Origin of the sequence: Streptomyces sp. NBC_00005 (assembly GCF_045160215.1) — a bacterium.
Lineage (GTDB): Bacteria > Actinomycetota > Actinomycetes > Streptomycetales > Streptomycetaceae > Streptomyces.
In genome coordinates, this window is record NZ_CP108316.1 from 620,766 (window position 1) to 675,095 (window position 54,330).

At 68.1% G+C, this 54,330-nt stretch carries 54 protein-coding genes and 8 pseudogenes (2 of these 62 running past the window's edge); 28 read left to right on the forward strand and 34 right to left on the reverse strand.

The window, feature by feature from the left end:
- Nucleotides 1-270, reverse strand: partial view of a VOC family protein gene (locus OG303_RS03145; protein ID WP_168512773.1) — the 5' portion only. 99 nt of this gene lie to the left of the window's left edge; 270 of the gene's 369 nt are visible here — the first part of the coding sequence; its start codon is at nucleotides 268-270; its stop codon lies beyond the left edge, outside the window.
- A gap of 63 nt (nucleotides 271-333) precedes the next feature.
- On the opposite strand from OG303_RS03145, the gene OG303_RS03150 reads away from it, so the two are divergent.
- Nucleotides 334-792 carry a MarR family winged helix-turn-helix transcriptional regulator gene (locus OG303_RS03150; RefSeq protein ID WP_405864472.1) on the forward strand — a complete coding sequence of 153 codons (459 nt, stop codon included), beginning with the start codon at nucleotides 334-336 and terminating at the stop codon, nucleotides 790-792.
- Nucleotides 793-894: 102 nt separating this feature from the next.
- On the opposite strand, the gene OG303_RS03155 is transcribed toward OG303_RS03150, so the two are convergent.
- Together OG303_RS03155 and OG303_RS03160 are read right to left on the reverse strand one after the other, a co-directional pair.
- Nucleotides 895-1,134, reverse strand: coding sequence for a hypothetical protein (locus OG303_RS03155; RefSeq protein WP_405877895.1), 240 nt, complete (start codon nucleotides 1,132-1,134; stop codon nucleotides 895-897).
- Nucleotides 1,135-1,144: 10 nt separating this feature from the next.
- Nucleotides 1,145-2,317 (reverse strand): epoxide hydrolase family protein, encoded by a 1,173-nt coding sequence (locus tag OG303_RS03160; protein ID WP_405864474.1) that lies wholly within the window; start codon nucleotides 2,315-2,317, stop codon nucleotides 1,145-1,147.
- A gap of 103 nt (nucleotides 2,318-2,420) precedes the next feature.
- Here OG303_RS03160 and OG303_RS03165 point away from each other — a divergent pair, with 103 nt between their 5' ends.
- Nucleotides 2,421-2,996 (forward strand): CGNR zinc finger domain-containing protein, encoded by a 576-nt coding sequence (locus OG303_RS03165; RefSeq protein ID WP_405864476.1) that lies wholly within the window; start codon nucleotides 2,421-2,423, stop codon nucleotides 2,994-2,996.
- A 210-nt stretch (nucleotides 2,997-3,206) separates the two neighbouring features.
- Here OG303_RS03165 and OG303_RS03170 read toward each other — a convergent pair.
- A pseudogene (locus OG303_RS03170) lies at nucleotides 3,207-3,458 on the reverse strand (NADH-quinone oxidoreductase subunit A); the annotation flags it as partial.
- 140 nt (nucleotides 3,459-3,598) lie between these two features.
- Nucleotides 3,599-4,018 carry a plastocyanin/azurin family copper-binding protein gene (locus tag OG303_RS03175; RefSeq protein WP_405864478.1) on the reverse strand — a complete coding sequence of 140 codons (420 nt, stop codon included), beginning with the start codon at nucleotides 4,016-4,018 and terminating at the stop codon, nucleotides 3,599-3,601.
- Nucleotides 4,019-4,354: 336 nt separating this feature from the next.
- Between OG303_RS03175 and OG303_RS03180 the strand changes: the two genes are divergently transcribed.
- A complete protein-coding gene (locus tag OG303_RS03180) occupies nucleotides 4,355-4,672 on the forward strand; it encodes a metal-sensitive transcriptional regulator (RefSeq protein ID WP_405864480.1) in 318 nt (105 codons plus the stop codon).
- A gap of 107 nt (nucleotides 4,673-4,779) precedes the next feature.
- Here the strand turns inward: OG303_RS03180 and OG303_RS03185 are convergent, their stop codons facing one another.
- The 3 genes from OG303_RS03185 to OG303_RS03195 all read right to left on the reverse strand — a co-directional run bounded on the left by OG303_RS03185 (nucleotide 4,780) and on the right by OG303_RS03195 (nucleotide 8,548).
- Entirely contained in the window at nucleotides 4,780-7,056 is a 2,277-nt protein-coding gene (locus OG303_RS03185) for a heavy metal translocating P-type ATPase (RefSeq protein WP_405864482.1), read from the reverse strand.
- Between the two features lie 110 nt (nucleotides 7,057-7,166).
- Nucleotides 7,167-7,460 carry a heavy-metal-associated domain-containing protein gene (locus tag OG303_RS03190; protein WP_405864484.1) on the reverse strand — a complete coding sequence of 98 codons (294 nt, stop codon included), beginning with the start codon at nucleotides 7,458-7,460 and terminating at the stop codon, nucleotides 7,167-7,169.
- 218 nt (nucleotides 7,461-7,678) lie between these two features.
- Nucleotides 7,679-8,548 carry a DUF5134 domain-containing protein gene (locus OG303_RS03195; RefSeq protein WP_405864486.1) on the reverse strand — a complete coding sequence of 290 codons (870 nt, stop codon included), beginning with the start codon at nucleotides 8,546-8,548 and terminating at the stop codon, nucleotides 7,679-7,681.
- Between the two features lie 174 nt (nucleotides 8,549-8,722).
- Here OG303_RS03195 and OG303_RS03200 point away from each other — a divergent pair, with 174 nt between their 5' ends.
- The 5 genes and pseudogenes from OG303_RS03200 to OG303_RS03220 all read left to right on the forward strand — a co-directional run bounded on the left by OG303_RS03200 (nucleotide 8,723) and on the right by OG303_RS03220 (nucleotide 13,980).
- Nucleotides 8,723-9,127, forward strand: a complete 405-nt coding sequence (locus OG303_RS03200) for a DUF6153 family protein (RefSeq protein WP_405864488.1) — start codon at nucleotides 8,723-8,725, stop codon at nucleotides 9,125-9,127.
- 75 nt (nucleotides 9,128-9,202) lie between these two features.
- Nucleotides 9,203-10,831 carry a multicopper oxidase family protein gene (locus OG303_RS03205; protein ID WP_405864490.1) on the forward strand — a complete coding sequence of 543 codons (1,629 nt, stop codon included), beginning with the start codon at nucleotides 9,203-9,205 and terminating at the stop codon, nucleotides 10,829-10,831.
- Nucleotides 10,832-11,096: 265 nt separating this feature from the next.
- Nucleotides 11,097-11,732 (forward strand): class I SAM-dependent methyltransferase, encoded by a 636-nt coding sequence (locus tag OG303_RS03210; protein WP_405864492.1) that lies wholly within the window; start codon nucleotides 11,097-11,099, stop codon nucleotides 11,730-11,732.
- A 28-nt stretch (nucleotides 11,733-11,760) separates the two neighbouring features.
- The gene (locus OG303_RS03215) at nucleotides 11,761-12,447 is read left to right on the forward strand and encodes a DUF2218 domain-containing protein (RefSeq protein ID WP_405864494.1); all 687 of its coding nucleotides are present in this window, start codon (nucleotides 11,761-11,763) and stop codon (nucleotides 12,445-12,447) included.
- 259 nt (nucleotides 12,448-12,706) lie between these two features.
- Nucleotides 12,707-13,980 (forward strand): annotated as a pseudogene (locus tag OG303_RS03220) (DUF418 domain-containing protein).
- 99 nt (nucleotides 13,981-14,079) lie between these two features.
- Here the strand turns inward: OG303_RS03220 and OG303_RS03225 are convergent.
- The 7 genes from OG303_RS03225 to OG303_RS03255 all read right to left on the reverse strand — a co-directional run bounded on the left by OG303_RS03225 (nucleotide 14,080) and on the right by OG303_RS03255 (nucleotide 19,761).
- Nucleotides 14,080-14,739 (reverse strand): TetR/AcrR family transcriptional regulator, encoded by a 660-nt coding sequence (locus OG303_RS03225; protein WP_405864496.1) that lies wholly within the window; start codon nucleotides 14,737-14,739, stop codon nucleotides 14,080-14,082.
- 104 nt (nucleotides 14,740-14,843) lie between these two features.
- Nucleotides 14,844-15,326 (reverse strand): hypothetical protein, encoded by a 483-nt coding sequence (locus OG303_RS03230; RefSeq protein WP_405864498.1) that lies wholly within the window; start codon nucleotides 15,324-15,326, stop codon nucleotides 14,844-14,846.
- 434 nt (nucleotides 15,327-15,760) lie between these two features.
- Nucleotides 15,761-16,303: a hypothetical protein gene (locus tag OG303_RS03235; protein WP_405864500.1), complete on the reverse strand. Its 543-nt coding sequence runs from the start codon at nucleotides 16,301-16,303 to the stop codon at nucleotides 15,761-15,763.
- A gap of 29 nt (nucleotides 16,304-16,332) precedes the next feature.
- Nucleotides 16,333-16,905, reverse strand: coding sequence for a YbhB/YbcL family Raf kinase inhibitor-like protein (locus OG303_RS03240; protein ID WP_405864502.1), 573 nt, complete (start codon nucleotides 16,903-16,905; stop codon nucleotides 16,333-16,335).
- On the reverse strand, nucleotides 16,902-17,468 hold the full coding sequence (locus OG303_RS03245) for a cysteine hydrolase family protein (RefSeq protein WP_405864504.1): 567 nt from the start codon (nucleotides 17,466-17,468) through the stop codon (nucleotides 16,902-16,904). Before OG303_RS03245 ends, OG303_RS03240 begins: the two co-directional genes overlap by 4 nt.
- 24 nt (nucleotides 17,469-17,492) lie before the next feature.
- Entirely contained in the window at nucleotides 17,493-19,292 is a 1,800-nt protein-coding gene (locus tag OG303_RS03250) for an MFS transporter (protein ID WP_405864506.1), read from the reverse strand.
- A gap of 28 nt (nucleotides 19,293-19,320) precedes the next feature.
- Complete coding sequence (locus OG303_RS03255) at nucleotides 19,321-19,761, reverse strand: MarR family winged helix-turn-helix transcriptional regulator (protein ID WP_405864508.1); 441 nt, start codon at nucleotides 19,759-19,761, stop codon at nucleotides 19,321-19,323.
- Between the two features lie 306 nt (nucleotides 19,762-20,067).
- Here OG303_RS03255 and OG303_RS03260 point away from each other — a divergent pair, with 306 nt between their 5' ends.
- Entirely contained in the window at nucleotides 20,068-20,532 is a 465-nt protein-coding gene (locus OG303_RS03260; protein WP_405864510.1) for a recombinase family protein, read from the forward strand.
- On the opposite strand, the pseudogene OG303_RS03265 reads toward OG303_RS03260, so the two are convergent.
- The 3 genes and pseudogenes from OG303_RS03265 to OG303_RS03275 all read right to left on the reverse strand — a co-directional run.
- Nucleotides 20,517-20,693, reverse strand: a pseudogene (locus tag OG303_RS03265) (ISL3 family transposase); the annotation flags it as partial. The gene OG303_RS03260 and the pseudogene OG303_RS03265 sit on opposite strands and share 16 nt — an antisense overlap.
- Before the next feature lie 164 nt (nucleotides 20,694-20,857).
- A complete protein-coding gene (locus OG303_RS03270) occupies nucleotides 20,858-21,334 on the reverse strand; it encodes a nitroreductase/quinone reductase family protein (RefSeq protein WP_405864512.1) in 477 nt (158 codons plus the stop codon).
- On the reverse strand, nucleotides 21,331-22,110 hold the full coding sequence (locus tag OG303_RS03275) for an SDR family oxidoreductase (RefSeq protein ID WP_405864514.1): 780 nt from the start codon (nucleotides 22,108-22,110) through the stop codon (nucleotides 21,331-21,333). Before OG303_RS03275 ends, OG303_RS03270 begins: the two co-directional genes overlap by 4 nt.
- 144 nt (nucleotides 22,111-22,254) lie before the next feature.
- On the opposite strand from OG303_RS03275, the gene OG303_RS03280 reads away from it, so the two are divergent.
- Nucleotides 22,255-22,899: a TetR/AcrR family transcriptional regulator gene (locus tag OG303_RS03280; RefSeq protein ID WP_405864516.1), complete on the forward strand. Its 645-nt coding sequence runs from the start codon at nucleotides 22,255-22,257 to the stop codon at nucleotides 22,897-22,899.
- Between the two features lie 543 nt (nucleotides 22,900-23,442).
- On the opposite strand, the gene OG303_RS03285 is transcribed toward OG303_RS03280, so the two are convergent.
- From OG303_RS03285 to OG303_RS03295, 3 genes are all read right to left on the reverse strand, one after another.
- The gene (locus OG303_RS03285; protein WP_405864518.1) at nucleotides 23,443-24,348 is read right to left on the reverse strand and encodes a M56 family metallopeptidase; all 906 of its coding nucleotides are present in this window, start codon (nucleotides 24,346-24,348) and stop codon (nucleotides 23,443-23,445) included.
- Entirely contained in the window at nucleotides 24,345-24,713 is a 369-nt protein-coding gene (locus OG303_RS03290) for a BlaI/MecI/CopY family transcriptional regulator (RefSeq protein ID WP_405864520.1), read from the reverse strand. Before OG303_RS03290 ends, OG303_RS03285 begins: the two co-directional genes overlap by 4 nt.
- Before the next feature lie 95 nt (nucleotides 24,714-24,808).
- Nucleotides 24,809-25,030: a heavy-metal-associated domain-containing protein gene (locus OG303_RS03295; RefSeq protein ID WP_405864522.1), complete on the reverse strand. Its 222-nt coding sequence runs from the start codon at nucleotides 25,028-25,030 to the stop codon at nucleotides 24,809-24,811.
- Nucleotides 25,031-25,139: 109 nt separating this feature from the next.
- Between OG303_RS03295 and OG303_RS03300 the strand changes: the two genes are divergently transcribed.
- Nucleotides 25,140-25,553: a DUF6153 family protein gene (locus OG303_RS03300; protein WP_405864524.1), complete on the forward strand. Its 414-nt coding sequence runs from the start codon at nucleotides 25,140-25,142 to the stop codon at nucleotides 25,551-25,553.
- 88 nt (nucleotides 25,554-25,641) lie between these two features.
- Nucleotides 25,642-26,292, forward strand: a complete 651-nt coding sequence (locus OG303_RS03305) for a DUF305 domain-containing protein (protein ID WP_405864526.1) — start codon at nucleotides 25,642-25,644, stop codon at nucleotides 26,290-26,292.
- Nucleotides 26,293-26,355: 63 nt separating this feature from the next.
- Here OG303_RS03305 and OG303_RS03310 read toward each other — a convergent pair whose 3' ends face one another.
- The 3 genes from OG303_RS03310 to OG303_RS03320 all read right to left on the reverse strand — a co-directional run bounded on the left by OG303_RS03310 (nucleotide 26,356) and on the right by OG303_RS03320 (nucleotide 29,312).
- Complete coding sequence (locus OG303_RS03310) at nucleotides 26,356-27,609, reverse strand: MFS transporter (RefSeq protein WP_405864528.1); 1,254 nt, start codon at nucleotides 27,607-27,609, stop codon at nucleotides 26,356-26,358.
- Nucleotides 27,606-28,751, reverse strand: coding sequence for a PLP-dependent cysteine synthase family protein (locus OG303_RS03315; protein ID WP_405864530.1), 1,146 nt, complete (start codon nucleotides 28,749-28,751; stop codon nucleotides 27,606-27,608). The genes OG303_RS03310 and OG303_RS03315 overlap by 4 nt, the downstream gene beginning before the upstream one ends.
- Before the next feature lie 117 nt (nucleotides 28,752-28,868).
- On the reverse strand, nucleotides 28,869-29,312 hold the full coding sequence (locus OG303_RS03320; protein ID WP_405864532.1) for a hypothetical protein: 444 nt from the start codon (nucleotides 29,310-29,312) through the stop codon (nucleotides 28,869-28,871).
- Nucleotides 29,313-30,375: 1,063 nt separating this feature from the next.
- Between OG303_RS03320 and OG303_RS03325 the strand changes: the two are divergent.
- A pseudogene (locus tag OG303_RS03325) lies at nucleotides 30,376-30,606 on the forward strand (NAD(P)-binding protein); the annotation flags it as partial.
- A 9-nt stretch (nucleotides 30,607-30,615) separates the two neighbouring features.
- Here the strand turns inward: OG303_RS03325 and OG303_RS03330 are convergent.
- Nucleotides 30,616-30,747 (reverse strand): annotated as a pseudogene (locus OG303_RS03330) (zinc ribbon domain-containing protein); the annotation flags it as partial.
- 156 nt (nucleotides 30,748-30,903) lie between these two features.
- On the reverse strand, nucleotides 30,904-31,530 hold the full coding sequence (locus tag OG303_RS03335; protein WP_405877058.1) for a DinB family protein: 627 nt from the start codon (nucleotides 31,528-31,530) through the stop codon (nucleotides 30,904-30,906).
- Between the two features lie 102 nt (nucleotides 31,531-31,632).
- On the opposite strand from OG303_RS03335, the pseudogene OG303_RS03340 reads away from it, so the two are divergent.
- The 3 pseudogenes from OG303_RS03340 to OG303_RS03350 all read left to right on the forward strand — a co-directional run.
- Nucleotides 31,633-31,759 (forward strand): annotated as a pseudogene (locus tag OG303_RS03340) (transposase); the annotation flags it as partial.
- A gap of 348 nt (nucleotides 31,760-32,107) precedes the next feature.
- Nucleotides 32,108-32,439, forward strand: a pseudogene (locus OG303_RS03345) (glyoxalase superfamily protein).
- Between the two features lie 36 nt (nucleotides 32,440-32,475).
- Nucleotides 32,476-32,744: pseudogene (locus tag OG303_RS03350) on the forward strand (transposase); the annotation flags it as partial.
- 320 nt (nucleotides 32,745-33,064) lie between these two features.
- On the opposite strand, the gene OG303_RS03355 reads toward OG303_RS03350, so the two are convergent.
- Complete coding sequence (locus tag OG303_RS03355; RefSeq protein WP_405864534.1) at nucleotides 33,065-33,757, reverse strand: TetR/AcrR family transcriptional regulator; 693 nt, start codon at nucleotides 33,755-33,757, stop codon at nucleotides 33,065-33,067.
- A 53-nt stretch (nucleotides 33,758-33,810) separates the two neighbouring features.
- Between OG303_RS03355 and OG303_RS03360 the strand changes: the two genes are divergently transcribed.
- Nucleotides 33,811-34,929, forward strand: coding sequence for an FAD-dependent oxidoreductase (locus OG303_RS03360; protein ID WP_405864536.1), 1,119 nt, complete (start codon nucleotides 33,811-33,813; stop codon nucleotides 34,927-34,929).
- A 578-nt stretch (nucleotides 34,930-35,507) separates the two neighbouring features.
- Here OG303_RS03360 and OG303_RS03365 read toward each other — a convergent pair.
- Nucleotides 35,508-36,335 carry an IclR family transcriptional regulator gene (locus tag OG303_RS03365; RefSeq protein WP_405864538.1) on the reverse strand — a complete coding sequence of 276 codons (828 nt, stop codon included), beginning with the start codon at nucleotides 36,333-36,335 and terminating at the stop codon, nucleotides 35,508-35,510.
- A 321-nt stretch (nucleotides 36,336-36,656) separates the two neighbouring features.
- On the opposite strand from OG303_RS03365, the gene OG303_RS03370 reads away from it, so the two are divergent.
- The 6 genes from OG303_RS03370 to OG303_RS03395 all read left to right on the forward strand — a co-directional run bounded on the left by OG303_RS03370 (nucleotide 36,657) and on the right by OG303_RS03395 (nucleotide 42,762).
- Nucleotides 36,657-37,445 (forward strand): transporter substrate-binding domain-containing protein, encoded by a 789-nt coding sequence (locus tag OG303_RS03370; RefSeq protein WP_405864540.1) that lies wholly within the window; start codon nucleotides 36,657-36,659, stop codon nucleotides 37,443-37,445.
- Between the two features lie 48 nt (nucleotides 37,446-37,493).
- Nucleotides 37,494-38,237 (forward strand): amino acid ABC transporter permease, encoded by a 744-nt coding sequence (locus OG303_RS03375; protein WP_405864542.1) that lies wholly within the window; start codon nucleotides 37,494-37,496, stop codon nucleotides 38,235-38,237.
- Complete coding sequence (locus OG303_RS03380) at nucleotides 38,237-38,887, forward strand: amino acid ABC transporter permease (RefSeq protein ID WP_405864544.1); 651 nt, start codon at nucleotides 38,237-38,239, stop codon at nucleotides 38,885-38,887. Before OG303_RS03375 ends, OG303_RS03380 begins: the two co-directional genes overlap by 1 nt.
- Nucleotides 38,887-39,657 carry an amino acid ABC transporter ATP-binding protein gene (locus tag OG303_RS03385; RefSeq protein ID WP_405877060.1) on the forward strand — a complete coding sequence of 257 codons (771 nt, stop codon included), beginning with the start codon at nucleotides 38,887-38,889 and terminating at the stop codon, nucleotides 39,655-39,657. Before OG303_RS03380 ends, OG303_RS03385 begins: the two co-directional genes overlap by 1 nt.
- Nucleotides 39,658-39,710: 53 nt before the next feature.
- Entirely contained in the window at nucleotides 39,711-40,721 is a 1,011-nt protein-coding gene (locus OG303_RS03390; protein ID WP_405864546.1) for a sugar kinase, read from the forward strand.
- A 733-nt stretch (nucleotides 40,722-41,454) separates the two neighbouring features.
- Nucleotides 41,455-42,762: an MFS transporter gene (locus tag OG303_RS03395; protein ID WP_405864548.1), complete on the forward strand. Its 1,308-nt coding sequence runs from the start codon at nucleotides 41,455-41,457 to the stop codon at nucleotides 42,760-42,762.
- Nucleotides 42,763-42,824: 62 nt separating this feature from the next.
- On the opposite strand, the gene OG303_RS03400 is transcribed toward OG303_RS03395, so the two are convergent.
- The 3 genes from OG303_RS03400 to OG303_RS03410 form a co-directional block, all read right to left on the reverse strand.
- Nucleotides 42,825-43,586, reverse strand: coding sequence for an SDR family oxidoreductase (locus OG303_RS03400; protein ID WP_405864550.1), 762 nt, complete (start codon nucleotides 43,584-43,586; stop codon nucleotides 42,825-42,827).
- A gap of 52 nt (nucleotides 43,587-43,638) precedes the next feature.
- The gene (locus tag OG303_RS03405) at nucleotides 43,639-44,679 is read right to left on the reverse strand and encodes an NAD(P)-dependent alcohol dehydrogenase (RefSeq protein WP_405877062.1); all 1,041 of its coding nucleotides are present in this window, start codon (nucleotides 44,677-44,679) and stop codon (nucleotides 43,639-43,641) included.
- 631 nt (nucleotides 44,680-45,310) lie between these two features.
- Nucleotides 45,311-46,456, reverse strand: coding sequence for an acyl-CoA dehydrogenase family protein (locus tag OG303_RS03410; RefSeq protein WP_405864552.1), 1,146 nt, complete (start codon nucleotides 46,454-46,456; stop codon nucleotides 45,311-45,313).
- A 76-nt stretch (nucleotides 46,457-46,532) separates the two neighbouring features.
- Between OG303_RS03410 and OG303_RS03415 the strand changes: the two genes are divergently transcribed.
- Nucleotides 46,533-47,321, forward strand: coding sequence for an SDR family NAD(P)-dependent oxidoreductase (locus tag OG303_RS03415; protein ID WP_405864554.1), 789 nt, complete (start codon nucleotides 46,533-46,535; stop codon nucleotides 47,319-47,321).
- Here the strand turns inward: OG303_RS03415 and OG303_RS03420 are convergent.
- The 3 genes from OG303_RS03420 to OG303_RS03430 are packed head-to-tail and all read right to left on the reverse strand — an operon-like array spanning nucleotide 47,318 to nucleotide 50,429.
- Complete coding sequence (locus OG303_RS03420; RefSeq protein ID WP_405864556.1) at nucleotides 47,318-48,538, reverse strand: acyl-CoA dehydrogenase family protein; 1,221 nt, start codon at nucleotides 48,536-48,538, stop codon at nucleotides 47,318-47,320. The two genes, OG303_RS03415 and OG303_RS03420, sit on opposite strands and share 4 nt — an antisense overlap.
- Before the next feature lie 5 nt (nucleotides 48,539-48,543).
- Complete coding sequence (locus tag OG303_RS03425; RefSeq protein WP_405864558.1) at nucleotides 48,544-49,584, reverse strand: phosphotransferase family protein; 1,041 nt, start codon at nucleotides 49,582-49,584, stop codon at nucleotides 48,544-48,546.
- Nucleotides 49,581-50,429 carry an enoyl-CoA hydratase/isomerase family protein gene (locus tag OG303_RS03430; protein ID WP_405864560.1) on the reverse strand — a complete coding sequence of 283 codons (849 nt, stop codon included), beginning with the start codon at nucleotides 50,427-50,429 and terminating at the stop codon, nucleotides 49,581-49,583. The genes OG303_RS03425 and OG303_RS03430 overlap by 4 nt, the downstream gene beginning before the upstream one ends.
- Before the next feature lie 50 nt (nucleotides 50,430-50,479).
- On the opposite strand from OG303_RS03430, the gene OG303_RS03435 reads away from it, so the two are divergent.
- The 4 genes from OG303_RS03435 to OG303_RS03450 all read left to right on the forward strand — a co-directional run.
- Nucleotides 50,480-52,093: a class I adenylate-forming enzyme family protein gene (locus OG303_RS03435; protein WP_405864562.1), complete on the forward strand. Its 1,614-nt coding sequence runs from the start codon at nucleotides 50,480-50,482 to the stop codon at nucleotides 52,091-52,093.
- 156 nt (nucleotides 52,094-52,249) lie between these two features.
- A complete protein-coding gene (locus OG303_RS03440; protein ID WP_405864564.1) occupies nucleotides 52,250-53,002 on the forward strand; it encodes an enoyl-CoA hydratase/isomerase family protein in 753 nt (250 codons plus the stop codon).
- Nucleotides 53,002-54,180: a thiolase C-terminal domain-containing protein gene (locus OG303_RS03445; RefSeq protein WP_405864566.1), complete on the forward strand. Its 1,179-nt coding sequence runs from the start codon at nucleotides 53,002-53,004 to the stop codon at nucleotides 54,178-54,180. The genes OG303_RS03440 and OG303_RS03445 overlap by 1 nt, the downstream gene beginning before the upstream one ends.
- Nucleotides 54,177-54,330: the beginning of a Zn-ribbon domain-containing OB-fold protein gene (locus OG303_RS03450; RefSeq protein ID WP_405864568.1), read on the forward strand. The gene runs 284 nt beyond the window's last position; only the first 154 of its 438 coding nucleotides appear in the window; its start codon is at nucleotides 54,177-54,179; its stop codon lies beyond the right edge, outside the window. Before OG303_RS03445 ends, OG303_RS03450 begins: the two co-directional genes overlap by 4 nt.

Genomic DNA, 54,330 nt, shown 5'->3' on the forward strand with positions numbered 1-54,330 from the left:
GCCGTCGGCGACGAGCGCGTCGTGGATGGCCTGGACGTCGGTGGCGTGGAGCCAGATCGCGGCACCGATGCCGGGCTGGGCGACGGATGCGAGGTCGGTGCCGGGAATGACGTCGCGGAGTGCGAACGCGATCGGTTTCGTCTCGAAGACGACGGCGTGCGGAGGTCCGGCCGGCGAGCGGACGAGGCCCAGGTACTGCTCGTAGAACGCCTGCGAAGCGTCGAGGTCGCGCACTTGGAGCGAGATGAAGTCGGGGCCGGTGGCGGGCATGATGACGCTCCTTCTTTTCGTGTCAGTTTTCTGACACGCATCAACTTATGTCAGAATGCTGACATGAGTCAAGAAGGTGTCGGCGTCGACCTGGAGACGTCACTGGGCTACCTGCTCAAAGAAGCGTCGAGCGCCCTGCGCGCGGCCATGGAGGAAGTGCTGCGGCCGCTCGGGATGAGCGTGACGCACTACTCCTGCCTCGAGCTGCTGGCGCAACGACCGGGCTTGTCGAACTCCGAGCTCGCGCGGGGCGCGTTCGTGACACGGCAGACGATGAACGTGCTACTCCAGGCCCTGGAACGAGACGGCTACGTGACCAGGCCTGCGGAGGCACCCGTCGGGAAGGTGCTTCCCACGCGGCTCACGCCTCGCGGCCGAGGAAGCCTCGAGAAGGCGAGCGCAGCCGTCCGTTCCGTCGAGGCCAGAATGCTGACCGGCCTGACCGAGACCGAGCAGTCAGACGCGTTCCGGATCCTGCAGAGCATGATCCATTCCCTGCGCGGTGACAACGAGGGTGCATAGCTCGTTCCGCGGCGCACGTCTTGTCGCGCTCGGACAGGAGTGCAGCCGAGCCTGAAATCCGTGTCGGCGACCTCGAAAACCGACAGACCCCGACTGCACCCTCTACTGCGAAGAGCCGATTCGGCTCTTCGCAGTAGAGGGTGCAGTCGGAGGTGTTGGCGGGTAGGCGTCGAGGTCTTCCAGGATGGAAGTTCCTACACTGCCCATCCGAAAGACCTCGACATGCTCCACGCCATCTTCGCTGCGCCCGGTCTGACCACGTTCGGCCGTCTCGATGAACTCGGTCTGGAAGCCGTCGGGCAACGCCTTCAGCCAAATCAGGCGGTGATCGAGTGCGGGCACCCAGCCGCGTTCACCGATTGGCGGCCAGCACTGCCGCGAGGCCCTCTTGCAGGTCTTTGACGAAATACTGGGGAACCTCCAGCGATGGGAAATGTCCACCGTTTTCGGGCGACCTCCATCGGACGATCTGTCGGTACCGCTCCTGCGCCCAGGGGCGCGGACACTTCTCGATGTCGCGGGGATACATAGTGATTGCTGACGGGACGTCGACCCGAAGTTCGGGATCGAGCGAGTTGTGGCTTTCGTAGTAAATGCGGGCCGCCGATGCGCCGGTCCGCGTCAGCCAATACAAGGTGACGTCGTCAAGAACGCGGTCTATAGAAATCGTTTCGAACGGGCTGTCTTCGGTGTCTGACCACTCGGCGAACTTGTCAAGGATCCAGGCAAGAAGCCCGACCGGTGAGTCGACGAGCGAGTAGCCGATGGTCTGCGGTCGGGTCGCCTGCTGCTTCGCGTACGCCGCGCGGTGGCGCCAGAAATCGCGGGTTTCCTCGGTCCACTTGCGCTCGGCCGCCATCAGCCCGTCCGTTGTCAACCCGGGCGGCGCCTCCGCGAACAATGTGTGGATACCGAGAACGTGCGCCGGGAACCTGCCGCCGAGAACCGTGGTGATATTGCCTCCCCAGTCGCCGCCGTGGGCCAGGAAGTTGCCGTAGCCGAGCCTTCCCATCAGTTCCACCCATGCGGCCGCGATCCTTTCGGTTCCCCACCCGGTGGTGGCCGGCTTGTCGCTGTACCCAAAGCCTGGTAGCGACGGGACCACGACGTGGAACGCCGGCGCGTCTGCATCTTTCGGATCTGCCAGCTCGTCTACTACATCGATGAACTCAGCAATGCTGCCTGGCCAGCCGTGCGTCAAGATCAGAGGAGTGGCATCTGCGCGCGCGGATCGGCGGTGCAGGAAGTGGATTCCCAGATCATCAATGGTCGTGCGGAACTGGCCGATCCGGTTGAGGCGCGCTTCGAACGACCGCCAGTTGTACCCGGTGCGCCAGTAGTTCACGACACCGACGAGATCGGCGAGAGGAACGCCCTGTTCCCATCGGCGAGGGTCGGGCTCGGCGCGATAGACCGTCTCAGCCTCCGGTAGTCGCGCCGCGGCCAGTCGCGCGCGCAGATCGTCGAGGTCAGCGTCAGTTGCGTGGGCTTCAAAGGCTTGCACGTCGCTGGTTAGAGGGGGCATGAGACCTCCTGGCCATCGTGGAACCGGCTACGAACTGTTGCGAACCGTCTAAGGCGGTTCTAGCAGTTCTCCGAGCCACCCTGCAACCGGCTAAGGTGGTTCCATGCGTGCTGGGTTCCCTGACTTCCGCCTCGGTAATGTGCTGGCGACCAGCTTCACGGGGACTCTGTCGGAGCGTCATGGCGACGCTGTGGAGCGCATTCCCACGCCGCACCGGCTCGCCGACTGGCTGGCGGTGAACGGCCTCGCCGTGGACTCCTGCACCACTGCCCAGCTCGACCTCGCTCGGGAGCTGAGGGAGTCGATTCACGCCGCCGCGACAGCGGCCGCGATCCAGGACGCTCTGCCTGCGTCTGCTGTCCAAGTCATCAATGACTGCAGCGCTCAGGGTCGGGCCCCGGCGATCCTGACGCCCGAGGGTAAGCGGCGATGGCGGCTCAGCTCGGCTTCCTGCGTGGAAGATGCCCTCAGCGTGATCGCCGCCGACGCGATCAGCATCATCGCGGGCGAACGAGACGGGAAATTGGCCTTGTGTGCCTCACCAACCTGCCAAGCCGCATTCTTCGACACCAGCCAAAGCCGCACCCGCAAATGGTGTGACATGAACACGTGCGGGAATCGTCAGAAGAAAGCGCGCTTCAATGCCAACCAGCGCAAAAACCCCAGATCAGCGGAGTGATCGTTACCCTCGGTACATCCAAGTAGGCCCTACGCCTGCGACACATCTGTCGCGTTGGGTGCACCCCAACGGCACCACCAAGAGCCATCCGTCGCCTTCGATCAACGTCCTCAATCAGTACGTCTACGTTTACTGATCGGCGACGTTCATCGGCTCTTCGCAGTCGGGGTGTTGGCGGGTAGGTGTGAGATCAGTCGGTCACTCGGCCGAGACGACCTTCGTCCACGGATACATGAAGAGCATCTCCATGTCGAAGGCGAGAAAGATCATCGTGACCGGGTACCAGCGGACGTGGAACCGGGACAGAGCGTGCTCCTGCGGTGCGAGGCCTCCGCTGAACGGGCCTGTCTGCAGAGGTTCGCGGACCGCCCGCAGTGCAATCGAGGCGGCGTGCAACAGGACGATCGCCGCGACGACGAGCACCAGGAGCACCAGTACCGATTGCCAGTCGGAACTCTCCACTCGGCCCCTTCCCGTGACGGGCTCCGCACCCGGTCACCGCCGTGACGCATCATGCCAATCACGCGCTGTCGGCGGAACGTGCGACACCGCGATCAACGCCGTGTCTCCCGGAGCGCCCATGAGGCGGCGGCCGAGGCGTGTCAGCCGACTTCGATCCGCTGCTCCATGCCGAGCCCCTTGTGGTTGCTCACGGGGCAGTACAGCTCGTAGCTGCCCTTCTTGAGGGTCACCGTCACCTCTGCCTTTTCACCGCCCTGGATGGTCTTGGTCTTGGCTTCCGGGATACCGGGCCCCTCGATTTCCAGGGCGTGCGCGACCTTTCCGGTGTTGTCGGCGGTGAAGGTGTAGGTGCCCGGGGCAAAGGAGTTCCGGGACAGTTTCAGCCCGTACTCGGTCTCGGTGACTGTCACCTGTGTACCGGAGCCGGCCTTGCTCGTGGCGGCGCTTCCTGATTCGTTCGCCTGACCGCCGCCGCCTCCGTTCGAGCAGGCTGCCAGGACGAGAGCGGCGGAGAACGCCAGCGCAGTCGTACGGAGTGCAACTCGTGTCGAGATCGCCATGTGGCTCATCCCCTTCGGGGTCCACTCGCGAGCCGCCGGGCTTGTCTCCGTCTGCCACGAGAGGCCCTCTATGGGAGATACGGACATGAGGAGCACCCCGTTCAGGACGCTGACCGCGCATGAGGACTACTCCTTGAGGTCGAGCCCACTGGCCGACGGACCTGGCGACGGAGAGCGCCCGACCTTGACCTCCGGTCGGCGGCCGACACCACCCTGAGTCCTAATTAACTTAGTAGCAACGGTCCTCGGATCGTCGACGGCAGCACCGTCCGCGGAGTCGGGTGTGCGAAGGTCCGCGCTGTGGTGCCGTGGCCGAGACGGATCCTGTTCCGGCGTATGGAGCAGCTGGAGCCCAGCGCGGCGGAACAGGCGCCGCCGGGATATCACGATGACAAGGACGCGAGCCTCAAACGGCTCCGCCGCGTCGAGGGCCAGGTCCAGGGTCTGCAGCGCCTGGTGCAGCAAGACCAGTACTGCATCGATGTGCTCACCCAGGTCGCGGCCACCACCAAAGCCCTCCAGGCGGTGGCTGTGCACCTGCTGGAAGACCACCTCGAGCACTGCGTCCAGAAGGCTGTCACAGCGGGAGGGGACGAGGCGCGGGACAAGGTGGCCGAGGCTTCACAAGCCGTCGCCCGCTTCTTGCGCACCTGACCTTCAACTGAGTTGCCAGGCCGAGGCCGGAACGTCTGGACACCTCTCATGCCGAGGCGCCCGGGCGGAAGGCCCGGGCGCCTCCTTCAACGGTGTTACTCACGGGCTTACTTGAAGGACCGCAACCGCAGGCTGTTGGTCACCACGAAGACCGACGAGAAGGCCATCGCGGCGCCCGCGATCATCGGGTTCAGCATGCCGAAGGCGGCCAGCGGCAGGGCCGCGACGTTGTAGCCGAAGGCCCAGGAGAGGTTGCCCTTGATGGTGGCGAGGGTCCGACGCGAGAGGCGGATCGCATCCGCGGCTACGCGCAGGTCGCCGCGCACGAGGGTCAGGTCGCCCGCCTCGATGGCCGCGTCCGTGCCGGTGCCCATCGCCAGGCCCAGGTCGGCGGTGGCGAGCGCGGCCGCGTCATTGACGCCGTCGCCGACCATGGCGACCGTACGGCCCTCGCCCTGCAGTCGCTTGACCACGTCGACCTTGTCCTGCGGCAGGACCTCCGCGATCACCTCGTCGATGCCGACAGTCCTGGCCACGGACTCGGCGACGAGTTGGTTGTCGCCGGTCAGCAGGACGGGCTTCAGGCCCAGCCTGCGGAGCTCGGCCACCGCTTCGGCGCTGGTCTCCTTGACCGCGTCGGCGACGGTGAGGACGCCGCGCGCCTCGCCGTCCCAGGCCACGGCGACCGCCGTACGTCCCTCGGCCTCCGCCGCGGCCTTGGCCTCGGCCAGCTCGTGGGGCAATTCGATGACCCACTCCCGCAGGAGCTTCTCGCGCCCGACGAGCACTGCGTGACCGTCGACGACACCCTGGACGCCGAGGCCGGCGACGTTCTCGAAGTTCTCCGGCACCGGCAGGCTTCCCACCCGCTCGACCGCACCGGCCGCGATGGCCTGCGCTATCGGGTGCTCCGAGGCGTACTCCAACGCGCCCGCCAACCGCAGCAGTTCGTTCTCATCCACACCGGGTGCGCTGAACACGTCCTGGAGTTGCATCCGGCCTGTGGTGACCGTGCCGGTCTTGTCGAGGACCACGGTGTCGACGCGGCGCGTGGACTCCAGGACCTCGGGGCCCTTGATGAGGATGCCCAGCTGGGCGCCCCGCCCCGTGCCGACCATCAGCGCGGTCGGGGTGGCGAGCCCCAGCGCGCATGGGCAGGCGATGATCAGGACTGCGACGGCTGCGGTGAACGCGGCGACGGTGTCGCCGGTGATTCCGAGCCACGCTCCGAACGTACCGGCAGCGATCAGCAGCACCATCGGCACGAAGATCCCGGAGATCCGGTCGGCAAGCCGCTGCACCTCCGCCTTGCCGTTCTGCGCGTCCTCCACAAGCCGGGCCATCCGCGCCAGCTGGGTGTCCGCGCCGACCCGGGTGACCTCGACGACGAGCCGACCGCCCGCGTTGACCGTGGCCCCGGTGACCGTGTCCCCCACCGTCACGTCCACCGGCACCGACTCGCCGGTCAGCATGGACGCGTCCACCGCGGAGGCGCCCTCGACGACGGCGCCATCGGTCGCGATCTTCTCCCCGGGCCGTACGACGAAACGGTCACCGACGGCCAACTGCGCGACCGGGATGCGTACTTCCTTGGCGCCCCGCAGCACGGAGACGTCCTTTGCGCCCAGCTCCAGCAGTGCCCGCAGCGCCGCACCCGCTTTGCGCTTGGACTTCGCCTCCAGGTAGCGCCCGGCGAGGATGAACGTTGTCACGCCGGCCGCGGCCTCCAGATATATGGAGGATGAGCCGCCGCCGCGGGAGATGGTGAACTCGAAGCCGTGCCGCATGCCGGGCATCCCGGCGTCGCCCCAGAACAGCGCCCACACCGACCAGCCGAGCGCGGCGAGCGTGCCGATGGACACCAGGGTGTCCATGGTCGCTGCACCGTGCCGGGCGTTCGTCCAGGCGGCCTTGTGGAAGGGGAAGGCGCCCCAGACCACGACAGGTGCGGCCAGCGTCAGCGACAGCCACTGCCAGTTGTCGAACTGCAGGGACGGCACCATCGCCATCAGGACGACGGGCACCGTGAGCACGAGCGACACATACAGACGCTGTCGCAACGACAGCAGCTCGCCGTCCGCCGCCGGGGCGGTCTGCGTCTCTCCCTCGGTCGCGGTGGCGGGTGGGGGCGGCTCTTCGGCGGTGTAGCCCGTCTTCTCGACAGTGGCGATGAGGTCGGCCACCTCGACGCCTCCCGCGTACGCGACCTTCGCCTTCTCGGTGGCGAAGTTGACGGTCGCGGTGACGCCGTCCAGGCGGTTGAGCTTCTTCTCGATGCGGGCGGCGCAGGAGGCGCAGGTCATCCCGCCGATGGAGAGCTCGACCTCATGGGCGGGCGCGGGTGGTGCCTCCGGGACTGCTTTCTCGGGAGCCGTGCTGGTCATGGGCGTATCTCCTGGGTAGGCCGGGGCGTACGGCGTCCGTATGAGCGGAGCGGCACGCCTCGGCGCGGGGAGGGTTTGCGCGTTGCCGGGGCCTGCCCCCGGCGGAGCCGTCAGGCCTGGCCGACGAGCTCGTAGCCGGCGTCGTCGACGGCGGCGCGGACAGCCTCTTCGTCGAGCGGGGCGGCGGATATGACAGTCACCTCGCCGGTCTTGGCGACGGCCGTGACCGCGGTGACGCCGTCGAGCGCGGAGATCTCCTGGGAGACCGCGCCCTCGCAGTGGCCACAGGTCATCCCAGACACCTTGTAGACCGTGGTGACACCGACGCCCTGGACGTCGACCGTGGCGCCGGAGCCGCAGGAACCGGTGCCGCAGCAGGAGCCGGAGTTCGTCTCAGTAGTCATGGCTTTTCCCTCGGGGTGTAGACGCGTAGGTCGCTCTCCGGGAAGGGCGTCGTTCCCCGGCCCCTCCCGGCAACGAGAACACTATACCCCCTGGGGGTATTCCATCCAGCTGTGGCGCCCTTCACACGAACCTCTCCGCAAAGGGCAGCACGCGCGCTGGTGTGAAGGCGATACAGGATCGAGCCCCCGTCGCCGATCCGGTCAACGACTCCCGGCGATCACGCGGCCATCATCAACAGCATCGCGGACATGGTCCCGCCCATGCCGATGTGCGCCGCCAGCGCCGCGTCCGGCGCGGCTCCGAGTTTGCGGCGCCGACCGCGCTCGGACCGCTCCGCCGACCTTGCCCTGCCCCACACCGCGAGCGTCAATGACGCCAGGAAGACGAGCACCGTGTCCGGCATGGCCAGCAGCCACCGAACCCAGCCGAACCGCGAGTCGGCACCCCGCCGGCTCCGACTGGCGCCCCTGGCCCTCGCCCACACCGACGCGCCGATCGACAGCAGGAAGTACACGGCGAGCCCCGCGATCACGAATCGCCACACGGAACCGGACCCCGCGGAGGAACCAGAGTCGGCAACGGTATGCGCCATCCCCGGCATGTCCATCCCCTGCATCGAGCCCATCCCTTCCATGGACTCCACGCCGGCCATCCCGTGCGCGCTGGTCGCGCCCGCCATGTTCTCCATGCCCGGCATGTGCGTCATGGAGGAGCTGCCCAGGGCCAGCACCGGCCCCGACGACGTACTCGTCATGGCGAGCGTCATGATCACCATCCCGACGCTGCCCACGACGAGATGCACCCAGTGACGACCCTCTCTCCACCCGCACGCGCGCGCGTGCTTGACCGCCATCGCCACGCCCCCGAGTCCGAGGATGCCGAACACCCCCGCCCACCACATGCCGTAACCCGCATACCAGCCCACTGTCGCCGGCAGCGCCATGGCAGCCATGCACAGCCCCATCAGCAGGTCGCCGCCCGCCGCGAACCGGATCTCGCCACTGGTGGTCATCACCCGCACCGCACTGACGGCGGCCACCAGAACGGCGACCACCGCCACGGTCCAACTGAGCGCCAGAGTTGCCATGTTCACCATCCCGATGGACCATCACTGCTAACGCCCTTAGTACGTCGCAGGGTCGGAGGGCGTTCAGGAGGCCAGTGGTGAACCGGCGCGGCCGACGGGAGGACCAGTGCCGAGCACCAGGTACCCCCTGGGGGTAAGATGCTGTCCGGCAATCACGGCAGACAGGCGGAGCGCATGACGATTCGGTCAGCTCGCGGCGGCATAGCCGTCCGCTGGGCGTACGGGGTGTTCCTCACCCTGTGCGTCGCGCTGGCTGTACTCGTCCACCACGAGACGCCCGCGATGGATACCTCCTCCATGCCGGACATGGCTCACGCCGTTCACGCCATGCCGGCCGGGACGCCACCGTCCGTCTCGGGCGCATCCGCGCACAGCGCCGACGACGGCACGTGCGCCATGCCGACCATGCAGCACTGCACCGCGGCGAGTGTCGCCTCCGTGCAGCTCGCCGCACCCGCCCAGGCCGCGTTCGATCCGCTGATGAACCTGCGGCAGGCCGCAGCCGGGCGCACTCCCGGCGCCGCTGCGGTCGACCGCGCCCCACCCGATCTCCTGGTCCTCTCTCAACTGCGCATATAGGCCGCGCCGGACGGCGCGCGATGTGCCGTCTCTCCGCGACCACATCGGCAGTTTCGAGTCAGAGGACACAACCCCATGAACAGCATCAACCGTCGCTCCGTCCTGCTCGCCGGGCTGGGAGTTGCGGGCGCCGGCGCGCTCGCCGCCTGCAGCAATGGCTCCGGTTCCGGCAGCGGCAATGCCCTGGTCAACCCGTCCGGCTCGGCGGTCGCGGCCGCCGACAAGAAGCGGACCAGCACCGGGCGGCAGCAGAAGCTCACCCTGACCGCGGCCCCCGCCATGATCGACCTGGGCGGCGGTGTAATGCCCAAGACCTGGGCCTTCGACGGGCGCACCCCGGGCAAGGAGGTCCGGCTGTCCGTCGGCGACGCCCTGGTCGCCGAGCTGTCCAACCAGCTCCCGAACAAGACGACCACGTCGATCCACTGGCACGGCATCGCGCTGCGCAACGACATGGACGGCGTGCCGCCCGCCACCCAGACAGCCGTCCGGGCCGGCTCCACGTTCACGTACCGCTTCATCGCCGACGCCCCGGGCACGTACTTCTTCCACCCGCACATCGGTGTCCAGCTCGACCGCGGCCTCTACGCCCCGCTGATCGTCGAGGACCCCAAGGAGACCTTGGACTACGACGACGAATGGGTCGTCCTCCTCGACGACTGGGTCGACGGCGTCACCGGCACGCCCGACGAAGTCTTCGCCGAACTCAAGCACGGCATGGGCGGCATGGACATGGGAGCGAGCAGCAGCCCCAGCTCCGGCGGCATGGACGGCCACGACATGGGAGACATGGGCGGGATGGACATGAGCGGCGACTCCGCGTCCCCCTCCCCCACCGCATCCCCCTCCTCCGGCGGCATGTCGATGAAGTTCATGCTCATGGGCGCTCAGAGCGACCTGCTAGGCGGCGACGCCGGTGATGTGAAGTACCCGCACCACCTGATCAACGGCCGGGTGGCGACCGACCCGGACATCTACACCGGCAAGCCCGGCAAGAAGGTGCGGCTGCGGATCATCAACGCGGGCTCGGACACCGCCTACCGGGTCGCCCTCGGCGACCACAAGCTGACCATCACCCACACCGACGGCTTCCCGGTCCAGCACCAGGAGGTGGACGCCCTGCTGGTCGGAATGGGCGAGCGGTACGACATTCTCGTGACCCTCGGCGACGGGGTCTTCCCACTCGTCGCGCTGGCCGAGGGCAAGAACGCGAACGGACTGGCCCTGGTGCGTACGGGCTCGGGGAGCAAGCCGTCCGTGACCGTCCGCCCCAAGGAACTCGACGGCATGATCATGACGGCGTCTCAGCTGCAAGCCGCTGACGACGTACGCCTGAAGTCCGCCAAGACCGACGTCACGCACCAGATCAAGCTGACCGGGAGCATGACGAAGTACAACTGGGCCATCAACGGCAGGCCGTTCGACATGAACGACCCGGAGGCGAACCCGATCCTCATCGAGGAGGGCCAGCGCGTCCGGCTCGACTTCGTCAACGGCACCGACATGTGGCACCCGATGCACCTGCACGGCCACACGTACCAGCTCGGTGGTTCCGGGCCGCGCAAGGACACCGCCATCGTGCTGCCCAAGAAGGAGCTGTCCGTCTTCTTCGACGCGGACAACCCGGGCCAATGGATGCTGCACTGCCACAACGCGTACCACGGCGAGGCCGGGATGATGGCAAGCGTGGCCTACCAGGCCTGACCTTCACTCTCGCCGTCCGGGCGGGTTCGTCGGCTGCCGACGAACCCGCCCGGATGCCGTATGGACAGCTCCTCAGTCCTCCACCCCGCGCGACCCCGTACGCGTAGCCGCCTGACAGCCCGGAGCGACACCGCAGCCCCATACGCGACGTCATGATCAAAACAACATGGATTGACAGAGACACTCTGTCTCGATAAAGCTTGTGGTCGTCACGAGCAGCCGGACAAGAACCCGGGATGCCAGACGCAACGGGAAGGACACCGGCATGGCCGGCTCACTCCGTCACCCTCACCCGCACCACCACCCCGATTCCGCGGAACCGTCCGGGCCCGACGACCTGTACGCCAGCCCGCCGCCCTGGGATATCGGCCGGCCGCAACCGGCGTTCCTCGCGCTCGCCGAGGCGGGCGTCATCCATGGCCGGGTACTGGACGTCGGTTGCGGAACCGGCGAGCACGTCCTCATGTGCGCAGGCCTCGGCCTGGACGCCACGGGTGTCGACCTCGCCTCCCGGGCCCTACGCACCGCTGAGGAGAAGGCGCGCGAGCGGCGCCGCACGGCGAGGTTCCTCCACTGGGACGCCCTGAAGCTGGCCGATCTCCGGGAAACCTTCGACACCGTGCTCGACTGCGGGCTTTCCCACATCTTCGGCGGCGCCGACCGCGCCGCCTACGTCGACAGCCTGCGCGCGGTGATCCGGCCGGGCGGCCGCTACTTCATGCTGTGCTTCAGCGACCGGCAGCCCGGCGAGTGGGGACGGGTGCACAAGCTCGCACGGGACGACATCGAGGCCTCATTCGCCGACGGATGGCGTATCGACTCCATCGAACCCAGCACGATCGACATCACCACCGACCCGGACGGCATCCGGGCCTGGCTCGTCGCCCTCACCAGGACCTGACCCAGTGAGAGGCCCGGAGAGGAACACCATGCTGACCGCGGAAGCCCGAGTCGAAACCGAGCGCGCGAGCCGCTACCTCGTCCAACTCTGCCGCCACGCCCAACAGATGGGCCGGCACTCCCATTACAAGGCACGCCCCCACAGCGGCGGTGACGCGCACCGGCCACCGAAGGTGCATCACGTCGAGTGGTCGGACACCCACGGGACCGTGCGTGTGAGCCTGGGCCAGTGGACCATGCAGGCCACCGCAGACGCGCTGACGCTGCGAGCCGAGGCCGACGCAGAGGAAGACCTGGAGCGGATCCAGGAGCTCGTCGCCGCACGCCTCGAAAAGATCGGCAGGCGCGATCGCCTCACCGTCACCTGGCAACGGCTTGAGACGACCGCCTTGCAGACGGACGAACCCGACCCAGCAGAAGGGTCTCAGCCGCGGGAGGAGACACAGCACCCAACGGGCGCACAACGGCGCTGGCCCTTCGGAGTGGTCGGCGGAATCGTGGGGCTGATCATCGTCGCGCACCTGGTACTCGGCGGTTCCGTGCTGGCGGCTTCGCGGTGGCTGGGCTGGGGCGCCGGTGCCGTTGTTCTAGTGGTCGTCCTCGCGAAGGTCATCGGCATCGGGACTCTGGCCGCCCGCCACGGTCACCTGCACACCCGGAAGCGCAAGTCGGGTCACGACTCACCCCGGACAGGAAGTTCCAGGCGGAGTTCGTAGCCGCCGTCGGCCGTGGGGCCGAACGAGGCCGCGACGAGCACGGCATCGAGCACCGGAGCAGGCATGCGACGGGGCTTCATCCGCCCTCCTGGTCCCGTGACGGCCTGAGCAGGCCCGCACGTTCGGCAACCAGGGCCGCCTGAACCCGGCTGCCCACCGGTGACCGCCGCCACGACCTCGATGTCGTCCGCGCAGTCAAGGATGTGCTGGAAGCCCATTCTCCGGCCAGTCGGCGGGGGCACCTTCAGCCGCCCGCCGGATGGGCTGCCGCCTGGGACCCCGCAACCCTGAAGCTCATGCACAGAACACCTCATCGGCCGTGGCCGCGGCACCTGCCCTGCAGAAGGGCGTGCCTTCCACCGCCTCCTCCGCACCGTCGACAGGACGGGTGATCGGCATCGACCTGGCCCGCGGTCTCACGGTCTTCGGCATGTACGCCGCCCACGTCGGCCCGGAACCAACCGTGGGCGGCCCGCTGGGCTTCCTGTCGGAGTTGGCACGCGGCCGCCCCTCCGCACTCTTCGCTCTGATCGCCGGCTTCTCGCTCGTGCTCATCACCGGTCGCCCGCACCCGCGGACCGGGCGTGCGGGCCGGCAGGCGGTGGGCAGGATCCTGATCCGCTCGCTCGTTCTGATCGCGCTGGGCTTCGCCCTGACCGCCCTGGACACCGACGTCGATGTGATCCTCGCCTATTACGGGCTGATCTTCATCGTCGTCCTGCCTCTGTACCGGCTGCATGCCCGGACACTCGCGGTCATCGCGGCCGCGGTCGCGGTCGCGCTGATCCTCCCCAAGTGCTGTACGTGATCCACCAGTTGATCGACAGCGGAAGCTGGGCGGACACAGTCATCGCGTGGGACCCGCTGGCCCGGATCAGCGACACGGACGGCCTGCTCGAGCTGCTGTTCACCGGCGAGTACCCGGTACCCATATGGATGCCGTTCATGATCGCAGGCATGGCGGTCGCCAAGCTCGACCTCGCCCAAAGCACGATCCGTTCCCGACTGGCCCTGACCGGAGGCGCGCTGGCCGTGCTCGGATACGGCGGCTCATGGCTGGCCCTGCACCTCGTACCGCACCCCCTCACCTCCGTCGCCGCAGCCACGGACGGAGGTTCGGCATCGTCGGCCTGGTGGTCCGACACCGTCGGCTACCTCGAAGGCGACACCCCGGCCTGGCTGCTGGTGGCCACGCCGCACAGCCAGACGACCTTCTCCATCCTCGGCAACACGCGCGTCGCGCTCGTCGTCGTGGCCGCGTGCGTCGCCGCTACCGACCGCTTGCCGCGCTTCACGCGTCTGGCCGTCCCCGTCGCAGCGGTCGGCATGGTTTCGCTGACCGCCTACGTCCTGCACGTCCTCGCCATCTGGATCGTCGGCATGCAGGAGGAGACTCTCCCGGCTCTGATCGCGCTGCTCGCGTTCATCGCGACCGCCATGCTGCTGGCGACCGTCTGGACGCGATGGTTCCGGCGTGGCCCGCTGGAGTACCTGCTCTACGCCACGACCCGCCTCAGCCGCCACATCAAGTGACCACCTGGCATGCGCTGCTCAGTCCTCAGCCGGCGCAAGCGTCCACTTCAGGAGTCCGCTGCCAGAGCAATGCGGAGCTGCGCAAACAGCCGGGGAAGCTCAGTGGCCGGAGTGCTGTGGGCCGGGGCCGTGATGGCGGGGGCGTGCGCGTCGACTCGTGGGCTTCGGATCGTCCGCTACGAGGTTCCCGGCGCGGAGCCCGGACAGAGTGACCGCGACGAGGCGGTCGGCGGCCGCATCGGAAGGCAGGGTGGCAGCTGCCGAAAGGGCGTGGAGGCAGTACGTCGCGAGCTCGTCCGGTGCGACATCGTCCCGGAAGTCGCCGGCGTGCACGCCTGCGGCCAGAAGGTCCCGGATCATGCCGTGGAGCTGCTGCTCGGCGTGTGCGACCTGCTCGTCCCGGTGCAGGAAGGCCGCGAATGCGGTGCCGTGGTGCCCGCGGGACTGGCGTGAGATGTGAGCGAACGCCCTGAGAACCGCTTCGAGTTGTTCGCCGGCTCCGTCGACCTGGTCGCGGACCTCCGCGAGCTGGCCCAGGTGCTCAGCGATCTGGCGGTCGTGCCAGGCGAGCAGGATCGTCTCGACGTCCGGGAAGTACTTGTACAGCGTGGCCCGGCCGATGCCGACCTGCTCGGCGATCTGCGACATGGTCACCGACCGTACGCCGCGCTCGGCGGCCAGTTCCGCCGTGGTGTTCAGGATCGCGTCGCGCACCGTACGCCGGTGCTCTTCGATCGTCTCGGTCCACAGCTTCGGCACCCCGTCAGTATACGCGGCGGCGCTGTCGGTACACCCCGTTCAGCTCCGTAACGCTATGTCTTGGAAACTGTGCGCCCTTGCTGCCAATCGAGGAAACCCGCAGGTCAGCTCGCCATGGTGGATTTCTTGCCGGACGGGGTGACGGCATACCACACCTCGCCCTTGCCCTGGCCGTTCATCTGTCCGGCCTTCGTGTCGCCCATGTACCGGTACAGCGGCCAGCCGCCGAGAGTGAGCTGCTTCATGCCGTCCCGATGGACCGTGCCCAGAAGGCTCTTCTCGACCCCCATGGTCTGTACGGAGTCCTGGACCACGACGGGCATCCACGTCTTCGTGCACTCACCCGCGCATGTCCATTTGGACGGAGTCGGCTGGTCCTTGTCGTAGCGGTAGAGGGTCATCCCCTTGTCATCGGTCACCATGTTGCCCATGCCCTTGGCCGCCTTGGCCATCAGCATGGTGGTCGTGGCCATGTGCCCGCTGCCGGAGTCACCGCTGCCGGCCGGTGCGGAGGTCCCTGATTCCGAGGCGGCCGTAGCGACCGGAGTGGTGCTGCCGGGGCTCGCTGGTCCTTCGAACTGCCGCATGCCCCCAGGAAGAGCGCCGAGGCGAGCCCTGCGGCCGAGAGGAGGACGATGCGTTGCTGGATCACGAAGTTTTCCTTCGCCGGGGCGTTCTCCTTACTTCCTTAGTACGTCGGGTAACTCCCGCCCGCTCAGGCACCGGTGTCACATGGCGAAGCCTTGACCGACGGCGGCGGAGAACTCAGGAAGCGAGCGGCGCCAGTTCGGTGAAGGTCTTGCCGCCGTCGCGCGACTCGTACACGGCTGCCATCGTCGGGGTGAGGATGTGGTCGGCGTCCATGGCAGTCAGCGCCTGAGGCTGTCCGCCGGGCACGGTCGTGAGTTGTTTCCACGTAGCGCCGCCGTCCGGGCTCGTTTTCAGCTTTCCGGACGCGTCGATGCCGAACAGGGACTTCCGCGCGGGCCACGAGACGAACGCCTGGACCGGACCGGCGCTCTTACGGAAAGTTCGGCCGCCGTCGGTGCTCGTGGCCGCGCCATCGGCCGTCGTCGCCAGCAGCTTGTCGCCCGAGGGGCTGACCGCGAGGTCCAGGGCCTCCAGCGTCGCCCCGGTCGTCCCATTCCTTGAGGTCCGTGCCGACCCGGAACCGGCCGCCCTGGTACCCGTAGAGCGTGCCCTTCGCGAAGTCCAGGGAGTGGAAGTCGGCCTCCCCCGACAGCGATTGGGACGTCCAGGCGCGGCCAGCGTTCCTGCTCTGGATGAGGCCGAGATTTCCGGGGCGGTCGCTGCCTTCGGCGCCGTGTCCGCTGGTGATGAAGGTGTTCTTGCCGGTCACCATGAAGCCCATGAAGTCGTCCCGGCGGTCGCCGACGAGCTTCGGCTTCTGCCCCTTGGCGACCGTGTACAGGCCGTCGTGGGTGGCGACGTACACGCGCCCGTCCGCCGGGTCGACGCCCAGGCCGTGTACGTGCGAGAGAGCAGGTGCCGAGGTTGACGCCGCCGAGTCCCTGGGTGCCTGGATGTCCTCAGCCCCGGGCACGCCGCTTGTGTGGGGCCCGGGGGCGGGGGTCAGCGTTCGAATATGCCGGTCAGTCGGCCACGTGCGAGGACGGGTGCGGTGATGGCAGGTAGGAGGGCGCGGGGCCGTGCCCGGTTCGGTGGCGCTGTGCCAGGGGTGCTGTCCACGGGGGTCGCGAGGGCGAACAACTGGAAGGTGTAGCGGTGTGGCCCGTGGCCTTTGATGGGCCCTGGACCGTGGTATCCGCGCCCGATGGTGGACCGCAGCAGCTGCACTCCGGTGGCCGGCTGCCGTGCGTCGAGGGCACCGGGCTGCAGGTGTCCGGCTGTCGGGTCGATCAGGGCGGCGCAGTGCACGGCGGGCTTGGCCAGGGGGACGTCGATATCCTCGATGACCAGGAGGATTTGGGCGGTGCCAGTCGGCGGCGGGTTCCAGGCCAGGTGGGGGGACAGGTTGTCGCCGCCGATGTTCTTCAGGCAGTGCTCCAGCGGAATGGAGCCTCCGTCGCCGAAGTGCCGACTGGTGAGGGTCAGCAGCTCGGGACCTTGCAAATTGGGCAGATTCCATGCCGCGTGGGTCTCGCCTGCTCTGCGGTTGTTCAGGATGCGGCCCAGCAGGGTCATCGCGTTGCCTCGATCATGTCGATGATTTCGGTGGCGGTGGCGGTCTCGCCGAGTTTCGGGAAGACGCGTTCGACGCTGTGGCGGTGGGCATCGGCATCAGGGTCGCTCATGGCGTCGGTGGCCAGGACGACGTGGTAGCCGTAGTCGGAGGCCGAGCGTGCGGTCGACTCGACGCCTGAGCTGGTCGCGATTCCGGCGAGCACGGTCTGGGTGACGCCCAGGTCCCGCAGGAGGGTGTCGAGGCCGGTGTCGTGGAATGCGCTGCGCCGCCGCTTGGTGATCAGGTGGTCGGCCCGTTGGACGTTGAGTTCGTCGATGAGGTCGGCCCAGCCGGACGGCAGTGCGGTGCTGCTTCCCGACCGCTGGGCCTCGGTGCGTCCCGGCGCGCGTCCGATGACGTTGACCAGGACCACGGGCAGACCGTGCCGCCGGAACTCGGTGCTCAGGTGGGTCGCCTGCTTGACGGCGGCAGTCGCCTGGCTGTCGGTGTGGGCCGCCACGATGCTCTTTTGCAGGTCGATCACGACGAGCGCGGGCGTGGGGTCGATCACTGTCAGTGCCATGAGTGTTTCTCCTGCGGATATCGGCTAGTTTCCGGGGTCAGGGCGCATGGTGGCCTCCGCCCGCGTCGTTTCCGTCCCGTCGTCGGTCGCAGCGCCAAGGGTGTCGCCGGCAGCCGTTCGTGGTCCGGGGGTCTTGGCGGTGGGGCTGGTGCCGCGCAACAGGGAGGCGAGCGCGGCGAGGAAGGCGAGGGTGGCGCCGAAGGCGAACACGATGACCAGGCCGGAGTGGAAAGGCCCGGAGATCAGGGTCGGGAAGAATTCGCGTCCGGTCAGGGTCTGTTGCTGCACCATCGTCAGGTGGGTCAGGGTGCCGCTGGGCTGGAGCAGGTGCTGGATCGGGTTGACGCCCAGTTGGGCGGCGAACAGGGACGAGACCGGGGGCAGGCTGCCGACCTGAGTGGCGACGTGGGCCGGTACGCCCTGCTCCTGCAGGCCGGTGGTGAGGGAGTGCGGGAGGCTTTTGGCCAGCCCGGCGATCATGAGGGAGAAGAACACGCCGATGGAGACGGCGGTGCCGGAGTTCTGGAAGGTGGAGCGCATGCCGGAGGCGACACCGCGCAGTTGTGCGGGCACGCTGCCCATGATCGAGGAGGAGTTGGGGGAGGCGAACATGCCGCTGGCTATGCCGTTGAGCGCGATCAGCACGGCGAAGATCCAGTAACTGAAGTTGATCGGCAGCAGCATCAGGCCCAGGAAGCTGGCGCCGAACAGCAGCGCGCCGCCGGTGGCCAGGCCCCGGGAGCCGAGCCGGTCGGACAGGTAGCCGGACACCGGGCCGGCGGCGAGGAACCCGGCGGTCAGCGGCAGTAGGAAAATGCCGGCCCACAGGGGCGTGTCGCCGTAGTCGTAGCCGTGGAGCGGAAGCCATATGCCCTGCAACCAGATGACCAGCACGAACTGCATCCCGCCCCGGCCGATCGAGATGCCCAGGCCCGCCAGATTGCCGAAAGTGAAGGCCCGCAGACGAAAGAGACTCAATTGGATCATCGGTGCGGAGACGCGGTTCTCGATGGCGACGAATGCCGCCAGCAGGACCAGTCCGCCGGCGATCAGCGTGTCGACCAGCGGGTTGGTCCAGCCCATGGTGTGCTCGCCGTAGGGCTGCAGGCCGAAGGTGACCGCGATGAGAACCGCACTGAGGCCCACCGCGAAGGTGATGTTGCCCCACCAGTCGATCCGGCCGCCACCGCTCTTGCCGGTCTCCCGCAGGGTGCGGTAGGCCCACAGCGTGAAGAACACGCCGACAGGCACGTTCACCCAGAACACCGCCCGCCAGTCCCAGGCCGACAGCAGCCCTCCGGCGACCAGACCGAGAAACATCCCAGCCAGCCCGGCGACCTGGTTGATTCCCAGGGCGAAGCCGCGCTGCTCCTTGGGAAAGGCGTCCGTCAGGATCGCGGCCGAGTTCGCAGCCAGCATCGACCCGCCCACGGCCTGCACCACCCGCCAGGCGATCAGCCACATCGCCCCGTGCCCGCCGTCGAAGGGGTCGAAGGACAGCAGGATCGACGCGACAGTGAAGACCGCGAACCCGGAGTTGTAGATCCGGACTCGGCCGTACATGTCTCCCAGGCGGCCCACCGTGACCACCAGGACAGCCTGGACCAGCCGGTAGCCCATGATCATCCACAGCAGATAGGCGATGTTGCCCGGAGCCAGCGGGTCCAGGTGCACGCCGCGGAATATCGCCGGCAGGGCGATCAGCACGATGGAGCCGTCCAGCGCGGACATGAAGACCGCGGCGGTCGTGTTCGTTAGCGCCATCCACTTGTACCGGTCACCGGCCGGGCGGCGCGGGGCGCGCGTCTTGGGAGGATCCGTCATCAGCGTGCTTCCCTCGGTTCCGTCGGCGTCAGATGTTCTGGGCCAGCCGCTCCAGCAGCGGCGCGGTCGCTGCGATGTGTCCCAGCTCCGCCGGGGTGAACGCGCCGCTGGTCAGGGCCCGGGCGATGAGTTCGGCCCGCGCGTTGCGCTTGTCCTTCAGCGCCTGCAGACCGGCCTCGGTCACCGACAGCACCATGCGCCTGCCGTCGTTCGGATCCGGGCGGCGCTCGACCAGACCACGGGCCCGCAGCGCACTGAGCGTCGCCCCCATGGCCTGCGCGGTGATCTGCGCCTGGCGGGCCAGTGCCGAGGAGGTGGTGGGGCCCGAGCGGTCCAGGTGCGACAGTGCGGTCCGCTCGGGCATCGTGAGTCCGCCGTCGATGGGCACTTGACGCACCCGTCGCACCAGCACGCTGAGACTGGCCAGCAGGACCGAGGCGACTTCGTCAGGGGCCAGATCATCATTCATATGCTAAGGCTAGCTTATAAATCAACCTTAGTAAATTCGCCTCGCTGCGCCACCACGGGTGAAGCGGGGCGGCCAGTGCAGGCTTGCGCGCCGCCAGAACGGACATCGCCGCGGCGGCGACCGGGGGTCCGCCCGAGGCACCTCCGACGTCGAGGGGTTCGCATAAACGGGGGGCCCTTTGCCCGAGCAAGATCAAATAGAGTTGCACGGAGATCGCAAAGTGCCGGTCCGGATCGCAAAACCCGTTCTCACTCAAAGGTGGGTTCGAGGTACTTCTGAGAATCGTTTGTGACAGCATCCACGGGCATGACAGTCCCTCGAGAGGCTTCCCCGAGCGACGCTGACGAGGTCGAGCGCCACCCCTGCCCCCGCTGCAAGGCCGACCCCGGCTCTCCGTGCCGCTCGCGCTCCGGCGCGGTCGCCGGTACCTACCACACCGGCCGCTTCACCAAGGTGCCCCGACTCGCCAAGCTCCTGCGCGTGCCCACCCCCGCCGACCGCGGCCCCGGCCAGCCCTGGCGCCCCGGCACCCCCGTCCCGCTCGCCCTCGCGCCGGACGCCCCGAGCGCCGACATCCGCATCGGGTACGCGAGGTGTTCGACTCTCACCCAGGAACTCCAGTCGCAGCTGGACGCCCTCGCCAAGCACGGCATCCCGCGCGACAAGGTGTTCTCCGAGAAGATCAGCACCCGGGTACGGGTGCGGCCCCAGTTCGAGGCCGCGCTCGCGCTGGCCCGCCAGATCAAGGCCCACGCCCCGCACCAGCGGTGACACCAACGGTCGGGTTCGACGACCCGGCACGCGAGGACTGCGCGCTCGGGCTCGGGGCGCTGGCCGGTGACGACGGGCCCAAGCTCGTCGAGGCGGCAAAAGGCTGTCGGATCGGGGTGGGCGAACGCGTCTATGCGCTCACCGACGGTGGCGTCGGGCACGTGGCGGTTCTTTCAGGATGAGCGTGTAGGAGCCTTTCCCTCTGGAAGCCTCGACATCCATATGGGATCGCCGCGCCGGCTACACCCTCATCTGGCGAAGAGCCGCTCTGGCCGCGACTACACCCCAGCCCCTGGGAGTAGGTCATCTGTCGAGGGATCCGCGATCACGGCCGATGGCGGAAGCTGATGCGCATCAGCCGACTGTCAGCCCAGTCTTCGAGCCGAGTCGGCCGGATGGTGCCGGGGTCGTGGGGCTGATTGAGATCCGCCACGATCTCCGCCAGCACGGCCTGACGTTCAGCTGGGTCGGTGACAGGCGTGGCCCGTGCAGGCAGATCCGCACGGATCCCGTTCTTGAGGTGGAAGGTGAAGTTGGGATTGGCGAGAAGGTTCGCATGCCAGTCGGTCGCGGCACCGCCGGCGCCGCTACACAGGTAAGTGGTGCCCGCAGCTCGGTAGAAGAAGATCTCGATGCGGCGTGCTCGGCCGGTGCGGCGCCCCAGCGTCGTGATGTCGATGATCCGTTCTCGGGTGCCCGCGGCGGGGGTGATCTCGATGGCTCGTCGGATGTGGTGGGGCAGGTGGGACAAAGACGCGTCCCGTGCGGAGTCGTTCGACCCGGTCGTGTCTGGAGTGCTCATGCGGTCTCGGCCTGAAGGGCGGGGCCGAGGAGGAGTCCACCGTCGATGACGTACTCCGACCCTGTGATGAACGACGCGTCCGAAGACGTGAGGAACAGGAGAAGACGGCTGACGTCGGTCGGCTCCCCGAGCCGGGGGATGGCGAACGGCTCGGGTGAGTAGAAGTCGACGATTGCCGCGACTGCGCCGGCTGCTGGTTCGAGGATGAAGGAGGTCGCGATCACGCCGGGGTGGATGGTGTTCACCCGGATGTGGTCGCGGCCGAGCTCGAGTGCTGCCGTCTGGGTGAGGCCTCGCACGGCCCACTTGCTGGCGACGTACGGCGCGTAGTGGGCCGTGCCGCCCAGGCCCATGGTCGAGGCGATGTTGACGATGGCTCCCCCTGCTGCGCGGCGCAGAGCGGGGGCTGCGACCTTGATGCCGAGGAAGGTCCCTGTGAGGTTGACGTCGAGGATGCGCGACCACGTGGCCTGCTCCGTGTTCTCGATTGTTGCAGGCGGATTCTGCACGCCCGCGTTGTTGACGAGCACGTTCAGGGCGCCGAAGGCGCTCTCGGCGGCCAGCACAGCGGCGGACCACGAGCTCTCGTCGGTCACGTCAAGGCGGGCGAAGCGAGCGCGGGTCCCGAGCTCGTCGGCGAGAGCGGCGCCGCGTTCCGCGTCGATGCCGCCGATCACCACGTTCGCTCCCTCCGCGTGAAAGGCGCGCACGTGGCTCGAGCCCTGGCCGCCGGTCCCACCGGTCACGAGCACGGTCTGGTTGTCGAAGCGGGGCATCAGATGTTCCTTCGGTACGGGGGTGAATGACCGGGATCACCAGTAATGAACGGCGGCCAGTGGTGAGCCGGGCGACTCACCATCCCCTTGACGTTAGGTCGGCGGCAGTGGCGAGTCAAGCCACTCACCTCGTATGCTCGGCCCATGAGCAGAGTCGTGACGACGTATCACCAGCGCGTCGCCCAGGAGAAGCGCGCGCTGATCGTGACGGCCGCGACCGCACTGTTTCTCGAGTTGGGCTACGACCGGACGTCGCTGGCGCGGATCGCAGAGTGCTCGGGCGTTTCGCGGGCCACCTTGTTCAAGCAGTTTCCGAGCAAAGCTGCCCTGTTCGACGCCATCGTGACCGAGTCCTGGTCGACCGCTGACGAGGAGGATCCTCCGCCGGCAGGCAACGTCGTTGACGGGCTCAGCGTCATCGGTCGCCGTTACGCCGCGCTGCTGGGCCGTGCCCAGATGACCGACCTGTTCAGGATCGTCATCGCCGAGCTGCCGCGGTTCCCTGAGCTGGCCCATGCGCAGTTCTCGCACGGGAAGATGCCCTACTTCGAGTCCGTACGCAGCTACCTCCTGGCTGAGCACGAGGCGGGAACGGTGCGGGTCGAGGACGTGGACCTCGCAGCCACCCAGTTCCTGGGCATGATCTCCAACTACGTCTTCTGGCCGACACTCCTAGTGCCGGGCTGGGAGGTGAGCGCCGAACGCGTCGCTCAGGTAGTCGACGAGGCCGTCCGCACCATCGCCGCCCGGTACGCCGCGACTGGACCAGGGGCGTCCACCAACGACTGAGTCCCGCCGACCTCGACAGAGTCCCGCCGCGACCAAAGGAGCTGATGCCTACGCAATCGAGGCCGTCGGCACCAAGGGCGTTCGCGGGGCATCCCGGGGCATCCCGGGGCGGACACCGAAGGAGGGAGTCTCGATGTGTTGACCCACCTCGATCAGCCTGGCATCAGCACGGCCCGACAAGAGGTCTCAGCAGCGGGCCCAAACGTGCAAGGCTGCGCTCTCGGGGTGGAAACTCCCAACGACAGCAAGAGGGGTGGCCCAAGACCCGCAAGCCAGGCCCGCAGCTACACCCTCATCTGTGAAGAGCCATCAATCCCTTAGCGCCAACGGCTGTTCCATTGTTCCCCGGGGCCGGACTGGGCGGCTTCGGCCGACGGTGCGTTCCCATCGTGAGGTGTCTCCTCTGCGCGTCTGTGTACCGAGGGACGGGATGCGGCCGTCGGGGCGGTGCCGCAGCGTGGCGGCAAGCGCGTTAGAACTTAGTAGCTTAGTAGTTTGAGTCACAACCGGGTGCGGAGTGACAGCGGCCTCACCCGCTGTCGGTCAACCGAGTGGACAGGCGACCAGCAGCGGCAGCAGAGGGACCGCTACGGTCGCCGCGGCCACGCACCCCCAGAGGGCGGGGTGAGTGGCCTGGCGCGGGCCGAGGATCCGCTTCATGCGGATCAGGACGGTGTGCCCACCCGCCGCGAAGGCACCCGCTGGCGTGCGGGCGACGGCCATCTCGTACATCGCCGTGGCCAGCGCCTCGCTGGAGTGACGGCGCAGCGCACGGTCGTCGGCGACCATCTCCAGCAGAAGCGCCGTCTGTTCCCGGGCATGGCGGGCAAGGGGCAGCCGGCGGAACACCGAGTGGAATGCCTCCGCGGCGGCCAGGGCCAGGTGGTGGCGCCCTGCAATGTGGCCCTGCTCGTGCTCCAGTACGGCGCCGATCTGCTCTGGCGTGAGTTCCCGTACGGCCGCGTCGCTGATCACGATGCGGGCGTGGCGGCCGGGCAGGCAGTAGGCGGCGGGGATGCCGTACGGCAGGACGGTGGCGGACAGGCCGGCGGAGTGGCGGCCCACCAGGTCCACGGCTTCCCGGTGCCGTGTCCGCGCCCTGCGGGCTCGTACGACGTGGAGGGCGAAGCTCGAGACCAGGGCGATGCCGATGGCGGCGGGCAGGGCGACGGCGAGCGGATGTGCTGTGCCGAGGTCGGGCTCGCCCGCGCTGACGTGCATTCCGCAGGTGTGCAGCAGGCCCGTGAGTCCCGCGTGCAGGTGCTCGGTGGGCATGGCCAGGTTGTACGCGGCGAGCGCGGCACCGATCGCGAACGAGGCCATCAGGGTGTGCCACACGGCCGCCGCGAGCGCGGGGGCCCGATACGGCCAGCTTGCGCGAAGGAGCAGGCGCGGCGCGACGAAGCCCACGATCGTCGTGTAGCCGAGCAGCACGGGGGCCGCGTTCACGGCTTCGCCTGTCGTCCCACGGTTCGCAGGGCCTTGCGCAGGGCGGCCACCTCTTCCTCGGACATTCTCTCGACGAAGTGCACCAGCGCGGCGGGGCGGTCCTTGCTCTCCCCCAGGCCGTCCTCCATCAGTGCGGCCGCGTATGCCTCGCGGCTGCGGACCGGGGAGTACAGCCAGGCGCGGCCGTGCTTGCCTCGCAGCAGCCAGCCCTTGTTGTAGAGGATGTTGGTCACGGTCATCACCGTGGTGTAGGCGATGGGACGGGTCTTGTTGATGTCGTCGACGACCTCGCGCACCGTCGCCGGACGGTTCCACGTCCAGAAGCGGTCCATGATCTCCGCCTCGAGGTCCCCCAGCCGCCGCATGGCCCCGACTTCCTTTCGCCACCGAATGCGCAAGCGAGTACGCAGGGCCATAGTAGACGGCTGATCTGCGAGGCTTCGGGGGCGTAAGGGCGGGGTCACAGCCGCCCGGTGAGTTCGTAACCCGCTTCGTCGATCGCCTCGCGCACCTGGGTGTCGTCGAGTGGGGTGGCGGATGTCACGGTGAGGCGGCCGGTTGGGATGTCGACCTGCACGTCGACGACGGATTCGAGTGCGGAGACCTCCTGCTTCACGGCGTTTTCGCAGTGACTGCACGTCATGCCGGACACGCTGTATTCGGTCGTCAGTACGCCGGACACGGTTCCTCCCATCCGAGCCTGCTATACCCTGGGTGGGTATCACCATCCGTGTCTACTCCGGTGACGTCCGGGATGCAAGGGGCAGATGATCCGTGCCTACGATGGGGCCGTGACAGGCCCCGGACAGCTCGCCCGACCGCAGTTGGCGCTGCGGTCCTGCGTGCTGCTCGTGTGCGCTCTTCTGCTGGGCCTGCTCGGCATGCACGGCCTCGGGCCGGTCCCCGGTGGCGCGGCCGACTCCGGGCACCACCGGATGGCAGCGGCTGCGCACACGGATGTCAGGGCCTCGTTGCCGGGCGAATGCGATCACGATGACGGCGGCTGCAGCGGCCACGTCGACCATGCGGACGCGACCTGCGCCTCCGCGTCCGTCGCCGGGACTCCCTTGGTGGTCCCGGTGCTGCTGCCCGACGTGGCGTCGTGCGCCGAGCAGCCGTCTGCGGGCGCCTCTCCTTTCGGCAGCGGCCCTGACGGCGGTCGCGCCCCGCCCTCACTCTCAAAACTCCAACTCCTGCGGATCTAGAACGGCCCGCACACCGCCGCACGCCCTTGCGGACGCGGCGCCGTGCACCGGCATGCCCTTCACCAGATCCGAACGCAGGAGCTCAACCATGACTGCACACCGCAGCCTTGTCCGTCGTACCGCCCTCACTGTCACCGCCGGTGTGGCCGCCCTCGTGCTCGCCGCCTGCGGCAGCGACAACGACAGCGGCGGTCACGACATGGGGTCGATGAACTCCGACTCCAGCCCGTCCGCGACCGCCTCGGCCAAGGCCGGCGCCCACAACGCCGCGGACGTCTCCTTCGCCAAGGAGATGATCCAGCACCACCGTCAGGCCATCGCCATGGCCGATCTGGCCGCCGACCGAGCCTCCTCGCAGGAGGTCAAGGACCTCGCCACGAAGATCAAGGGAGCGCAGGACCCGGAGATCAAGACGATGTCCGGCTGGCTCACTTCGTGGGGCGAGGAAGTCCCCGAGGACATGTCGTCCTCCATGCCCGGGATGGACCACGACACGTCGTCCTCCATGCCCGGCATGATGAGCAGCGACGACATGGACAAGCTGGACAAGGCCTCCGGCACGGAGTTCGACAAGATGTTCCTCGAGATGATGGTCAAGCACCACGAGGGCGCCGTCACGATGGCCAAGACCGAGAAGTCCGACGGCAAGTACGGTCCCGCCACCAAGCTCGCGGACGACGTGATCACGGCCCAGACCGCTGAGATCAAGCAGATGAACAAGATGCTCGGCAAGAGCTGACCCATCGCCAAAGGAGGTGTGGCCGTCCGCGTACGGCGTCGGCCACACCTCCATCCTGCGGCGTCAGACGGGAACGAGCCGCTCTTCCTCTCGCGCTGCCAGCCGTCCGCTGCGTGCGAGCTCAGCGACGGAGGCCGCGCAGGCGAACCCTGTGGCGGCCAGGGCCCACCAGCTCAGCCAGAGGGCGTCGTGTCGTTCGGCGAAGTCCCACAGGGCGCCGATGGCGAGATTGCCGAAGGTGATGCCGAGGCCGGAGACGGTGTTGTAAAGGCCGTAATGGGTGGCGACGAGGCGGTTGCCGGAGAGCGTGACGACCGTGTCCATCTCGAAGGGATAGACGATCGCGCTGCCGGCCGCGAGCAGGGTCACTGCCACGACCAGGGCGGTGACTACGGCGACGGGGATGTCCGGCGGGGTGAGAGCAAGGGGCAGGAAGGCCAGGCCCATCGCGGCCAGTCCGCGCACCAGGGCCTGGGCCGGGCTCCAGCGTTGCCTCGCCCAGCCGGTGAGCCGGAGTTGTCCGACGACGGCAACCGCGGCCGAGACGACGAAGAGTCCGCTCGTCGCCCAAGTCCCCTTCGAACCCAGGGCCTTGGTGGCAGCCAGTGGCAGGGCCAGGTAGACCTGGAAGGTGAGGACGTACGAGCCGATCATCGCGGTGGCGAAGAGCAGGAAGGGCCGGTTTGCCGCGACCGTGCGCCACTGGGCCAGCACTTTGTCGGACGCGGAGTCGCTCGTCTCACCCCGCCGGGCGGGCAGCACGCGCCCTTGCAGCACGGTCAGAATCGCGAAGATGGCGGCGGCGACGGTGCACACGAGGCGGAAGTCGGCGGCCAGCAGGGCGAGTCCGACGAGCGGGCCAAGCAGCATGCCGGCCTGGTAGTAGACGTTGAAGGTGGCGAAAGCGTCCACGCGTCGCTCTCCCGCTTCAGCGGCGAGGTAGGCGCGCACGGCCGGGTTGAACAGGGCGCCCGCGAATCCGGTGGCCGCCGAGGCAACGATCAGGGCGGGCAGGTTGTCGACCCAGCCCAGCAGGCCGAAGCCGACGGTGCGCAGCAGGCAGCCGGCCATGATCGGGGCCTTGTAGCCGAAGCGGTCGGCGACGGTGCCGCCGATGAGGAACATGCCCTGCTGGGAGAAGTTGCGTACGCCCAGGACGAGTCCGACCGCCCAGGCCGCAAGACCGAGCCCTCCGGCCAGGTGGGCGGCGAGGTAGGGCATGAGCATGTAGAAGGCGAGGTTGATGGCGAACTGGTTGGCCATCAACAGCCGTGCGGCGGGCGGGAAGGAGCGGGTCTGCCGCCACAGGGTCTTCATCGGGCGGTTCCTGCAAGGACGTGTGTATCGGTGTCGGGTCGGCAAGCCGTGGCGAGGGGATCGCTGATGTGGGTGCTCCGCGTCCAGCAGGTCACGACCCGGTCGCCGGGGTGGGCGATCTCGTCCGGGTCGTCGGCGGGCTGGTGGCCCAGGAGGTCGTGTTCGCGGCAGTAGGTGTCGTCGAAGACGGTGCCGACGTAACGCTGTGGGCCGTCGGGGAAGATGGTGACGATCCGGCTCTCCGCGGGCAGGGTGCGAGCGAGCCAGCGGGCGACGAGCGCGACGGCGCCGACGCTCCAGCCGCCGGTGGCGTAGTGGTCACGGGCCAGGCGGCGGGCGGCCCAGACCGCTTCGGGGGCGGCGACCCAGTGGACCTCGTCGAACAGGTCGTAGGCGACATTGCGGGGGTAGATGCTGCTGCCCAGTCCGCGCATCAGACGTGCGGTGGCGGGCTGGCCGAAGATGGTCGATCCGGTGGTGTCCACACCGACCAGGCGCAGGTGGGGGAAGTAGCCGCGCAGGACGGAGCCGATGCCGGCGGAGTGGCCGCCGGTGCCGACCGAGACGACCAGGGTGTCGATGCGGCCGAGCTGGGCGATGAGTTCGTGGGCGAGCGGGGCGTAGGCGGCCACGTTGTCGGGGTTCTTGTACTGATCCGGGCACCAGGTGTCGGGGCGGACTGCGAGGAGTTCCTCGACCCGGTGGCTGCGGGCCTCCTGCCAGCCCCCGGTGGGATGCGGAGCGTCGACTACGTCGACCTCGGCGCCGTACGCGGTGAGCAGACCGGTCATCAGGGGTTCCATGCCGGGGTCGGAGACGACAGTGACCGGGTGGCCGTACGCGGCCCCGGCGAGGGCCAGGCCGAGGCCAAGAGTGCCGGAGGTGGACTCGACAATGCGGGCGCCGGGCAGAAGCTGCCCGCGCTCACGGGCGGCGCGCACCATGTGCAGGGCGGCGCGATCCTTGATGCCGCCGGGGTTGAGGCCTTCGAGCTTGGCCCAGAAGCCGCACCCCGCAGGGGTGAAGGGGGCGCCGATCCACAGGACGGGGGTGTCGCCGACGAGACCGGCCGGGGTGTGCGTCGGGCGTTTGGCGTCGGTGAGGAGCTGAGCCGGGGACGTGGGCATGCTGGGGTGGTTCATGGCGTGCTTCTCCTGCGGCCGGTGCCGTGAACAGCGACCGGCCTTGCGTAGGGGGAAGATGCGGAGGTGATCGGCTGCCGCGCCGTGGCCATGGGCGTGAGCGCAGCATGGGGCCGATCAGGTCCGCCACACGCCGAGACGGGCACGCACGTGCCCGGCAGAGGCCGAGTCGGGTCCATGGGGCGATGTCTGAAGTGGCGACAGGGCGGTCCCCGACTCGGTGCCGAGGTGTTCGGCGGTCAGGGCGTCGTGGACTGCGGGCACAGCCAGAACCGCGTCACGCGGGCGCTGAACCGTCGGCTCGTCCCTGCCACAGCAGTGCACTTCGTCGTCTTCTGCCGCCCCGCTCTGCTCCAAGGACGGCTCGCGGTCGATGGGTCCGGAGGCCTGCCCGGTGGCCGCGGGGACGATACGGATGGCGTCCGGGTGGCCCATTCCCGTCGTGGCCGGCCCGTGGGCGCATGCCAGCAGGTGCATCAGCGCGGCGAGCAGCACCATGAGCGCCGCCCCGGTCGGTGACACGGAGCGGCTGCTGCCGGGAACCACCGACCGAGCCGCCATAAGCGCACAATGTAATCAGTCATGAGCAAAACGCCCGGCAAGGGACTGCCGCTCGGCCCGCTCGTCGAACGTCTCCTTGCAAACCTGGAGGGCTGGGAAGCCGCAGCCTGCAGAGGTTCCGGACCAGACCGCAGGCGCCGGACACCTCGATTCGAGCGATCACCGGGTCGGGTGAATCCCGCGCCCAAATGCCGCTTCGCGGTGCCGCACGGTGGTGCCATCCTGTTGGCGGCGGATGCGTTGGGACATGAGCAGGTTTCTTGCCCCATGACGAGCGGGTCACAGGGGATTCGGCGCGTGTGTCCTGTGTACGCCACCGCGGCTGGGTGCCGCGTGTGGTGCCGGTGACGACTGTCCCGGCCGGGCTGTTCTCCGTGCTGGGTAGGCGGTGGCCGTCACCGTCCACCACCTGGCGTTCGACTCCGGCCCCTCATGGGGCGTGCGCGCGCTCGCGGCATGCCTCCTCTTCGGTGTCGCGTTGCCGGACGCGGGCCATGACAAGCCGCTGTTGCGGCAGTTGATGCTCGCGGCCGGGACTCAAGCAGTCGTGGGCTACTGGTTCGTAAGGGCCGATGACACGGTCACTGTTCCGGCGCACGCCGTGTGGCCGACCGCCGTCCATGCCGGCTGGCCCGTGGTGGTCGCCCATGTCGCGCTGACCGCACTGTGCGCGGTGCTGCTGCACGGCGTCGACACCTGCCGACGGCGTGTGCTGCACGCGGCTGGGCGCGAGTGGGAGAACCTGCGCGAGTTGATGCGAAAGCTGTTCGCGCCGGTCACCGCTCCCCTCGGCCTCAGCGGAGCCGGTACCGGGCAGCGCCCATGGCCCAGGACGGCTCCCGACTGTCCGATTCAGGTACTCTCGCGGACGCCGTGGTCCGGCGCGGTCCGCCCTGCCCCTCCCTGCTGCTCTCAGTCTGATCGACGGTACGGCGCACGGCGCTGCGTCACGTCCGGGACTCGCGGCGGCATTTCGGCGTGCATTGAAGATCGGACCTGCCATACCGGAGCGCGGCTGCTCAAGGGCACCGCGCCAGGGGGAATTCCATTCATGTCCAGGACCATGTCCAAGACTGTGGTTGTCATTGGGGCGGGCCCGTACGGCCTGTCCACCGCCGCGCATCTGAAGGCGCGCGGCCTGAGCGTCAGGGTGTTCGGCTCGCCGATGGCGAGCTGGGCCGAGAACATGCCGGCCGGCATGCTGTTGAAGTCGCCGCCGAGCGCATCCGTGCTGTCCGCTCCGGGGCCGGGGTTCACACTGGACGACTATGCCCGGCAGACAGGGGAAGCCCGGCTGACGGGCCATGCTGCGGGAGCTATTCCGGTCTGCGTGATCAACGAATCCGCAGTTCCGGCACGCGAACCAGGCCTGCGAGACCCGGTTCGCTCTGTCCATGTGCCCGCACTCGGTGCAGGTGCGGGAGGTGTAGGCCGGATGGGAGCAGGCCTTCGCCCTACTCCACCACTTCAAGCGCCTCGCCGTGCGCTGGGAACGGCGCCTTGAACTCCACGGCGTCTTCCACTCGTTGGCTTGCAGCCTCATCTGCTGAAGTCGCCTCAAGAAGGCCGGATCGTGGTCGTGTCACGAGTTCTACAGAGCCCCGTGCGACGAACTCTTGGTGGAACTGGCGTGATCAGGCTTGGCGCCAGCTGCTTTGGCAGCTCGCTCAATCTTCGCTCGGTGGGCATCCCAGAAGGCCGCGTCGTGCTGCTGAGTCGCGTATTCGGCTGTTGTCCCTGTCGAGTTGTCGAGCTGTTCGCGCAGGATGTCGGCGTGCCCGGCGTGCCGGCTGGTCTCGGTAAGCATGTGGACCAGGATGTTGAACAGCTTCACGTTGGGTCGTGGCCACCAGGGCACGTAGCCGAGGGAGTCGATGGCGAGGGCGGTGATCGTCGCGTCTGAGTGCTCCCACACCCGACGGTAGCGGTCGATGATCTCATTCCTCGTCTCCTGTTCGGTCGCCCACATGTCGGCGCCACGTTCCCCGGTGTTGTCCCACCGGGGCAGAGGCTCGGGGAACGGTCGGTCGAAAACCTCGCCGAAGTACCTGGACTCCCAGATCGACAAGTGCTTGACCAGGCCGAGAAGGTTGGTTCCAGTCGCGGTCAGGGGGCGTCGGATGTCGTACTCAACGAGCCCATCGAGCTTCCAGAGGACCGCCTCGCGCATCTCTCGCAGATCGCTGTGCAGGTACTCTTTCGCGAAATTATCGATCATGCGAGACGACTCTGCCATGACGGGCAAGGGACCGGTGCCGGAACCCCTCACACGCCCAACCAGGCCATCCCTCCAAGATCTTGTGACGACCTCTGTCGCTGCGGTCTGTCGGGCCGTCAGGCAGCGGAAGCGGTCCGCTGCCGCATCGATTTCAAGTACGCCCTGACCCTGGACCTGGACGATCCCGGCTTCCATCACAGCGTGCCGGCCGACTTCCGCGAGCGCCTCGCCCAAGACGACCGCGCGGACGTCTTCTCGATCTGGCGCGCGCGCCTGAAGGCGGCCGAACCCGTGCGCGAGCGCACCACGCAGCGCACCGACTCCACCCACGTCCCGGCCGCAGTCCGCGACCTGACATGGCTGGAACTGGTCAAATCTCGTCACCGGCCCGGCGAAGGCCGTCAGGCTTGGTGCGGGAGCTTCTCGATCGTCGCGCTCCTCCAGGAGCTGCAACGGTTTGAAGCTCTTCTGCTCGAAGTCATCGGCCCTGCCGCGTTCCTGGGTGAGTGCGCCTTCCAGGCCGAGGACTTGTGCCGGTTGGCCTTTCACCAGGTGGGCGGTCTGCGACGATGGCTTCATGGACGAGGAAGTCATTCCCATTCTCCGCGTCGAGGACGCTGCGGCGGCGGTCGCCTGATACGAGCGACTTGGTTCGCCAAGCAGTGGGAACACTGCTTCGAATCGGGACTTCCCGCGTTCGTCGAGGTCGCCCGCGGCGGGATGCGGTTGTTCTTGTCGGAGCACAGGGGCGACGCCCGCCCCGACGCGTTGGTCTACCTCCGCATTCGTGATGTCGAGGCCATTGCCTCCGAGTTCGGTGTGCAGGCGAAGGACGCTCCGTGGGCGCGTGAGATCGAGCTGCGCGACCCTGATGGCAACCGGCTGCGGATCGGCACGCCGACGGAATGAACACGTGCCGGCAGCGCGCGGCAGGGAAGCTGTGCGGTGGCTGAGCGAGTACGCGTCCGCGAGATCGATGACGACGAGGGCCGGCGTTTGCTGCGGATCATCCCTACAGGCACGGGTTCGGTGGTGACGTGGCGGCGGGCCCAGATGGTGCTGCTGTCGGCGTGCAGGGCATGGCCGTGGCGAAGATTGCCGAGGTGACGTTCACCAGCGCGGACCGGGTCCGGGACGTGATCCACAACTTCAACGCCGACGGCTTTGAGGCGCTCTACCCGAAGTACAAAGGCGGCCGGCCGAGAACGTGCACCCCTGCCCGAGCGGTGGGTGGAACGTCGCGTAATTTCCCAGCCGGAACTTCACTGAATGGGCCAGGGACATCGCGGCACCAAGGCCTTCGTCCCCATGCGGACGCCGGAGTCGGTCCTTGTTCCCCAGTTCCCCACGCTCGCCAGGGTTTCCGGGCAGCCTGATAGCCGCCGGCTTGTGGCCCTTCCACGCCCCGAACCAAGAAGCGGACGCTCCCGGCGCCCCGGTGGCAGCTCCAACGTCATGAAGTGGTGGCGGCGCAAGCCCGCACGGCCCGTGGGCACCGACCCCGTCCTCGCTCACATTCGGCAAGAGCTGAGCGTCACGCCGGCGGCCGGGTGAGTTTGGCGGCCACGGCGTCGAGGACCCAGTCCAGGCCGGTTGCGAAGGATGCCTCGGCGTCCACGTCCGTGCCGTCGTACACGGCCTTGGCCAGCGCCGGGAAGCGGCCCGTGGCCAACATTTTCGTCACATGCGGGCCGGAGGCGCGCTGCCAGTCGCGCTTGGACAGGCCCGTGGTGCGCTCGGCCCGCAGGTTCGCGATCTCGCGCCTGATCGCGCCGGTGAAGTAGGCGCTGACAGTCTCCACGGCGCGCATGACGGTGTCGATGTCGGCGAGGCCGTCGAGGGCGGCCAGCGTGGCCTCGGTCACGGCGAGGCCGTTCGGGCCCAGGGTCGGGCGGCCGCCGAGCAGGTCGGCCAGCCATTCGTGACGGAGAGCTGCCTGCCTGGTGCGGTGGGCGAGGATGCGCAGCGCCTCCCGCCAGTCACCGGGCTGCTCCTCGGGGAGAATCTCGGCCTGGACCTCGTCCATCATGAGGTCGAACAGCTCCTGCTTGGTGGAGATGTATCCGTACAGCCGCATCGGGCCGGCGTTCAGCCGGGCGGCGACCTTGCGCAACGACACCGCCTCCAGCCCGCCCTCGTCGGCCAGCGCGATGGCGGCGGCGACGATCCGCTCCCGGTCGAGGGGCACGGGTTGAGTCGGCGGCTCCGGCCGGTCCCACACAGTCATGGCCCCATCGTACTGTTGCGATGCATCGTATTGAGGAAATACAGTGTATCGACATGAGACACCGCATCGCTGTGGTCGGGAGCGGTCCTGCCGGCCTTACCTTCGCCCGCGTCCTGCACCGCCATGGCTACCCCGTCGCCGTCCTCGAACGCGATCCCGCCCCCGACGCCCGCCCCCCGGGCGGCACGCTGGACCTGCACGAAGGGCTGGGCCAGCTCGCGCTGGACAAGGCGGGGCTGCTGGCGGAGTTCCAGGCGCTGTCTCGTCCCGAGGGGCAGGCCATGCGCATCCTGGACGCGGACGGGACCGTCTTGCGCGACTGGCGACCGGGTCCAGATGACCGAGCCAATCCCGAAATCGACCGCGGGCAACTGCGTGACCTGCTGCTCGGCCCTCTCGACGTCCAGTGGGGCCGGGGCGTGACGCAGGTGGTGCCGGGGACCCGGGATGGCGTACTGGTCCATTTCGCGGACGGGCGACAGGAGACGTTCGACCTCGTGGTCGGCGCGGACGGCGCCTGGTCCCGGGTCCGCCCGGCAGTCTCGTCGGTGACGCCGCACTACACCGGCGTCACCTCGATCGAGACCTCCCTCGACGACGTCGACACCCGCCACCCTGACCTCGCCCGGCTGATCGGCGACGGTTCCGTGGCTGTGTATGGCGTGAACCGAAGCCTCGTCGCCCAGCGCAACAGCGGCGGCCACGTGAAGGTGTACACCAAATTCCGCGCGCCGCTGGACTGGCACACGAACCTGGACCTGGCCGACGTCGAGGCCTTGCGATCGAGCCTGCTGGCTCTGTTCGACGGCTGGGCCGCTCCCGTCCTCGACCTCCTCCGCCACGGCACCGCTTTCGTCCACCGCCCCTTCTACGTCCTGCCCGTGTCCCACACCTGGACCCACGTCGCCGGGGTGACGCTACTGGGCGACGCCGCCCATCTGATGCCCCCATTGGGGGTGGGCGCGAACCTCGCAATGCTGGAAGGCGCCGAACTCGCCCAGTCCATCGCCACCGGCGCTGGAGATCTGGACGAGGCCGTCCGCGCCTTCGAGGAACAGATGTGGGCACGGGCCGGCAGGTGGGCGAAGATCACGACGGCTGGTCTGGAACGCCTCGTGAGCCCGGACCCCGCCGAAGCCCTCGCCCTCTTCGACCAAGTCCAGCCATCCTGACTGCCGAGCGCGAGACCTCCAGCACCAACAGCTCACCACGGCTTCACGGGACAGTACGGCACCGCCGCAGTCCCTTCCGGCGAAGCAACCGTTAGACGAACACACGGACGCCTGCCTGGCGGACGGCCAGATCTCGTTGCCAGGCATGGACGGCGTCGGATGCCACGGAACCTGGGCGACCTTGGCATCGGTGAGGGACCGTGCGAACCGGTAGCCCTTCGAGCCCAGGCTCTGCGGTCCGTACTCGCTCCACGCCTTCCGCCAACGCTGCGTCGCGCGGACGGTGAGGCGTAGGTCGCGGGTGACAACAGCCGCGTCATCATCTGGCGATCGGCGCTACCCCAGAACGAGGTCCTGCCCGAAGTGACGACCAGAGCGGCGATGTTGGGGGTGCCCGGCTGGTATGTGACGACGGACTGCCCGTTCCAGGCGGTAGGGAAGGCGGCCCTCGGCAGGTCCACGAACAGCGGCGTCAAGGAGGACTACAGACAGGGGCGGAGGCCCTCCGACATGGATGGCCTCCGACCCCGTGCTGTCGTCAGTTCTGGTGGCAGGCCGCGCTCGGCAGGGGCAAGTTTTCACCGAGGTGTCGGAGCGATCCCGCCCAGGCGGTCGGTGAGGGTTTGGGCTGTCTCGATGACTTGCCTTCCGAACTCTGCGAGGCGGTCGTGTGTCACGCGGGAGGCCGGGCCGGAGATGCTGACCGCGGTGACGACGGTCCCGCTGTGGTTGAAGGCCGGTGCGGCCACGCAGCGGATGTCGAGTTCGTTCTCCACGTCGTCGACGGCGTAGCCGCACTCGCGGATGCGGGCGAGTTCGGCGTGCAGTTGCTCGGGCGAGGTGATGGTGGCCGGTGTGCGGGCGGGCATGCCGGCCGCTATCACCTTGGCGAGGACGTCGTCCGTGGCGTGCGCGAGGAAGGCTTTGCCGGTGGCCGTGCAGTAGGCGGGCTGGCGCCCGCCTACTCGGGAGTGCATGCGTACGGCCTGGGGGCTCTCGACCTTGTCGATGTAGACGATCTCGGGGGGATCGAAGCTGACCAGGTGCACCGCTTCGCGCGCGTCCTGGGCGAGTTGGTGCAGCAGCGGCGACGCCGTGCGCCGGATGTCGAGGCGTTCCAGGTAGAGCTGCCCGAGCAGGGCGTTCTGTGGCCCGAGCCGGTAGTGGCCGCTTTCCGGATCCTGGTCCACCAGCCGGGTCTCCCGGAGCGGGCCGACGAGCCGCAGCACGGTGGATTTGCTCATCTGGAGCCCGGTGGCGAGGTCGGTGAGCGAGGTCCCCTGCGGATGGCCGTCATCTTCGGCCAGGTACATCAGGATGCTCAGCGCACGTCGCAGGGACGACGAGGCATTACGACGGGCCCCGGGCACGTCAGGGGCCTGATTCGCACTGTCGAGCGAAGCCACGCCGGTTCCTCCTGCGGGATGCGAGGCGAGGGTGTTCAGCCCCTGCCGGTCCCGTGTGGGGACCCAACGGCACCCTATCGAACTGCATAGCAAAACGGAATGTCACATATTGAAATCGGCCGTTGACGACCACGGGGCGCCGGGCTAACTTCTCCCCAACGTTCTGCGAAATGCAATTTTGCATCGCAAAACACAGCTGGCGATCGATGGCGATCACCCCTTCTCCGGCCGCTCAGGCTCACCCTCAAAACCTCCCGGAAGGGAATACATGTGATGAGATTTCGTCACGGTACCCGCAGTCTGATGACGATTTGTATCGGTGTGACGGCTGTCGCATCGCTCGCCGCCTGCAGCTCCACCAGCGGCACCTCGGCTGCGAACCAGCAGGCCTCGACGCTCCAGGACGTCATCAAGCGCGGCACCCTCAACGTCGCCAGCTGTCTGACGTTCCCGCCGTTCGGCTCGATGGACAAGAACAACAAGCCGCAGGGCTTCGACGTCGACGTCGCCACCGCCATGGCCACCGCCCTCGGCGTCAAGGTGAAGATCGTCGACACGACGTCCGCCAACCGCATCCCCAACCTGCAGACCAAGAAGGTCGACGCGGTGGTCTGCAACTTCACCACCACCGCCGAGCGGGCGAAGCAGGTCGCCTTCAGCGACCCTTACATCGTCGCGGGCGAGGTGATGCTGGTGAAGAAGTCCAGCGGCATCTCCACGCTGAAGGACCTCTCGGGCAAGACGGTCGCCGTGACCAAGGGATCCACCAACGGCGACGCGGTCAAGGCCGGCAACCCCAAGGCGAAGATCCAGGAGTACGACACCTCCTCCGCCGCCGTGCTCGCCGTCAAGCAGGGCCAGGCCGACGCCATGGTCGAGGACTCCAACTTCCTCAACTTCCAGGCCAAGCAGGACCCTTCGCTCAAGGTCACCAAAGACTCCGTCGTGCCACTGGAGTACAACGGCATCGGCGTTCCGCTGGGCGACGCCACCTGGCTGCAGTGGGTCAACACGTGGCTGCGGGAGTTCAACACCTCCGGACAGGCCAACGCCCTCTACAAGAAGTGGTTCGGCGTCGACCGAGTCTTCCCGCTCAACCCGTCCTACTGAGTCCCGGTTGGGCGGCGGCCCCCTGCCGCCGCCCCGTGGAGGAGTCCCATGTTCGTTGACTGGACCTACGCCCTCCGGGACTGGGCCACTTATCTGGACGCGGCCTGGCTGTCCCTGAAACTCTCGCTCGAGGCCTTCGCGCTCGCCTTCGTCCTCGGCCTGCTCGGCGCGTTGGCCCGCAGATCCCGCTACAGGGTGCTGCGCGCGCCCGCCGCCGTCTACGTCGAGGTCATCCGCAACACGCCCGTGCTGCTGCAGATGTTCGTCGCCTACTTCGCGCTTCCGTCGGCCGGTCTGCGGCTGAGCCCGGTGCAGGCGGGCGTGCTCGCGCTCGGCGTGAACGTCGGCGCGTACCTCACCGAGATCTTCCGCGCCGGCATCCAGGCCGTCCCGCGCGGCCAGAGCGAAGCCGCCCGGGTGCTGGCCCTGAGCCCGCTGCGCACCTTCGCGCACGTGGTGCTGCCGCAGGCCCTGCGCAACGTCTACCCCGCAGTGGTGAACCAGCTCGTGCAGATCATCCTGGGCTCGTCACTGCTGTCCGCCATCTCCGTCCCCGAGCTGACGGGCACGGCGATGGTCATCAACTCCCGCACGCTGCTGACCGTGCAGGTCTTCGGTATCGCCGCGGTGCTCTACCTCGTCCTCACCAACGCGGTCGTCCTCGTGGCGGGACTCATCGGGCGGGTCGCGTTCAAGCCTCCCCTGCGTCCCTCCGAGCGACCCCGCCCCCTCAGTGCTGTACGCCGTCTGCTGCCGGCGCGTTCCGCGCGTCCCGTCCAGAAGGAGGCCTGATGGACTGGTCGGTCATCTGGTCGAACCGCGAACTGTACGTCTCCGGCCTGCGGGCCACCGTACTTCTGTCGCTCGCGGCGATCGCCACCGGAACCCTGCTCGGACTGGTCGTCGCGGCCGTGCGCACGAGCCGCATCCCGGTCCTGGCCCAGCTTGCCCGGGGCTATCTGGAGGTCTTCCGCGGCACACCGCTGCTGATCCAGATGCTCTTCCTCTACTTCGGCGCGTCCTACCTGGGCCTCGTGGGCATCACCGTCTTCGGTGCAGCCCTGATCGCCCTGACCCTCTATCAGGGCGCCTACATCGCGGAGATCTTCCGGGCCGGCATCGAGGCGGTGCCCCGCGGCCAGTGGGAGGCGGCGCGTGTGCTGGGCCTGCCGCGCATCCAGACGTTCCTGAGCGTCATCCTTCCCCAGACCCGGGCGATCGTCCTTCCCCCGCTGGTCGGCCAGTACCTCTCCCTGATCAAGGACACCTCGATCGCCGTGGTGATCGGCTATGTCGAACTGGTCCGCCAGGGCCAGGCCGTCATCGACCGCGTGGGCGACCCTACGACTTCCTACGTTGCTGTCGCCGTCCTGTACTTCGTCATCTGCTATCCGCTGTCGCTGCTCGTGCGGCGCATGGAGCGAAAGGCTGTCACCGCATGATGATCACCGACCCCGCCGCCCAGCAGAAGGCGGTGACCACCTCGCGGATCTCGCTGTCCGGTGTACACAAGCGCTTCGGTGAACTGGAGGTCCTCAAGGGCGTCGACATCGACGTGGAGCCGGGCGAGGTCGTCGTCCTGATCGGCGCCAGCGGCTCCGGCAAGAGCACCCTGCTGCGCATCATGTGCGACCTGGAGCGCGCGGACAGCGGCGAGGTGTGGGTGGGCGGTGTCCCACTGCACGACCGCAAGCGCGCGCCTGAGATCTTCGGGCACGTCGGGATGGTCTTCCAGCAGTTCAACCTCTTCCCGCACAAGAGCGCGCTGGGCAACGTCACGCTCGCCCTGCTGAAGGTCCGCAAGCTCTCCCGCGTGGAGGCCGAAGAGCGCGGCCGCGCCGCTTTGAAGCGGGTCGGGCTCGCCGACAAGGCCGACTCCTACCCCGCACAGCTCTCCGGTGGTCAGCAGCAGCGCGTCGCCATCGCCCGGGCGCTCGCCATGGACCCCGCGATCATGTTCTTCGACGAACCGACCTCCGCTCTCGACCCCGAACTCGTCGGCGAGGTCACCGGCGTCATGCGTTCCCTCGCCGAAGACGGCATGACCATGGTCGTCGTCACCCACGAGATGCGCTTCGCCAAGGACACCGCCGACCGCGTCGTCTTCATGGACGGCGGCGTCGTCCTCGAACAGGGCCCGCCCGAGCAGGTCTTCGGCAACCCGGCCGAACAGCGCACCCAGCAGTTCCTGCACCGTGTCCTGGACACATGAGGGCACTCCTTCCGTCCTGACACCACTGCCTGAAAACCCGCAGAAGGAACCCCGTGCTCATCCCGCCCCCTTCTCCCCGCGCGCCCTCCGGCTCGCAGACCCATGCCGAGGTGGTGTGCATCGGAGAAACCATGGCCGTACTCAGCCCCTGGGACACCCGGCCTCTCGCGCACCAGAGAGCACTGGCGCTCGCCGTGGGTGGAGCGGAGTCCAACGTGGCCTGTGCCCTGGTCGCCCTGGGGCACAGCGCCGCCTGGCTGGGCCGGGTGGGCGACGATCCGTTCGGACGGCGCGTCCTGGACGATCTCACCGCCCGCGGCGTCGACGTCTCCGCCGTAGAAACGGACCCGGGACGGCCGACCGGCGTCTATTTCAAGGACCCCGGCCCCGACGGCACGGGCACGTACTACTACCGCCGGGACTCCGCGGCCGCCGCCATGGATCCCAGCCTGGCCAACCTTGCGCTGCTCCACCGGGCCCGCGTGCTGCACCTCTCCGGCATCACCGCAGCACTCTCGGACAGCTGCGCCGAACTGGTCACCCACCTCGTCGCCCGCCGTGCAGTCCCCGGGCCGGTCATCTCCTTCGACGTCAACTACCGCCCGGCTCTGTGGCGGCACCGCCCGGCCGACGCTGCCCCCGTGCTGCTGGAGCTGGCCCGCGGCGCCGACCTCGTGTTCGTCGGACGCGACGAAGCCGAGAGACTGTGGGGCACCCACACGGCACAAGACGTCCGCGACCTGCTCGGCCCCCGCCCGGTACTGGTCGTCAAGGACGCCGGGCACGGAGCAACGGCGTATGGCGCCGACGGCGAGGAAACCTTCGTCGCCACCCCTGCCGCCCGGGTCGTCGAACCCGTCGGAGCCGGTGACGCCTTCGCCGCCGGCTACCTCGCGGCGCTCCTGGAAGGCCGCACCCCCGCAAACGGGCTGCGCCTGGGCCACCTCGTGGCCGCCGCGACGCTCAGTACCCGGGAGGACGTCCCCACTGACCTGACCCGCGAGACCCTCGACCGCCACCTCGCGCTCGACAACACAGCCTGGTCCGCCCTGCGCCTGACCTGACACCCGCTCCCCCACAAGGAGCACCACGATGAGTCAGACGGCGATACCGACGACCGAGATCCGCACCGGCCTGGGCCTTCTCCCAGGGCGTGCGGAAGGGACCGATTCTGCAGGTCGCCGGTCAGGGGCCACAGGACCCGGCGACCGGCGTCTACCTCCGCGAAGGCGACGTCAGAGCCCTCGCCCGCCCCCGGAGAACGTCCGCGCCATTACGGATCACTGCCTGGCCGGCGAGGTCCTGAACTGGCGGTTCAAGGCCGTACCCTCCCTCCCGCCGCAACGCAGCCAACTGCGCTCGTCGGCGTTCCCGACTGGGGCCCAACTCAACCCGCTTCGGTGGGTACCGCCTTGCTCATCCGCTGGAGCCGACGGGGCCAAGGCCTGCACCGCCGTGCCCGAGGGCGCCGTTCCGGCTGGTGCAGGTGCGGCTTCCTTGCTGACATGGCCAGTGTGTAGCTCTTGGGTGCCGGCGCCGCTCTCCAGCGCCGGTGCAGGGTGGGAGCGGAAGGCCGAGCGGCTGCCGCACCCGTCGCAGCGCCCTCTCCATTTCAACTAAATCGAGTTCGAATCGTAGGCCAAATCGTGGCCTGTCAGCCGCCTTCCCACTACATGATCATGGCCTTGTACTGCGCGTTTTCGAAATGCTGTACGCGAGGCTAGCTGTATTGAGTTCAGTTCTGTAGCCTCCGAGGCGTCGGCAGAGAACGGCCTGTGCCGCAGGAGGGAGTCGGTCATGAGCGTCACCCAACGGTCCGCCGAATCAGGGTCAGGGGCGGATCCGGCGCCGCCCAGTCCGCGTTCCGTGCGCCGCGCGATACTCGCGGGATGCCTCGGCACGGTGATTGAGTACTACGATTTCAGCATTTACGGCTACCTGGCCGTGGTTATGGCTCCGCAGTTCTTTCCGAGCAGTGACCCGACGGCTTCGGTGATGGCTGCCCTCGCGGTGTTCGGCACCGGACTTGTCGTGCGACCGCTCGGGGGTATCTTCTTCGGGCGGCTCGGCGACCGGTTCGGCCGCCGTAGGGCGCTGGTCTCCTCGGTGCTATGCATGGGGGTCGCCAGCAGTATCACCGGGCTACTGCCGACGTATCACCAGATCGGTGTGACGGCCGCAGTGCTGCTGTTGCTCGCCAGGATGGCGCAGGGGGTTTCCTCCGGCGGCGAGTCGGTCGGCGCGTACGCCTACGTCTATGAATCGGCGCCGCCTCGTAGTCGGGCCTTCCTCGGTGGATTTACGCCCATGGGGTCCAACCTCGGGTTCGCGCTCGCAGCCGCAGCAGCAGGCGCGGTCTCTGGACTCACCACGCAGGATCAGATGGCGGCATGGGGCTGGCGCCTGCCCTTCCTGATGGCCGTGCCCCTCACCCTGTTCTGCCTCTGGGCCCGACTGCGGATCGAGGACACTCCTGAATTTGCCGCGGCCGCCCAGCGTCGCGACATTCCTACTGCCCCGGTCCGCGAGGTCCTCTCGACCCACCGCAGGGCGCTTCTGCAGGCCGTGGGGTTGTCGGTGGCCCAGAGCGGTGCCCTTTTCCTCGGCCTGACGTACATCGGTGTCTATCTGACCACCGACCTGGGGTATGACCCGACCCACGTGTTCTGGATGACCTCGGGCGTTGTGTTCGTCTCCGTGCTGGTCATGCTGCCGGCGGGTTGGCTTGCCTCCCGGTTCGGCTGCCGTCGCATCGTGATGGTCGGCTTTCTGGGGTTCCTGGTGACCGCTTATCCCGCGATGTCGCTGATGGGCCGGCATAGTCTGGCCCTTACTGCTGCGGCATACCTCCTGTTCCTCTCGTGCGGCTCGCTGGTGCTGGCTCCTGCGGCCAGCCTGTGGCCGCGTCTGTTCGAGCGCCGGGTCCGTTACACCGGCATGGCCATCGGCTACAACGTCGGCGTCGTCCTCGCCGGCGGTACGGCTCCCTACATCGCGGCCTACCTGGTCCACCAGACAGGCAACCTGCTCGCCCCGGCGTTCTTCGTCATGGCGGTGTGCGTGATCGGAATCGGTGTACTTCTCACCATCCGCAAGGACGTATAGCGGCACCGACCGTCCAAATGGCCGCCGGGCATGGCACCGGCGGCCATTTGCGCCACTCCCCCTCAGCTGCCGGCCCCGGCATCGGAAGCACGGGCATGACCGGTCCGGCCTATGGTCTGCCCGCCGTCGACGAGGAACTCGCCCCCGGTGGTGTAGGAGGCGTCATCGCTGGCGAGGAAGAGCACCATGCGGGTGACCTCCTCAGGCTCCCCGATACGCGGCAGTGGCTGCTGCGCGAACAACTCGGGGGTGGCGCCCTCTCCCATGGGCGTCCTGATGACACCTGGGTGTACGGAGTTGATGCGTACCCCGGTGCCTGCCAGGTCCAGCGCCGCTGCCTTGGTCATGCCGCGCACGCCCCACTTGCTCGCGACGTAGCCGATGCCGTCGGCGAAGCCCATGAGGCCGGCCGCCGAGGAGATGTTGACGATGGCTCCGCGGCCGCGGTGGCGCATGGCGGGCAGGACGGTGTGCATGCCGAGGAAGGCACCCACCAGATTGACGTCGAGGATGCGGCGGAACTGATCAGGGGACTGCTCCTCGACCCCGCCGTGGTAGATGATCCCCGCATTGTTGATCAAAATGTCCACAGGGCCGAAGGCGTCCTCCACCGCGCCGACAACGGACTGCCACGACTCTTCGCTGGTGACATCGAGGTGCCAATACTGTGCGTGGGCGAGTTCCTTGGACAGGGCCTCTCCCTCCCCGTCCAGCACATCGCAGAGGGCGACCCGGGCACCTTCCGCGACCAAACCGCGGACATGTGAGGCGCCCATGCCCCGAGCACCGCCTGTGACGATCACGACTTTTTCGGCAAAGCGCATTCCAAACTCTCCTTCTGTAGACGCTAGTGGGCGAACCGGAGGAAGTTGGGCCTCAGTCGGGCACCAGGACGGCCCTCCCCTGCACTCGGCCGCGCCGGAGCCGCTCGAAGGCCTCCGTCGCGGCGGACAGCGGGAACTGCTCCGTCTCGACGTGGATCGCCCCTGAGCGGGCCAGCGCGATGACCTCGGCGAGCTCGGTGCGGCTTCCCCAGAAGGGCAGCGAGAGGCTGAAGCCCTTTGGCAGCGCACCTGGCTTGCGTACCGTCAGGTGGCCGCCGCCACTGCCGACCAGTGCGAGTGCACCGCCCGGGCGCAGCACGCTCGTCGCGAGTTCCAACGACTCGGTGGTGCCGGCGAAGTCGAGCACGGCGTCCGCTCCGACGCCTCCGCTCTCCGCCCTGAGCACACGGCCGGTGTCCGCGTGCAGCAAAGTGCCGAAGTGCGCTCCGCAGCGGTGTGCGAGAGCCACCGCTTCCTCTCGGATGTCGACCGCGAGAATGCGGCAATGCGTGGTCGCACGGAGAATCTGGACGGCCAGATGCCCGAGTCCGCCGACGCCGATGACGACGGCGGTGGAGCCTGCTTCGAGCGTATGCCGCAGGCCGGCGACGGCATGGTAGGACGTCAGGCCCGCGTCGGACAGCGGCGCCGCTTGGTGAGCCGCGAGGTCGTCGATCGGCACCAGATGTCGGGCGGACGGGACGAGGACGTATTCGGCCATTCCTCCGTCTCGTCCCAGTCCGGCCCCGTTCCAGGTGAGGGCGTCGCGCCGGTCGCAGTAGTTGTCCATACCAGCGGTGCAACGGTCGCAGGCGCCGCAGCCCCACGGTCCGTGAAGCACTACGCGTTCGCCTACCGCTACTCCCTCGGTGCCCGCTCCGAGCGCTGCGACGCGCCCGGCGACCTCGTGGCCGAGGGTGAACGGAAGTTGGTAGGGGAAAGCCCCTTCAGGCGCCTCGGCAAGGTGGAGGTCGGAGTGACAGAGCCCGGCGGCCTCCACCCGCAGCAACACCTCGCTGCCGTGCGGGACCGGACGCTCGACCTGGACCGGAGCCGGAGGCTCTCCCCACTTGATCAGCCGCAGTGCCTGCATCTTCACCGTCTCCGATCTCATAAGACCCACGGTCGCCACGGTAACAGAAATGAAGTCAATTCAATAAGTGAGGCAGCCGGCTCCGGCAAGGGTGGTAGCCGTGGCCCGGCGACAATGCTGTTGCAGCCGTTGTCAAGGAACTGAACTGCCCGCTGCCAAGACGGTCGAACTCGACATGTCAGACGCGGTCGGTGTGGACGACCCGGAGCTCAGGCAGCGGATCGCGCAGGCGCTGGTCGAGGCGCGGCCAGTCGCAGTGACCGATTCACTCGAAGACGCTTCCTGGCGGCGCGTTGTCGGCTTTCGACGCCCCTGCCCACTTTCCCGGCCAGGCCGCCTTCAAGGCGGGTTCACGCGCTCAGCCAGGCCGTGGCCAAGGAGGCGATCCGCTTCGGGATCTGCCGGAACGTGGTGGCTCCGGTCCCCACGGAGGCGGGCGTGGCGACCCGAAGCCCCAAAATGTTGCGCGCTGGATTCGTCGCCCCGCGGGGGCCCGGGTGCGGAACAGCAGAGGAGGTCGCCGACACTGATCTGTTGGGAAGCGTCTGGCGGACCTGGGCCGTGCTGCTTGACGGTTCGGCGAACCGTCCGAGCGATCACCGAGCCGTCTTGCGGTGCCCCGCGCCCACCTTCATCGGGTCACCGAACGGCCGATGACCTCACGCATGATCTCGTTGGTGCCGGCCCAGATGCGCGTGACACGGGCATCCATCCAGTCCTGGGCGACGGCGCTCTCGCGCATGTAACCCAGCCCGCCGTGCATCTGGACGGCAGCATCAACGATCGTGCCCTGCACTTCGGATGACTTGAGCTTGGCCATCGCCGCCTGCTCCGGGGTGAGCTCGTGAGCGACGTGCGCCGCGATGCACGCATCGACGAACGCTTGCGTCACCTCGGCCTCGGTCACCAGGTCGGCGAGCAGGAAGCGCGTGTGCTGGAAAGCAGCAATGGTCTTACCGAACGCCTCGCGCCGTTTGACGTGGGCGATCGCCTCGTCGAGCACCTTCCTCGCGTGCGCGATGTTGCACACCGCCGAGGCGAGGCGTTCCTGGGCGAGATGCTTCATCATCGCCGGGAAGCCTCCGCCGACTTCACCGATCACCGCATCGTCGGATATCCGGACCTCGTCGAAGTAGAGCTCCGCGGTGTCACCCTGCGGCTGGCCGACCTTGGACAGTCGCCTGCCGTGGTCGAAGCCCGGTGTGCCGGCCTCCACTGCGAAGAGTGTGATCCCCTTCGAACGGCTGCCTGGTTCGGTCTGCGCTGCGACGATGGTGAGCGCCGCGGACGCGCCGTTAGTGATGAAAGTCTTGGCACCGTTGATCACCCACTCCTGCCCGTGGCGCACCGCGCGGGTCCGCAGGGCTGCCAGGTCGGACCCGCCCGACGGCTCAGTCATCGCGATGGCGGTGATCAACTCGCCTCGGCAGAACGACGGCAGCCAGCGCTTGCGCTGGTCGGGCGTCGTGAGGTTCACAAGATAGGGAGCGATGACGTGCGTGTGCACCCCCAACGCGCACGCGTACGCGAGTCCGGCCTGGACGAGTTCCTCGTCAAGGACGGCATTGAACCGGTAGTCGTCAATCCCCGCCCCGCCGAGGTCCTCGGGCACGCATAGGCCGAGGAAACCGTGGCCGCCCGCTGTGCGCCAGACCTCTTGGGGTATCTCGCCCTGTGCCCCGTGTTCCTCGACGTGGGGCTTGATCTCGCGCTCCACGAACTCGCGAACCGCGGCCCGGAAGTCCTCATGCTCGGTCTCGAAGATGGTTCGGCGCATCTCTCTCCTCGATATGGACGCTAGCCTGATACTAAACTGATTTGAATTCAGTTACGACTCTGGAGGACGGCCAGTCATGGATCTCACCGCACCACAGCCCCCGGCCGAGCTCTTCTCCCTGAAGGGCCGCACCGCGTTGGTGACCGGTGCGTCGTCGGGGCTCGGCGCCCGCTTCGCCCTGCTGCTCGCCGAGGCGGGCGCGGATGTAGTGGCCACGGCTCGCCGGGCCGACCGGCTGGCCGAGTTGGGGCGACTGCATCCCGCGATCACGCCGCTGCCGGGCGACATCGACTCGCCCGACGACCGTCGCCGGATCGTCACGGAGGCGACGGGCGAGGCCACGGGATGGGACCGCGTCGACATCGTCGTGAACAACGCGGGCATGAGCGGGCCCCTCCGTGCCGAGGAGGAGGAGCCCGACGACGTGCTGCGGCTGCTCTCGGTCAATCTGGTCGCCGCCTACGCGTTGACGCGCGACCTGGTCATGGCCGCCGATTCGCCGTCGGGGATGAGCGTCGTCAACGTCGCTTCGATCCTCGGGCTGGTGTCCGGCGCGCCGGTCGGTGGTGCGGGATACGCCTCCTCCAAGGCAGGACTCATCGGGCTGACTCGCGAGCTGGCCGGTCAATGGGGCCGGCGAGGAGTCCGGGTCAACGCCCTCGCGCCTGGCTGGTTCCCGTCCGAGATGACCGCGGGCCTGTTCGCCGATGAGCGCTCGGCCGGCTGGGTCGATCGCAACACCATGGTCGGCCGCCCGGGTGCGGACCACGAACTGGACACCGCGCTGCTCTTCCTCGTCTCCCCGGCCTCCTCCTACTGCACCGGGCAAGTGCTCGCCGTCGACGGCGGGTGGACGGCACGTTAGGCACCCGCCAAGCGGCGGATCTCCGCGCGTGCCAGTGAGTTCTTGTGGACCTCGTCGGGGCCGTCCGCGAAACGCAGCGTTCGTATCCCGGCGAAGGCCTGAGCCAGGAAGTAGTCCTGACTCAGGCCACCCGCGCCATGTACCTGGATCGCCTTGTCGAGGATCCATTCGATCGTCTTCGGTGTCGCGATCTTGATCGCTTGGATCTCCGAGTGCGCGCCCTTGTTCCCGACCGTGTCCATCAACCAGGCCGTCTTCAACACCAGCAGCCGAAGTTGCTCGATCCGGACCCGGGACTCGGCGATCCAGTCACGCACCACCCCCTGATCGGCGATCCGCTTACCGAACGCGACTCGCTCCGAGGCGCGGCGCACCATGAGCTCCACGGCACGCTCGGCGACACCGATCGAGCGCATGCAGTGGTGGATGCGACCGGGACCCAGCCGTGCCTGCGCGATGGCGAAGCCATCGCCTGCGCGGCCGATCACATTGGACACCGGCACCCGGACGTTCTCCAGCACGAGTTCGGCATGCCCGCCGTGGCTGTGGTCATCGTAGCCGAAGACGTGCATCCCGCGCAGGATGGTCAGCCCCTTGGTGTCCCTCGGGACGAGAACCTGGCTCTGCTGCTGGTGCCGAGGGGCGTCCGGATCGGTCTTGCCCATGACGATGAAGATCGCCGCGTCGGGGTTCAGCGCCCCGGTGATCCACCACTTGCGGCCGTTCAGTACGTACTCGTCGCCGTCCCGGACGATCGACGTCTCGATGTTGGTCGCGTCGGACGACGCCACACGCGGCTCCGTCATGGCGAACGACGAGCGGATCTCGCCCTTCAGCAGCGGTTCGAGCCACCGCTTCCGCTGCTCGTCGGTGCCGAACAGGTGCAGCACCTCCATGTTGCCGGTGTCGGGCGCAGAACAGTTCAGCGCGGGCGGGGCGAGGTGAAGGCTGCGCCCGGTGAGCTCGGCCAGTGGCGCGTACTGCAGGTTCGTCAGACCGCCGCCGTCCTTGCCGGGCAGGAAAAGGTTCCACAGGCCGCGTCGCCTGGCCTCGGCCCTGAGCTCCTGCAGCACGGGGACACGCGACCATGCCCACCGGTCGTCGAGTGCGGCGAGTTGTTCGGCGAATGTCTGCTCAGCTGGGTAGACGTAGTCGTCCATGAAGGAGGTCAGCTCCTCGAGCTTCACCTTCGTGACATCGTCGTGCGCGAAATCCACCTGTCCTACTCCTTCAGTGATTCGAGGCCGGCGGCGAGTGCGGGCTCGACCAGTGCCCCGGCGCGGTTGAATCCGTCACCCACGGTCCGCCCGCTGATGAAGCGGAAATGGATGCCCTCGAGGATGACGGCGAGTTTGAAGAACGCGAGGCCGAGGTGGAACCCGATCCGTGACACGTCACGTCCGCTCAGCCCGGCATAGAGATCGACCACCTCGGAGGCGCCGAGGTATCCGGCGGCCGTGGAGGCATCGGCGATGCCGTCACCCTCGGGGTGCCTGGCGAGCCGGTCGTAGGCGAGCATCAGCGCCAGATCGGCCAGCGGGTCCCCGAGAGTCGCCATCTCCCAGTCCAGCAGCGCGACGATGTTGTCCTGGTCGTTGACGAGCGTGTTGTCCAACCGGAAGTCGCCGTGCACAAGGGCCGCCTCACCCGAGGGTGGCACGGTCGACTCCAGCAGGCGCCGGAGTTCGTCGACGCCTGCGAGGTCGCGGCTGCGGGACGCGTCGAGCTGGCGGCCCCACCGTCGCACCTGGCGCTCGAGGTAGCCGTCGGGGCGGCCGAAGTCGCCCAGACCGACCCCCGTGGGGTCGACCGTGTGCAGGGACGCCAGTGTGGAGACCAGACGGCGTGATATTGCTTCGATCCGCCCGGCTCCGAGCGGCTCGAGTTGCGAGCGCCAGCGGAAGGTCGTTCCCTCGACGCGCTCCATCACGTAGAACGGGGCACCGATGACGTCGGGCGACTCGCACAGCAGATACGTGCGCGGGACGGGGACCTGACTGCCGTGCAGGGCCGTCATTACGCGATGCTCGCGGCTCATGTCGTGGGCGGTCGCCAGCACATGGCCAAGAGGCGGGCGCCGCACGACCCAGTGCCGTGATCCGTCACTTACGTCGTAGGTGAGGTTGGACTTCCCGCCCGCGATCACGGAGCCGGTCAACTCACCGCAGGTGGTGCCGGGCAGCGCCGATTCGAGGTGGGCTCGGAGGGCGGCAAGGTCCAAACCGGGCGGTTCGGCCGTGCGCGTCCCGGTCGCATCGGTCATCGGCCCTGGAACTCCGGCTTGCGCTTCTGCTCCATCGCGTCGAGCGCCTCCTTGTGATCGGCGCTGACGAAGGTCAGGACCTCGAGCGCGGTTGAGTAGTCGAATGCGGTGGTCATCGCTTGCTTGATCATCTGGTTGACCGCAACCTTCGTGTAGGAGATCGCCACCGATGCACCGGAGGCCAGGCGGTGTGCCCAGGCGTGGGCCCGCTCGGCCAGTTCGCTGTCCGGCACGCACTCCGTGACGAGCCCGAGCCGCTCGGCGTCGGGGCCCGTCAGCGCCGAGCCGGTGAGCAGGTAACGCTTGGCCTGGATGGGGCCGATGAGCATGGGCCACAGCACCGCGCCGCCGTCTCCCGCCACGAGGCCCACCTTCACGTGCGGGTCGGCGATCGTGGCCGACTCCCCCATGACGACGACGTCGCACAGCAAGGCGAGTGTCGCGCCCAGCCCGACCGCCGGGCCGTTGACTGCGGCCACGATCGGAACCTCGACGTCGAGCGCGTTCCAGACGAGCTGTTTGCCCTCGTTGCGAAGGTTGCGGAGCGTGTCAGGCCCTTGCTCCCGCATCCAGGCGAAGTCGCCACCCGCACTGAAAGCCGTGCCTGAGCCGGTCAGGACCACGGCTCGCGCCGCCCGCTCGTTCTTCAGCTGCTCGAAGAGCCTGCCGAGCTCACGATGCATGGGCCCGTCCACGGCGTTGACGGCATTGTGCGGGTTCGCCAGCGTCACGTGGAGGATGTCGTTCTTGCGCACGACTTCGATCGTGTTGAAGTCGTATCGAGTGTCCGGATCGCTACCCATCACAGCAAGGGCCCCTTCCCTCTCTAGCTTTACTGAATTCAATTCAGATAGTATGGGGCGACGTCGGACGAGACAAGACCAGGAGGGCATCGATGCCACGCGCCGCTTCCCAGACCGCCCTCGACTCCTGGCGCTCGCGCGTCCGCGCGGCTCCCGGCTCCACGGCCCTCGTCTACTTCGACCGCACGCTGTCGGTGGGCGAGACCGACGACCTGTCTGACGCCGTGGCCGTAGTACTGAAGGAACGCGGCGTGGGCTGCGGGGATGTCGTCGGCATCGCCCTGCAGAACTGTCCGCAGTTCGTGCTGACCGTGTTCGCGCTCTGGAAGATCGGGGCGGCCCCACTGCTGATCAACCCCATGTACCACGGCGAGGAACTGGAGTACCTGCTGTCCGACTCCGGCGCCGTGGGAGTCGTCTGCGACACCCGCGAGGCGGAGCACGTCAGCGCGACGGGCGAGCAGGTCGATGCGTGGTCGCTGGCCACCTCCTCACGGCACTTCCAGACGCGAGACGATGACCGCGTTCTGGGGCCCGAGCCGGCCGCTGCGCACCAGGCAGACCTCGTCGAGCTGGCGGTGCGACGCCTGGGAGAACGGCCAGGGGTGATAATCCCCGACCCGGCATCATGTGCCTTCCTGACCTACACATCAGGGACCACAGGACCACCGAAGGGCGCCGTGAACACTCACGCGGCCGTGCTGGCGTCGGCATCGGGGTTCGCGTCCGTGGCCGGGCTCGACGAGCGGGACACTGTGCTGGCGATGGCGCCGTTGTTCCACATCACGGGTGCGGTGATCAACGCGGTGGTGGGGCTTGTCAGTGGCAGTCCGCTGGTACTGACCGAACGTTTTCATCCCGAAGTGGTGCTCGATGCCTTCGTCGAGCACCACGTGACCTTCACCGTCGCCGCGATCACGGCGTACCTCTCGCTCGCAGGCAGCACCAGGGCCACACCGGAGGTGTTCGCCGGCGTCCGAGCCCTCTACTCGGGAGGCGCACCGGTGTCCCCGGCTACGGTCGAGTCGCTGGAGCGCAGACTCGGCCATTACGTGCACAACGTCTACGGCATGACCGAGACGACGTCGGCGGTTGTCGCGGTGCCCCTCGGCACCCGCGCTCCGGTCGATTCAGCTTCCGGGGTTCTGTCCGTGGGCAAAGCCATGCCGGGGGTGACCCTTCGAGTGATCGACCCGGACGGTTCCCCGCTCGGCCCGGGAGGGCAGGGCGAACTCGAGGTGTCCGGGCCATCGGTGGTCCCCGGGTACTGGCGCAACCCTGATGCGACGGCCGACGCGATGCCCAACGGTGCCTTGAGGACCGGGGACGGCGCCGTCGTGGACGCCGACGGCTGGGTGTACATCGTTGATCGTCTGAAGGACCAGATCAACACCTCCGGCTACAAGGTCTGGCCGCGCGAGGTGGAGGAGGTCCTGCTTCGCCACGACGACGTGCAGCAGGTGGCTGTCGTCGGCCTGCCGGACGCCTATCGCGGCGAGCGCGTGAGCGCCTTCGTGGTCACGAAGCCGGGCTCGGCCGTGACGGACATGGACCTCATCGCCTTGGCGCGCAAGTACCTGGCGGCCTACAAGGCGCCACGGGAGGTCCGCCTGGTCGCGCACCTCCCTACGACGACATCGGGGAAGATCCAGCGCCGCCACCTGCGCTCACAAAACCTCAACCAGCAAGGCAACAACATGATCTGAATTCGACTGAATCACGAGCATCCGTCACAGCAGCCCGTCCGTCCCGGCAGACAGGAAGCCCAACACGCCATGACGATCAAGTCAGTAGCACCCCCCACGGATCACGACACCGCTCTGGTCGTCGTCGACCACGAACCCCTGGACTCGGCAGGCCAGGTGGCCGCCGTCCTTCGTTTCAATCGCCCGGACCAGCTCAACGCGATCAACTGGGACACCCAGCGAGAACTCGCGAAGGCACTGGCCTCCGCCGAAGCAGACCCTGACGTCCGTGCCGTGTTGATCACCGGAACAGGCCGTGGGTTCAGCGCGGGAGGCGACATCACTGCGTACCGGAAGCTGCAGGCCGACCCTGTGGCGTTCACCAAGTTCGTTGACGAGTACTGCCGGCTGGTCGAGGGTGTCGCGTCGATGACCAAACCCGTTGTCGCGCTCGTCAACGGCATCTGCGCCGCAGGGGGCACCGAGTTGCTGCTCGCCTGCGACTTCGCCTGGGCCGCGGAATCGGCGCGCATCGGTGACATGCACATCAATTTCGCGCAGATCGGCGGAGCCGGAGCACTCGCGAGGCTCCCCCGGCTCGTCGGCTCGTCCCGCGCATTGGAACTGGCATTCTCCGGGCGCATGCTCGACGCCCGCGAGGCGCTCGACTGGAGGCTGGTCAACCGGATCGTGCCGGATGACCAGTTGATCGACGAGGGCATCGAGTTCGCCCGCGGATTGGCGCTCAAGAGCCCCACGGCGCTGCACTACATGAAGAAGACCATCTGGGCGGGCCTGGGAACCGACTTCGCGCACGCGCTGAGGATCGAGCGCGACAACGCACTTGAGTACTGCCTTACAAAACCGGACTCGATGGAAGGCATCAACGCCTTCATCGAGAAGCGCCAGCCGTCCTTCCGGAGCCTGTGATGACCACCGTCCGCAGGCCCACCTTCGCCGGGAGGACAGCCATCGCCGGGGTCGGCTACACCGCACTGAGCCGCGACTCCGGCGCCAGCGTCCTCGACCTTGCGACGACGGCCTGCCGCGCCGCCGCTGACAACGCCGGTCTCGACACAGCAGAGATCGACGGAATCGTCACCTACAGCCTGCTCAACGACTCTGTCTACGGCCAGGCGGTCGCCGCCGGCCTCGGCGGGCGCCCGCTCGACTTCGCGATCGACCTGAGCCTCGGCGGGCAAGCGCCGTGCTTTGCGGTCACCCTCGCGGCCATGGCGGTGGAGTCCGGAATGGCACGCAACGTTCTCGTCTTCCGCGCACTCAATGGCCGCAGCGGCCTGCGGATAGGCTCGACGAGCTACGAGTCGCTGACCAGCGACTTTCGTTATCCGATCGGATTCGGCGCCTACCCGCAGTACATCGCCATGTGGGCGCGGCGCTACATGGTGGAGACCGGCACCACCTCCCGTGACCTCGGCGAGATTGTCGTCGCCCAACGTGAGTACGCCGCACGCAACGAGCGGGCCATCCTGCGCAATCCGCTGACGATCGACGAGTATCTCGCCAAGCCGTGGGTCGTCGACCCGTTCCGCACTGCGGACTGCACCCCCGAGGTCGACGGAGCCTGCGCCGTGCTCGTCACGTCCCTCGATCATGCGCGCGACCTTCGCCAGCGTCCCGCCGTCATCGACAGCGCCGCATGGACGACGCCACGCGGATCGGGCATCGACATGTCCGATCTCTTCAGCTGGGAGGACTGGTCCGTGAACTGCCATACATACCTCGCCGACCGGCTCTGGGGCGCGGCGAGCGTCACGAAGGACGAAGTCCAGTTCGCCGAGATCTACGACTGTTTCAGCGCGGTCGTCCCCATGACACTGGAAGGGCTCGGGATCTGCGCCCGCGCTGAGGCTCCGGCGTTCGTCGCGAGCGGCGCCACGCGGGCGAACGGCTCGCTCCCGATCAACACCCATGGGGGCCTGCTCAGTGAGGGGTATCTCCACGGGATGAACACCTTGGCGGAAGCCGTCCTGCAGATCCAGGGCAACGAGGGTGACCGGCAACTCGACCGCAATGACGTCGCGGTCGTCACGTCCGGCGCGATGATGGACGGCTCGTCCCTCATCCTGACCGGGGACAGGGCATGAACGGGCCGGGCGCTGCGGGGTATGTCGTCCCCACACCGAACCGCGACACGGCAGCGTGGTGGGAAGCGATGGCGCAGGGACGCCTCACCATTCCGGAGTGCACGAACTGTCGCCGGCGGTTCTTCCCGCCGCAGCCCTTCTGCCCGCACT

Bases quoted from the DNA above. Each gene is read 5' to 3' on its own strand.
- OG303_RS03205 (WP_405864490.1), top strand. From the start codon at position 9,203: ATGAACAGCATCAACCGTCGCTCCGTCCTGCTCGCCGGGCTGGGAGTT.
- OG303_RS03280 (WP_405864516.1), top strand. From the start codon at position 22,255: ATGAGCAGAGTCGTGACGACGTATCACCAGCGCGTCGCCCAGGAGAAG.
- OG303_RS03395 (WP_405864548.1), top strand. From the start codon at position 41,455: ATGAGCGTCACCCAACGGTCCGCCGAATCAGGGTCAGGGGCGGATCCG.
- OG303_RS03380 (WP_405864544.1), top strand. From the start codon at position 38,237: ATGGACTGGTCGGTCATCTGGTCGAACCGCGAACTGTACGTCTCCGGC.
- OG303_RS03245 (WP_405864504.1), bottom strand. From the start codon at position 17,468: ATGGCACTGACAGTGATCGACCCCACGCCCGCGCTCGTCGTGATCGAC.
- OG303_RS03165 (WP_405864476.1), top strand. From the start codon at position 2,421: ATGCGTGCTGGGTTCCCTGACTTCCGCCTCGGTAATGTGCTGGCGACC.
- OG303_RS03190 (WP_405864484.1), bottom strand. From the start codon at position 7,460: ATGACTACTGAGACGAACTCCGGCTCCTGCTGCGGCACCGGTTCCTGC.
- OG303_RS03410 (WP_405864552.1), bottom strand. From the start codon at position 46,456: ATGCGCCGAACCATCTTCGAGACCGAGCATGAGGACTTCCGGGCCGCG.
- OG303_RS03400 (WP_405864550.1), bottom strand. From the start codon at position 43,586: ATGCGCTTTGCCGAAAAAGTCGTGATCGTCACAGGCGGTGCTCGGGGC.
- OG303_RS03185 (WP_405864482.1), bottom strand. From the start codon at position 7,056: ATGACCAGCACGGCTCCCGAGAAAGCAGTCCCGGAGGCACCACCCGCG.
- OG303_RS03230 (WP_405864498.1), bottom strand. From the start codon at position 15,326: ATGCGGCAGTTCGAAGGACCAGCGAGCCCCGGCAGCACCACTCCGGTC.
- OG303_RS03150 (WP_405864472.1), top strand. From the start codon at position 334: ATGAGTCAAGAAGGTGTCGGCGTCGACCTGGAGACGTCACTGGGCTAC.
- OG303_RS03180 (WP_405864480.1), top strand. From the start codon at position 4,355: ATGGAGCAGCTGGAGCCCAGCGCGGCGGAACAGGCGCCGCCGGGATAT.
- OG303_RS03215 (WP_405864494.1), top strand. From the start codon at position 11,761: ATGCTGACCGCGGAAGCCCGAGTCGAAACCGAGCGCGCGAGCCGCTAC.
- OG303_RS03305 (WP_405864526.1), top strand. From the start codon at position 25,642: ATGACTGCACACCGCAGCCTTGTCCGTCGTACCGCCCTCACTGTCACC.
- OG303_RS03240 (WP_405864502.1), bottom strand. From the start codon at position 16,905: ATGACCCTGCTGGGCCGCATCCTGAACAACCGCAGAGCAGGCGAGACC.
- OG303_RS03270 (WP_405864512.1), bottom strand. From the start codon at position 21,334: ATGAGCACTCCAGACACGACCGGGTCGAACGACTCCGCACGGGACGCG.
- OG303_RS03435 (WP_405864562.1), top strand. From the start codon at position 50,480: ATGCCACGCGCCGCTTCCCAGACCGCCCTCGACTCCTGGCGCTCGCGC.
- OG303_RS03255 (WP_405864508.1), bottom strand. From the start codon at position 19,761: ATGAATGATGATCTGGCCCCTGACGAAGTCGCCTCGGTCCTGCTGGCC.
- OG303_RS03360 (WP_405864536.1), top strand. From the start codon at position 33,811: ATGAGACACCGCATCGCTGTGGTCGGGAGCGGTCCTGCCGGCCTTACC.
- OG303_RS03355 (WP_405864534.1), bottom strand. From the start codon at position 33,757: ATGACTGTGTGGGACCGGCCGGAGCCGCCGACTCAACCCGTGCCCCTC.
- OG303_RS03335 (WP_405877058.1), bottom strand. From the start codon at position 31,530: ATGATCGATAATTTCGCGAAAGAGTACCTGCACAGCGATCTGCGAGAG.
- OG303_RS03160 (WP_405864474.1), bottom strand. From the start codon at position 2,317: ATGCCCCCTCTAACCAGCGACGTGCAAGCCTTTGAAGCCCACGCAACT.
- OG303_RS03315 (WP_405864530.1), bottom strand. From the start codon at position 28,751: ATGAACCACCCCAGCATGCCCACGTCCCCGGCTCAGCTCCTCACCGAC.
- OG303_RS03175 (WP_405864478.1), bottom strand. From the start codon at position 4,018: ATGGCGATCTCGACACGAGTTGCACTCCGTACGACTGCGCTGGCGTTC.
- OG303_RS03195 (WP_405864486.1), bottom strand. From the start codon at position 8,548: ATGGCAACTCTGGCGCTCAGTTGGACCGTGGCGGTGGTCGCCGTTCTG.
- OG303_RS03415 (WP_405864554.1), top strand. From the start codon at position 46,533: ATGGATCTCACCGCACCACAGCCCCCGGCCGAGCTCTTCTCCCTGAAG.
- OG303_RS03425 (WP_405864558.1), bottom strand. From the start codon at position 49,584: ATGACCGATGCGACCGGGACGCGCACGGCCGAACCGCCCGGTTTGGAC.
- OG303_RS03260 (WP_405864510.1), top strand. From the start codon at position 20,068: ATGACAGTCCCTCGAGAGGCTTCCCCGAGCGACGCTGACGAGGTCGAG.
- OG303_RS03200 (WP_405864488.1), top strand. From the start codon at position 8,723: ATGACGATTCGGTCAGCTCGCGGCGGCATAGCCGTCCGCTGGGCGTAC.
- OG303_RS03275 (WP_405864514.1), bottom strand. From the start codon at position 22,110: ATGCCCCGCTTCGACAACCAGACCGTGCTCGTGACCGGTGGGACCGGC.
- OG303_RS03385 (WP_405877060.1), top strand. From the start codon at position 38,887: ATGATCACCGACCCCGCCGCCCAGCAGAAGGCGGTGACCACCTCGCGG.
- OG303_RS03445 (WP_405864566.1), top strand. From the start codon at position 53,002: ATGACCACCGTCCGCAGGCCCACCTTCGCCGGGAGGACAGCCATCGCC.
- OG303_RS03405 (WP_405877062.1), bottom strand. From the start codon at position 44,679: ATGCAGGCACTGCGGCTGATCAAGTGGGGAGAGCCTCCGGCTCCGGTC.
- OG303_RS03320 (WP_405864532.1), bottom strand. From the start codon at position 29,312: ATGGCGGCTCGGTCGGTGGTTCCCGGCAGCAGCCGCTCCGTGTCACCG.
- OG303_RS03290 (WP_405864520.1), bottom strand. From the start codon at position 24,713: ATGCGGCGGCTGGGGGACCTCGAGGCGGAGATCATGGACCGCTTCTGG.
- OG303_RS03310 (WP_405864528.1), bottom strand. From the start codon at position 27,609: ATGAAGACCCTGTGGCGGCAGACCCGCTCCTTCCCGCCCGCCGCACGG.
- OG303_RS03375 (WP_405864542.1), top strand. From the start codon at position 37,494: ATGTTCGTTGACTGGACCTACGCCCTCCGGGACTGGGCCACTTATCTG.
- OG303_RS03250 (WP_405864506.1), bottom strand. From the start codon at position 19,292: ATGACGGATCCTCCCAAGACGCGCGCCCCGCGCCGCCCGGCCGGTGAC.
- OG303_RS03210 (WP_405864492.1), top strand. From the start codon at position 11,097: ATGGCCGGCTCACTCCGTCACCCTCACCCGCACCACCACCCCGATTCC.